General features: G+C 39.9%; 38 protein-coding genes and 1 tRNA gene (1 of these 39 cut by a window edge). 15 read left to right on the forward strand and 24 right to left on the reverse strand.

Annotated features, from left to right (window positions below; all coding sequences use genetic code 11):
- The 4 genes from ACIQXP_RS09380 to ACIQXP_RS09395 form a co-directional block, all read right to left on the reverse strand.
- On the reverse strand, positions 1–204 hold the 5' end (the start) of the coding sequence (locus tag ACIQXP_RS09380; RefSeq protein WP_387505309.1) for an SDR family NAD(P)-dependent oxidoreductase. It extends 564 nt beyond the left edge of the window; the window shows 204 of its 768 coding nt (coding positions 1–204); the start codon lies at positions 202–204; the stop codon falls past the left edge of the window.
- 18 nt (positions 205–222) lie between these two features.
- Positions 223–1,062 (reverse strand): 5-dehydro-4-deoxy-D-glucuronate isomerase, encoded by an 840-nt coding sequence (gene kduI, locus ACIQXP_RS09385; RefSeq protein ID WP_387505310.1) that lies wholly within the window; start codon positions 1,060–1,062, stop codon positions 223–225.
- Positions 1,063–1,744: 682 nt separating this feature from the next.
- Positions 1,745–2,521, reverse strand: a complete 777-nt coding sequence (locus ACIQXP_RS09390) for a HEPN domain-containing protein (RefSeq protein ID WP_402759913.1) — start codon at positions 2,519–2,521, stop codon at positions 1,745–1,747.
- A 40-nt stretch (positions 2,522–2,561) separates the two neighbouring features.
- Positions 2,562–3,734: a hypothetical protein gene (locus tag ACIQXP_RS09395; RefSeq protein WP_387505312.1), complete on the reverse strand. Its 1,173-nt coding sequence runs from the start codon at positions 3,732–3,734 to the stop codon at positions 2,562–2,564.
- Positions 3,735–3,858: 124 nt separating this feature from the next.
- Here ACIQXP_RS09395 and ACIQXP_RS09400 point away from each other — a divergent pair, with 124 nt between their 5' ends.
- Positions 3,859–4,476: a LexA family transcriptional regulator gene (locus tag ACIQXP_RS09400; RefSeq protein WP_387505313.1), complete on the forward strand. Its 618-nt coding sequence runs from the start codon at positions 3,859–3,861 to the stop codon at positions 4,474–4,476.
- A gap of 592 nt (positions 4,477–5,068) precedes the next feature.
- Here the strand turns inward: ACIQXP_RS09400 and ACIQXP_RS09405 are convergent.
- Positions 5,069–6,598, reverse strand: coding sequence for a RagB/SusD family nutrient uptake outer membrane protein (locus ACIQXP_RS09405; RefSeq protein WP_387505314.1), 1,530 nt, complete (start codon positions 6,596–6,598; stop codon positions 5,069–5,071).
- 10 nt (positions 6,599–6,608) lie between these two features.
- The gene (locus ACIQXP_RS09410) at positions 6,609–9,890 is read right to left on the reverse strand and encodes a SusC/RagA family TonB-linked outer membrane protein (protein ID WP_387505315.1); all 3,282 of its coding nucleotides are present in this window, start codon (positions 9,888–9,890) and stop codon (positions 6,609–6,611) included.
- A 324-nt stretch (positions 9,891–10,214) separates the two neighbouring features.
- Here ACIQXP_RS09410 and ACIQXP_RS09415 point away from each other — a divergent pair, with 324 nt between their 5' ends.
- Together ACIQXP_RS09415 and msrA are read left to right on the forward strand one after the other, a co-directional pair.
- Entirely contained in the window at positions 10,215–11,462 is a 1,248-nt protein-coding gene (locus ACIQXP_RS09415; RefSeq protein ID WP_293743653.1) for a YdcF family protein, read from the forward strand.
- 231 nt (positions 11,463–11,693) lie between these two features.
- Positions 11,694–12,182, forward strand: coding sequence for a peptide-methionine (S)-S-oxide reductase MsrA (msrA, locus tag ACIQXP_RS09420; RefSeq protein ID WP_090984981.1), 489 nt, complete (start codon positions 11,694–11,696; stop codon positions 12,180–12,182).
- Between the two features lie 113 nt (positions 12,183–12,295).
- Here the strand turns inward: msrA and ACIQXP_RS09425 are convergent, their stop codons facing one another.
- From ACIQXP_RS09425 to ACIQXP_RS09435, 3 genes are read right to left on the reverse strand one after another with little or no spacing between them, the layout of a single operon-like run.
- Positions 12,296–14,734, reverse strand: coding sequence for a bifunctional YncE family protein/alkaline phosphatase family protein (locus tag ACIQXP_RS09425; protein ID WP_387505316.1), 2,439 nt, complete (start codon positions 14,732–14,734; stop codon positions 12,296–12,298).
- Between the two features lie 23 nt (positions 14,735–14,757).
- The gene (locus tag ACIQXP_RS09430) at positions 14,758–15,597 is read right to left on the reverse strand and encodes a hypothetical protein (RefSeq protein WP_293743656.1); all 840 of its coding nucleotides are present in this window, start codon (positions 15,595–15,597) and stop codon (positions 14,758–14,760) included.
- A 13-nt stretch (positions 15,598–15,610) separates the two neighbouring features.
- Entirely contained in the window at positions 15,611–16,453 is an 843-nt protein-coding gene (locus tag ACIQXP_RS09435; protein WP_387505317.1) for a metallophosphoesterase family protein, read from the reverse strand.
- Positions 16,454–16,649: 196 nt separating this feature from the next.
- Here ACIQXP_RS09435 and ACIQXP_RS09440 point away from each other — a divergent pair, with 196 nt between their 5' ends.
- Both ACIQXP_RS09440 and ACIQXP_RS09445 read left to right on the forward strand, forming a co-directional pair.
- Positions 16,650–17,090, forward strand: a complete 441-nt coding sequence (locus ACIQXP_RS09440) for a hypothetical protein (RefSeq protein WP_387505318.1) — start codon at positions 16,650–16,652, stop codon at positions 17,088–17,090.
- Positions 17,091–17,093: 3 nt separating this feature from the next.
- Positions 17,094–18,413 (forward strand): peptidoglycan DD-metalloendopeptidase family protein, encoded by a 1,320-nt coding sequence (locus ACIQXP_RS09445; protein ID WP_387505319.1) that lies wholly within the window; start codon positions 17,094–17,096, stop codon positions 18,411–18,413.
- A 221-nt stretch (positions 18,414–18,634) separates the two neighbouring features.
- Here the strand turns inward: ACIQXP_RS09445 and ACIQXP_RS09450 are convergent, their stop codons facing one another.
- Together ACIQXP_RS09450 and uvrA are read right to left on the reverse strand one after the other, a co-directional pair.
- On the reverse strand, positions 18,635–19,288 hold the full coding sequence (locus ACIQXP_RS09450; protein ID WP_387505320.1) for a LysE family transporter: 654 nt from the start codon (positions 19,286–19,288) through the stop codon (positions 18,635–18,637).
- 8 nt (positions 19,289–19,296) lie between these two features.
- Complete coding sequence (uvrA, locus tag ACIQXP_RS09455; RefSeq protein ID WP_387505321.1) at positions 19,297–22,110, reverse strand: excinuclease ABC subunit UvrA; 2,814 nt, start codon at positions 22,108–22,110, stop codon at positions 19,297–19,299.
- Positions 22,111–22,370: 260 nt separating this feature from the next.
- Between uvrA and ACIQXP_RS09460 the strand changes: the two genes are divergently transcribed.
- Together ACIQXP_RS09460 and ACIQXP_RS09465 are read left to right on the forward strand one after the other, a co-directional pair.
- Positions 22,371–22,955, forward strand: coding sequence for an RNA polymerase sigma factor (locus tag ACIQXP_RS09460; RefSeq protein ID WP_090984996.1), 585 nt, complete (start codon positions 22,371–22,373; stop codon positions 22,953–22,955).
- An 88-nt stretch (positions 22,956–23,043) separates the two neighbouring features.
- Positions 23,044–23,238 carry a hypothetical protein gene (locus ACIQXP_RS09465; protein WP_090984998.1) on the forward strand — a complete coding sequence of 65 codons (195 nt, stop codon included), beginning with the start codon at positions 23,044–23,046 and terminating at the stop codon, positions 23,236–23,238.
- 603 nt (positions 23,239–23,841) lie between these two features.
- Here ACIQXP_RS09465 and ACIQXP_RS09470 read toward each other — a convergent pair.
- A complete protein-coding gene (locus tag ACIQXP_RS09470; protein ID WP_387505322.1) occupies positions 23,842–24,060 on the reverse strand; it encodes a hypothetical protein in 219 nt (72 codons plus the stop codon).
- A gap of 1 nt (position 24,061) precedes the next feature.
- Here ACIQXP_RS09470 and ACIQXP_RS09475 point away from each other — a divergent pair, with 1 nt between their 5' ends.
- On the forward strand, positions 24,062–25,246 hold the full coding sequence (locus tag ACIQXP_RS09475; RefSeq protein ID WP_293743663.1) for an MFS transporter: 1,185 nt from the start codon (positions 24,062–24,064) through the stop codon (positions 25,244–25,246).
- Between the two features lie 100 nt (positions 25,247–25,346).
- On the opposite strand, the gene ACIQXP_RS09480 is transcribed toward ACIQXP_RS09475, so the two are convergent.
- Genes ACIQXP_RS09480 through ACIQXP_RS09490 form a run of 3 tightly spaced genes read right to left on the reverse strand, consistent with a single transcriptional unit; the run spans position 25,347 to position 27,157 of the window.
- Positions 25,347–25,958 (reverse strand): hypothetical protein, encoded by a 612-nt coding sequence (locus ACIQXP_RS09480; RefSeq protein ID WP_387505323.1) that lies wholly within the window; start codon positions 25,956–25,958, stop codon positions 25,347–25,349.
- A 4-nt stretch (positions 25,959–25,962) separates the two neighbouring features.
- Positions 25,963–26,514: a hypothetical protein gene (locus ACIQXP_RS09485; protein ID WP_387505324.1), complete on the reverse strand. Its 552-nt coding sequence runs from the start codon at positions 26,512–26,514 to the stop codon at positions 25,963–25,965.
- Between the two features lies 1 nt (position 26,515).
- Complete coding sequence (locus ACIQXP_RS09490; RefSeq protein ID WP_293743666.1) at positions 26,516–27,157, reverse strand: hypothetical protein; 642 nt, start codon at positions 27,155–27,157, stop codon at positions 26,516–26,518.
- Positions 27,158–27,362: 205 nt separating this feature from the next.
- On the opposite strand from ACIQXP_RS09490, the gene ACIQXP_RS09495 reads away from it, so the two are divergent.
- Positions 27,363–28,322 (forward strand): hypothetical protein, encoded by a 960-nt coding sequence (locus ACIQXP_RS09495; protein ID WP_387505325.1) that lies wholly within the window; start codon positions 27,363–27,365, stop codon positions 28,320–28,322.
- Between the two features lie 16 nt (positions 28,323–28,338).
- Here ACIQXP_RS09495 and ACIQXP_RS09500 read toward each other — a convergent pair whose 3' ends face one another.
- Positions 28,339–30,630, reverse strand: a complete 2,292-nt coding sequence (locus ACIQXP_RS09500; RefSeq protein ID WP_387505326.1) for a multicopper oxidase domain-containing protein — start codon at positions 30,628–30,630, stop codon at positions 28,339–28,341.
- Between the two features lie 14 nt (positions 30,631–30,644).
- Positions 30,645–31,121: a DUF3347 domain-containing protein gene (locus ACIQXP_RS09505; RefSeq protein ID WP_387505327.1), complete on the reverse strand. Its 477-nt coding sequence runs from the start codon at positions 31,119–31,121 to the stop codon at positions 30,645–30,647.
- Positions 31,122–31,856: 735 nt separating this feature from the next.
- Between ACIQXP_RS09505 and nth the strand changes: the two genes are divergently transcribed.
- Both nth and recA read left to right on the forward strand, forming a co-directional pair.
- Positions 31,857–32,522, forward strand: coding sequence for an endonuclease III (gene nth, locus ACIQXP_RS09510; protein WP_387505328.1), 666 nt, complete (start codon positions 31,857–31,859; stop codon positions 32,520–32,522).
- Between the two features lie 133 nt (positions 32,523–32,655).
- Positions 32,656–33,669 carry a recombinase RecA gene (gene recA / locus ACIQXP_RS09515; RefSeq protein ID WP_145861824.1) on the forward strand — a complete coding sequence of 338 codons (1,014 nt, stop codon included), beginning with the start codon at positions 32,656–32,658 and terminating at the stop codon, positions 33,667–33,669.
- 77 nt (positions 33,670–33,746) lie between these two features.
- Here the strand turns inward: recA and ACIQXP_RS09520 are convergent, their stop codons facing one another.
- The 3 genes from ACIQXP_RS09520 to tsaD form a co-directional block, all read right to left on the reverse strand.
- Positions 33,747–36,101, reverse strand: coding sequence for a TonB-dependent receptor (locus ACIQXP_RS09520; RefSeq protein WP_387505329.1), 2,355 nt, complete (start codon positions 36,099–36,101; stop codon positions 33,747–33,749).
- Positions 36,102–36,172: 71 nt separating this feature from the next.
- The gene (locus ACIQXP_RS09525) at positions 36,173–36,373 is read right to left on the reverse strand and encodes a hypothetical protein (RefSeq protein ID WP_145859857.1); all 201 of its coding nucleotides are present in this window, start codon (positions 36,371–36,373) and stop codon (positions 36,173–36,175) included.
- Positions 36,374–36,788: 415 nt separating this feature from the next.
- Positions 36,789–37,790, reverse strand: a complete 1,002-nt coding sequence (gene tsaD / locus ACIQXP_RS09530; RefSeq protein WP_387505330.1) for a tRNA (adenosine(37)-N6)-threonylcarbamoyltransferase complex transferase subunit TsaD — start codon at positions 37,788–37,790, stop codon at positions 36,789–36,791.
- Positions 37,791–37,865: 75 nt separating this feature from the next.
- Here tsaD and ACIQXP_RS09535 point away from each other — a divergent pair, with 75 nt between their 5' ends.
- The gene (locus ACIQXP_RS09535) at positions 37,866–42,290 is read left to right on the forward strand and encodes a translocation/assembly module TamB domain-containing protein (RefSeq protein ID WP_387505331.1); all 4,425 of its coding nucleotides are present in this window, start codon (positions 37,866–37,868) and stop codon (positions 42,288–42,290) included.
- A gap of 566 nt (positions 42,291–42,856) precedes the next feature.
- On the opposite strand, the gene ACIQXP_RS09540 is transcribed toward ACIQXP_RS09535, so the two are convergent.
- The 3 genes from ACIQXP_RS09540 to ACIQXP_RS09550 all read right to left on the reverse strand — a co-directional run bounded on the left by ACIQXP_RS09540 (position 42,857) and on the right by ACIQXP_RS09550 (position 46,043).
- Positions 42,857–44,068 (reverse strand): bifunctional 3,4-dihydroxy-2-butanone-4-phosphate synthase/GTP cyclohydrolase II, encoded by a 1,212-nt coding sequence (locus tag ACIQXP_RS09540; RefSeq protein WP_090985683.1) that lies wholly within the window; start codon positions 44,066–44,068, stop codon positions 42,857–42,859.
- Positions 44,069–44,207: 139 nt separating this feature from the next.
- Positions 44,208–45,632, reverse strand: a complete 1,425-nt coding sequence (locus ACIQXP_RS09545) for an LptF/LptG family permease (RefSeq protein WP_090985685.1) — start codon at positions 45,630–45,632, stop codon at positions 44,208–44,210.
- A 30-nt stretch (positions 45,633–45,662) separates the two neighbouring features.
- Complete coding sequence (locus tag ACIQXP_RS09550) at positions 45,663–46,043, reverse strand: START-like domain-containing protein (RefSeq protein WP_090985687.1); 381 nt, start codon at positions 46,041–46,043, stop codon at positions 45,663–45,665.
- Between the two features lie 472 nt (positions 46,044–46,515).
- Between ACIQXP_RS09550 and ACIQXP_RS09555 the strand changes: the two genes are divergently transcribed.
- From ACIQXP_RS09555 to ACIQXP_RS09565, 3 genes are all read left to right on the forward strand, one after another.
- Positions 46,516–46,881 carry a helix-turn-helix domain-containing protein gene (locus tag ACIQXP_RS09555; RefSeq protein ID WP_293743674.1) on the forward strand — a complete coding sequence of 122 codons (366 nt, stop codon included), beginning with the start codon at positions 46,516–46,518 and terminating at the stop codon, positions 46,879–46,881.
- Between the two features lie 166 nt (positions 46,882–47,047).
- Entirely contained in the window at positions 47,048–47,734 is a 687-nt protein-coding gene (locus ACIQXP_RS09560; protein ID WP_293743675.1) for an IS3 family transposase, read from the forward strand.
- 578 nt (positions 47,735–48,312) lie between these two features.
- Positions 48,313–48,386 (forward strand) — tRNA-Met (locus ACIQXP_RS09565).
- On the opposite strand, the gene ACIQXP_RS09570 is transcribed toward ACIQXP_RS09565, so the two are convergent.
- Complete coding sequence (locus ACIQXP_RS09570) at positions 48,346–49,200, reverse strand: recombinase zinc ribbon domain-containing protein (protein ID WP_387505332.1); 855 nt, start codon at positions 49,198–49,200, stop codon at positions 48,346–48,348. The genes ACIQXP_RS09565 and ACIQXP_RS09570 overlap by 41 nt on opposite strands.
- Positions 49,201–49,278 lie beyond the last annotated feature (78 nt).

The raw sequence follows: 49,278 nt of genomic DNA on the forward strand, positions 1-49,278 counted from the left end.
ATCGCACTGGTAAGCATAAAATTTTCTGCCCAGCGCTAAAATTTCTTTCTCAACAGCACTGCCCTGCAGTTCTAAACTTGCAGAAACGCCGATAATATCTGCACCTGCTTCTGCCAAAGCTAAAGCCATGGCTTTTCCGATCCCTCTTTTACAGCCGGTTACCAATGCAGTTTTACCTGCTAAATTAAATATGTTGTTAGCCATGAAGTATTTTTAAATAAATTATTTCAGTTCGGTAATGGCACAGTGATCCATGTCGCCATAATCTAAGTTTTCACCGGCCATCCCCCAGATAAAAGTGTAGTTGCTTGTGCCTGCTCCCGAATGGATAGACCAGTTTGGCGAAATTACCGCCTGATCGCTCTGCATCCAGATATGGCGGGTTTCCTGCGGTTGTCCCATGAAGTGGCAAACACTTTGCCCGTTCGGAACTTCAAAATAGAAATAGGCTTCCATTCTTCTATCGTGGGTGTGTGCTGGCATGGTATTCCACACACTGCCCGATTTTAATTCGGTCATTCCCATTTGCAACTGGCAGGTTGGCAGAACACTATTCACAAGCAGTTTATTAATTGTTCTATGGTTTGCCGTTTCAGGCGTACCCAATTCTACAACCTCCGCTTCAGCTTTGCTCACCTTTTTAGTAGGGTAAGTGTGGTGTGCGGGAGCAGAATTGATATATAATTTAGCAGCTTCTCCAGGAGTAGCAGATTCGAAAAATACCTCTTTTGTACCTTTACCGATATATAAAGCCTCTTTATAATCCAGTTCGTATGTTTCCCCGTCAGCTGTTACTATTGCTTTTCCACCAACATTGATGATCCCCAATTCCCGGCGCTCCAAAAAGTAATTCGCTTTTAAATCATCAGGGTTTGGCAATGCTATTTTTTGATCAACCGGCATGGCACCACCAACAATATACCTGTCAAAATGAGATAAGGTGAGGTTTACCTGGTTGGTTTCAAATACGTTTTCAATCAAAAAGTTTTCCCGCAACGCTGCGGTATCCATTTGTTTAACTTCTTTGGGGCTTTGGGCGTAACGGCTTTCGAATTTGTTCATTAGTTAAAATTTGAGTTTTGCGATAAGATATGAACTGATACCAGATCCTATCCGCAAATATATTTATACGATATGTATTATTGGTATTAATAATCAACTTTATAGTGTTTTGTATGGTTTCTGTATTCCAGGCTTTTAAATTGATCCTGGGTGCAGGCGAACCAGTCCAAAATTTATGGTCAGCAGGTAAAGCTAAGGTTAAAAAAATCGGAGGAAATGAAACTGAACAGACCAAAGGGTAGCAAATAATTTTATTTCATTTCTTTATCATAGGGTTTAGTATCAAAACCGATGTTATTTTTAGGTATTTGGAGAGCAAATTCAGTACAATTATTCAGGTTTCTTCCCGCTTTTCGTTTTACTTCACCCGATGAAATATCGGGTTCGTGCTCACTCCAATCGGGTCTAGGTGGCACGGCATACCTTAATATTACCGGCTGGGTGCAGAATCAGCAAGCGTTCTTATTAGTGTTTATTTTTTTCACAAACCGCTGTTCATAAACCCGGTAGTAGCGTGCATCCCGATTAAGCACCGGTTTATGTTATATTTTGGTGTGCTTGCTTGTTTCACAGGTTTTCTATCGGGATAAAGAGAATAACAGGACTGCTGTTGCTGAAGACATACAGAACCCTGAATCCCCAGAGAAAATTGGTCAATGCTTTCAATATGCTGTCTTAACAATTAACCCGCATCTATCGTGCTCCGCTGTTGATCGAAATGATTGTTCATGATACGCTGATAAACCTGTTCTGCAACCACATACAATAAATCTGCTTTTTCAAACAGGTGTAACAAATCTTGCTCACCAATAACATAACTATTTTCGTACCTCACAGCCAGGTAAGCCTCATCAAGCAAATGCAATAGGCTAGCCTCTTCCTCATTATCATTAAATAATGCTGAAAGCGGCTTAACATAAGGCTTAATATACAATTGATGAACCCTGATGCGGTGTGTTTTTTTATCTTTTCCCATGACCAGAATCTCAATGGCCCGATACATCAGATCGAAAACCTGGTGCAGCATGAAAGTGCAGTATTCAAAATCTTGTTGTTTAAAGTAGAAGGTAGCACCTACCAAAAATTTATTGGCCTTATCAATTCCATGCCGGTAGTTGGTACTTACCTGGTCTGCAATAAACTTAGGTTTACCACCATCAAAAAGATGACCGGATTTACTAAATAAACAATTTTGCGCGGCGGTGGCGTAGTAAAAGAATAAACTCCCCTCCAACAGGGCCTGCTCTACCTCATGTACATGAAAAACCCGATACCTCAGTTCCATTTGCCCGCTAAATACAATATTTAACACCGGTGTTAATTCATTTAAAATACGTACCTGTTTAAAAGAAACCATAATCAGCATTTCCTGAACGGCCTTACCGGCCAGAAAGTTATTGTGGAGATAAACACATTGAACAGGAACTGCGGCCGTAATAGCCTTTAACAAATGGAACATGCTTTCATCTTTTAATGCGGCATGTTCTGGGTTCAAAAACTTACTCCGCATAATGATACCTTTCTTCAGTTTCAGTTAAGGGAGGATTGGTAATGATTAAAAAAAAAGCTTCTATAATCATCAGCATGGATTCATATTGTTCAAACAGGAATGCCTTATCCAGTAATTTTATGCTGCTTTTGGTACTGAATGCAGCATAAAACCATTCCAGGAGCCCTAAACGCAGCTGCTTAATTTTTTCGGGAATAAAGAACGAGGTTACAAACAGATAAGGATTTTCGATATGCACTGCAGACAGTGTATTTACCTCGCACAGGTTTTTCTGGTAGCTATCAATGTTTTTTGATTGCTCTGTAGCAGCAAGCAAGTTTTTGGGCGGTGTACCCTGATACGTCAAATTTTTAGCGGTAATCAAAAAACCGGCATTAAGCAGTTTGATAAATTGATTATAGAGGAAAAAATAGTCGGCCACATCACTCACACACTGATCTTCTGCCAAGGCAGCTTTATACCAGTTTTTTAAATATGCTTTATGCCCTGCAAGGTTATCCAGACTAAAGAAAAATTCGATCACTTTAAACGGATCATCAGGTAATTGCTGTTCAAAAGCCAAAGGCGACGTACTTTCGAATATGGCCATTTGATAATAGCGATCGATACTTTTAAAACTATTTCTGGTAATGATCCTTTCGTGTATGAGCCAGCAAGCCTCCAGCATTTTTTTGGTGTTCTCATAAAAAATAAAAATATACTCGTCCCAATCTAGCTTGAGGTTGTTTTCCAATGCAGCCAATAACCACTCTTTGTACATCACTTTATAGGTATCTGAATGAAAAAATAAGAAAATATCAAAAAAGGTAAGTTTTGGATTTTTCATTTCTCCGCTGCTCAACAGTTTCGGACAATAATCGAGCAGTACCATCTCGCGTTCTACACCACATTCATCAGCACCAATCGCTTTCACAAATTCGGTATCAGCTTCAATGCGGTTAAAAACTAAATCCGAATAATCGAAAAGCGGCACCAGTTTTTCGTAAAAAACCAATAGCTGTACGGGGTGCTTTTGTGGCGAAAAATCTAATTCGTTATAGGGCGGATTTAACCAGTTTTGTAGAAAGTTTAAATGGTAATTTATACCATTTGTAGCAAAAAAACTTTCAATCGCATCTATAAATGCCATTGTTTCTTTTTTAAAATTCAGGTTCTCTTTCATCGCGTATATTTTTAAATGATTATATTGGCTAACGAATTTAGCAAAATAATATAGTTAAACTATAATTAATTCAAAAAACTTATTAACATCTCTTATGAATGAAAATCAGCGCTTAAAAAAGTTAATGGAATTACTGCATTTTAAGACTCAAAAGGATTTTGCTATTGCATTAAATATTCAACAGGGTTCTTTATCAGATATTTTAAGAGAAAGGGTCAATGTCTCTAATGCTATTAAAGATAGGTTAGAAATGAAATTCGACGTCAATTTAACCTGGCTGGAAGATGGAATTGGCGAACCTTTTTTCAAAAAGAGACCAGCCGTTGGCGAAAGCAAAGAGGGTGTTCCTTATTTTGATATGAGCCTGTCGGATGCGAAAGAACACATGGTAGAAGAGCAACGGGCGGAATACCTGGTTAACTATCTGCCTTTTAATGATTGTACGGCCTATTTACCTGTTTATGGTGACAGCATGGCCCCGCAGTATGCCGCAGGCGAAATTATAGCGATAAAAGAAATTACCAATTACGAAATCCTGCAGTGGGGAGAGGCTTATGTGGTAATGACAGATGAAGACAGTAACAGCCTGCGCACCATCAAACTCATTTTTCAGCACGCTGACGATTCCAAACTCATCCTCCGCTCTTCAAACCCAAATTTTAACGGCGATACGGTAATCAGTAAGAAAAATATCCAGGCACTTTATATCATTAAGGGGAAAATTACGAGGAATATTATTTAGGTAAAGTAGTTTTTAGTTCAAGTCTTTATTCAAAAATGTCATCCTGAGCTTGTCGAAGGACCTGATTAATATCTTAAGACGTTTCGATACTTCTTTAAGCTCAGTACAGGCTAAGCTCAACGTGACAAATCGGGAGTGAATTACAAATATGAGTGAGATTTGCAAGCAGAATCTGCGTTTATCTCTTTATCAGCGAGTATAAATAAAGAAAGCTCCCGCAGATCAGCAGATTTTCGCAGATTTTAGAAAGCTATATATCAGCTTGCATTAAAATTGTTATCCTGATAATTCAGCTTTTCAGAAAAAAATTGGAGGGAAGAGGAAAGGCCGAGAGATATCGTCATTCCCAACTTGATTGGGAATCGTAATGCCTTAGTAGTTTTTTATGTTGCATTAAGATTCCCGCATGCGCGAGAATGACGACCGCTCTTTAAAATCTGCGATGGTCACCTCCAGGGAAAATCGGGGAAAATTTAATCAATCGCACAGTTTATCTAATAGACTTAGAGATAAAATACACGCTCAGAACTCCAAACTAAAAAAGCGGCCCAATCATTGATCAGAACCGCTTTTATTCTACATTACAACCCCTTTAGTAACCCGGATTCTGATACATTTTAACCGGATCCAGTTTTACCTCATCAAAAGGAATTGGATAATATCTGTCTTTGGCGGTTACATTAGCCAGTTTAGCAATACCATAGGAAGATTGTGCTTTGGCTTTTAAGTAAGTAACCAACTCTGCCGCGGTAAAATTTCTGATTAAATCAAACCATCTTTGGTGCTCAAAGGCAAATTCTACCCTGCGCTCATGCAAAATAGCCAGTTTTAAAGTCGGGAATTTAGCTGCGTAAGTGGCGTCGGTTTTGGCAACCGCATATACCGGCATACCTGCTCTTGTTCTTACCATATCTAAATATTGAATAGCCATCGCATCGTTGCCCTGTAGCATATTTACTTCGGCCAACATTAAAATTACATCAGCATAACGCATCAATATCCAGTCGTTGCCTCCATAACCATTGTTGGTGGCCAAAGCACTGGCATCACGGAACTTTGTAATAAACCAATCTTTTACTGTTGGATCGTTAGCGTATTTTACTGAGAAATCTTTTCTTAAATCACTTGTTTCATACTCATTGATCAGATCTAACTTCACATTCCCACCAATACCAGTAGAAGCCTTTAACGAATTAATGGTTTCGCCTTTGGCCTGGTTGTTGGCGGCAATGCTAGAACTGTAATTAATATCGCCCTGTTTGTAAGAAATCTGAAAAATCAGCTCCTTACACGTGGTTTTTTTCGTTACGTCAAAAACATCAGTGTATGGAATTTCGGAAAGGTTCCCAAAAGTTTTCATATTATAAGCCGCAGTAAGGTAAGTATTGGCATTGCTTAGGTTTTCGGCCTTATTGTTTGGCAGGGTGGCCGCCATGGTTAAATAAACCTTACCTAGGTAAGCGTTGATAGCTGCTTTTGAAGTCCTGCCAATATTGGCGGTTGTCTGAAAATTTGGTAACGTACTGTTTAATCCATCTTTTAAATCAGCTACAATCTGGCTATATACGTCAGCTTCAGGCACGCGAAAAGTCGCAGCGGTAACCTCATCATTAGTGAGCAATTGTTTAGCAACCAATGGCACAGCTCCCCATTTCCTTACCAGCTCAAAATACATTATCGCCCTGATAAATTTGGCTTCTGCTGCATAGTTAATCTTGGTTGCAGGGTTAGCAAAACTTACCTTATCGATATTTGATAAAATTACGTTACTTCGGGAGATGGATTGATAAAGTGCAACCCAATGCGCTTTTAAATAGGAGTTACTTGGCAATAAAGAGAAATCATTAAACTGAAAAGGCTCTCCGGCATTACTCTGGTTATCATTTCTACCGGTATCATCTGAACGCTCATCGGTAAACAGTCCACTGTTTTCGCCCAGCGTATTACTGCTTCTTAACGATTGGTAAGCACCATTTACCGCCAATAATACATCATTCTCAGTTTTAAAATAATTCTCTACGGTAACAGCATTGGGATTGCTCTGTGCCAAAAAATCTTTTTTACAGGCACTTAGGCTTAGAACTGCACCCAGTGCCAAAATTGTATAAATATTGTTTTTCATTTCTTTAATTCTAAAAAGTAAGTTTAATACCCAGGTTATAAGTTCTTGCCAATGGATAGTTACCATAATCTACCCCAGGAGCAAGGTTATTACCTGCACTGTAATCTACTTCAGGATTATAACCTTTATAATCTGTAATGGTAAAGGCATTATCTACACTCGCATAAACACGGATATTGCTTACTTTAAGCGTATTGGCCAGTTGCTTTGGAAAACTATAGCCTAAAGTAATGTTGGTACACCTGAAGTAAGACCCATCCTGAATGTAAAAAGAAGATAAACGGGTACTGTTACTTTGCGTACCTGCACGAGATGCACGATAATTTAAGCCGCTGCCCGGATTGGATTCATTCCGGTAACGGTTGGCCACATCTGCATATTGGTTACCAGAACCTTCGAAATTATAGAGGTAATAATCCTGTCCATCTAAAACCTGGTTCCCATACGATCCGTTGAATGATGCCCTTAAATCGAACGTTTTGTAAGAAGTATTTAAGGCAAAACCGTAGCTAAATTTTGGATACGGTGTGCCGATCACCGTTTTGTCTGCATCATTTACAATGCCGTTGCCATCCGTGTCCTGGAAATATAAATCACCGATTTTTGCCGGATTGGTTGAAGAAGCTGATGGAGCAACCTTACCCAAATTATCAGCTGTGACCCTGCCCAAAACTTTAAAACCATAAAACATACCAACCGGCTGACCTTCTTGGGTAACATGTGTAATGTATGACCGCTCTGCACCAGCAGTATAGATGGTACTTGCTCCACCCATATTTAATACCTTATTGTGGTTAACGGCAATGTTTCCGCTTAAACCCAATGTAAAATCCTGATTTTGGATAATTCTTCCATCCAGTTGGATGTCGAAACCTTTATTACGGATTTTACTATCAGCAAGATTGGTAAGAATAGAAGAAGAACCCGATACAGCTGAGATGGGTTGATTGAATAAGAGATTGTAAGAATAACTTAAGTAATAATTTGCAATAATATTCAATCTATTTTTGAATAAGCTGACATCGGCACCAAAATTATACTGAGAGGTAGACTCCCATCCCAACTTCGAATCCTGTATGGCATTTGGCCAGATCGCCGTTGAAACCGCATTTCCAAAAACCACACCACCCGGCGCACTCATTTCCTGCGCAGTTCTGTAATTCGGAATGTTGTTGTTACCGCTCAGGCCCCAGCTCGCCCTTAACTTAACGGTTGACTGTTCGCCAAGAAAACTGTTATAGAAATCTTCTTCCGAAAGGTTCCATCCTGCGGCTATCGAAGGGAAATTACCATATTTATTAAGCGGACCAAACCTTGATGATCCATCACGACGGAATGAACCGGTTAAAAAGTATTTACCTGCATAATTATAACTGAAACGGCCAAAATAAGAGAGCAAAGTATTGGTAGCCTTTGCTGTTTTATTTGCTCCATCTGTAATCAGTGTTAAAAAGCCTGCTTCAGCACCTTTATCGGTGATCTCACCGATTTTATCATTTTGAAAACCCGTAGCAGAAATCCTGATTAAATCGCTGGTTGTTTTTTGCGCAGAATAGCCGCCTAGCACATCAATTTTATGCTTACCAAAAGTTTTATTGTAGTTTAACGTAAACTCACCAAGCTGATCAACCTGACTAAGCGTTTGTGCAATAGCATTTGCCGCCGTTATCGCAGCCGTAGAGTAAGGTGGATTATTACCATTACTCAAGCTGGTTGGCAGGTAAAAATCATATTTCTCGTTATAGGTCTGTGTACCTAAATTAGCTTTAAAATCCAATCCTTTCAGTATGTTATAAGTAGCATTGGCATTATAGGTGCTTCTTGCACCCTTTCTGGTAATTTTCAATTGCTCTACCGTTGCAAGTGGATTTTCTGGATTTTGAATACCATATTGCGAGGCTAAAGCGCCCATGCCAAACTGGATCGGATTTCCATTGGCATCTCTTGCCGGCAGATAAGGCAGATAAATCAAAGCCGACATCATCGGACTTAGATTATAGCGTCCTTCCTGTACCTCACGGTTATCATTCTGCGTATAGGAAATATTTGCGCCAACACGTAAACGCTCACTCACTTTGCCATCAATATTTGCCCTGAAGTTGGTTACTTTTTGGTTGGTATTGGTTACAATACCATTGTTGTTCTGGTAACCACCACTTAAAAAGTATTTTATATCCTTAGTACCACCCGAAAAGGAAAGGTTATGGCGTTGAAAAGCGGCATTGCGGTAAAGTTCATCCTGCCAGTCGGTATTGTAGGTTGCCGGAATAGCCTGTTGTGTGCTGAAATTATAAAGATCGGCCGGAATGCTTACACTACTTCCATTACCTACATTGGCAATTCGGGTAGCATTATTATCACTGAACATGGCATCATTCCAGGTTTTACCTGAGTTTACCCATAAATCTTTATAAGCGTTGTTTCTTCCATCAATTAAAAGCTGGATAAACTGGTTGGCATCCAATAGTTTTACTTTTTTAGCTAACTGAGAAACACCACCCTGAACATCATATTCAAATTTTCCTTTTCCATCTGCACCCCTTTTGGTCGTAATTAATACAACCCCACCCGATGCCCTCGAACCGTAAATGGCAGCAGAAGCCGCATCTTTTAAAATATCGATGGTTTCGATATCCTCCGGATTGATGGATACATTATTCCCTGCAGGATAACCATCAATTACGTATAAGGGATCAGAACTGGCATTGATAGAACCGATACCCCGTACCCTGATTTTAGTACCGGAATATGGCGCACCACTGGTTTGTGATACCTGTACACCGGCAACCTTACCCACCAATGCCTGACCAACAGTTGGAGAAGTTAAATTCATCTCGCTAGCCTTAACGCTGCTAATCGCACCTGTTACGTCAGATTTTCTGATCTTCTGGTAACCAATGGCCACAACCTCATTTAAGGTATTGCTACTTTCTTTTAAAATAACATTAATATTCTGGCTTCCATTAACCGAAACCTCCTGGTTATCGTAACCGATGTAAGAGAATACCAGGACAGCACCTTCTTCTACATTAATTGAATATCTGCCATTAGCATCGGTAACTGTCGTTTTTTTTGTTTTCTTTTCGAAGACACTAACACCAGGTAATGGTTGGTTATTTTGGTCGGTAACTATTCCACTTACCGAAGCAAATGTTTTACGGTATAACCCTGAGGCAAGCATACCGTAGTTTATTGCTATTGCTTCTGAATTACAGATGGCCAGTAAGCCTAAAGGCAAAAGCAATTTCCGGCAGGTATTTTTTATACCTGCGGTTAAAAAAAATGATGTCATCTTTTTGTTCTTAGTAATGGTTTTGAAATATAATTGGGTTTTGTGTTTTTAAGTAGAAGCGTAGATTTTCACATGTACATAGGCTTATCCTTTATCTTTAACAGGTTAATTCGCGGAGCGTTCTACAGCGGCAAAAGTATAAGTGTATTTTTAACACGATGTATCCCCTGCGTTAACTCTTCACACCAATCACAACGTGTACTTTAAATTAACATTAAGCCATATTAAACAACACCTAAATCGGTTTATTGAGGAATTAAAGCATAACACCCTCTTAATGTTTCTTTAATGGGAGGTCTTTAAGTTTGTTTCCAAAACTTTTCGATGAAATCCTGTTATCTGTTTCTGGTATCCTGCCTGTTGTGCCAAGGCCTGGCTGCACAAGATATGCCCTCGCCATCTTATCAATGCATCCAAACCAGGAATGCAGTACAGTACAAAAATTATTACCTGCTCACGCTTTTCCAGCAATTGCCCGAGCTCCGTCAAATGTTCAGTACCGATACAGTGCTGAATAGCATATACCAATTAAAAACGGTGCGCGTAAATGAGGCAATTAAAACCTGTAAAACAGATATTACCTGTTATGCGAAAGCTTTAAAATTTACCGATGATGAAATTTTCAGTATCGGAAATCGACTGGCCAAGCTTTACACAGAAAACAATCTATTCGGAAGATTGATTAAAAACCACCTCATTCCATCAGGGTGTTATGCCCTTTTCACCAAAGAACAGCATCAAAATCTATTGATTAAGGCATGGGAGCAAGATGCCAATGCCATTAATTACGCTATTGGCGTATATGTAGAGGGAAATAAACCCAATTACCCGAAAATAGATTCCATCAGTTTTAAAGTAAAGGATAAAGAATTTGCAGAACTCACGGCAGCCAATGCCTGGTTGGCGTTACAAGGCAACCATAAAATGTTTTTTGAACCCGCTATGCAATTTGCACTTCAGGCATTAGAACTCAATGAACGTAATGATGCTGCCGATTATGAACCAATGAATAAAGGTGTAAACCTGACTGCCATTCAACAAATAAAAAAAACAGATTGGAAGAAATACCCTTACAGCGTAATCCTGGTTCCGGGTGCAGGCCCTGAAGAAAAAGATGTTGCGCTAAGCCCCGGCGGAATGATCCGCTGCAGGTTAGCCTCTTTACAATATAAAAAAGGTGTAGCACCATTTATTGTAGTATCTGGCGGGCGGGTACATCCCTATAAAACCAAGTTCAGCGAAGCTTATGAAATGAAGAAGTTTTTAATGAGAGTGCTCCAAATACCTGAAAGCGCCATTATTATGGAACCGCATGCCCGCCACACCACTACTAATTTACGTAACTGCGCCAGACTGATGTTCAGGTACGGTATGCCAATAGATAAAGCTGGAATGGTTTGTACCGTAAAATCGCAAAGTTACTACATCACCGACATCCTGCCCGAACGCTGTAAAAAAGAACTTGGTTATTACCCTTATAAAAACGGCAAACGATTAAGTGAAACTGAATCAGAATTTTACATAAATACCAATTCTTTACAGATCGATTTTGATGAACCCCTAGATCCTTAATCATTTAAACATTAAATCCAATTTTGCTCAGCAAAGGCCCTGCGCTCCAAATAAATTTTTAATCTAATGCGCTTAAACATGTTATCCTTCGACTCCGCTCAGGAAGACACAAGTGACTTATCCGATCATCTGTCATTACTAGTAGGCCATACAACGAAACAACCACCCTTCTTTACTTTCCTTTTACACATCTTCACCGTATCTTTATGTAATCAAAAAAAGGAAAGATATATGAATACTGAAAAAGCCATTCTTGCCGGCGGGTGCTTTTGGGGCGTAGAAGAACTGATCCGTCATTACCCTGGCGTTATCTCAACAGTTGTTGGATACACTGGTGGCGATGTTCCCAATGCCACCTACCGGAACCATGGCACACATGCCGAAGCCATTGAAGTTACCTTTGACCCAACCGTTTTAACTTATCGCAAACTATTGGAATACTTTTTCCAGATCCACGATCCGAGCACACGCAACAGACAGGGAAATGATGTAGGTACATCTTACCGGTCAGCTATATTTTATAATAGTGAAGAACAGAAAAAAACTGCTGAGACACTGATTGCTGAATTGGATGCTTCGGGCAAATGGCCGGGCAAAATTGTAACTGAGGTGGTACCTGAAACCGATTTTTGGAATGCGGAAGAAGAACATCAGGATTATCTGCAGAAAAATCCTTACGGTTATACCTGCCATTTTGAAAGGCCGGATTGGAAGCTGTAAATTAGTTTGGAGCTGGGAGTTTGGAGTGTAGCGTTAATTTCAAAACCTATATAAAAAGGCAATTTTCTATGAGAAAATTGCCTTTTTATTGAATCTGAGATCATCACCGACAATTAATCATCATCTTTTTTCTTCTTCTCTAAAATTACAAAAGCACTGCGTTTCGGAGCAGGCATTACCGATTGTTCACCTTTAACCGATTTCCATATCACTTCATTTAAATCTAAATCGGGTGCCGAATCTTCTTTCGCAAAATTGAACAGTTCAGAACGCCTGCTGCTTTCGTTAACCGCCACGTTCCGGGTATCTAAATCAATAAGGGGCTGTAAAACATTGTATGGTGTAAAATCTGGCTTAGCTGTAAAGCACTCATACAAAGGCATTGCTCCTGCATCATACTGGCTCATTGGCGGTAAACCTAAAATCAGCTCCATGGTGCGCAAAAAACCTGAAGTAGAATACATGGTATGTACCGCCACATTTCTTTTCACATACGGGCCAATTACATAAGCCGGAGAACGGTGTGCATCTACATGGTCTGGCCCGTTTTGTGCATCATCTTCTAAAATAAACACAACCGATTCATTCCACACCTTACTGTGCGAAAGGTGTTCAATGATCCGGCCTACTGCCAGATCATTATCGGCAACCGCTGCCTGTGGCGAGTATTTTCCTTTCTTCTGTCCACTGGTATGATCGTTTGAAATCCGTAAAGTATTAAACTGCGGTACCGCACCGGCTACCAGTAATGAATCAAAATCGTGCTGCCAGGCATCTACACGCAACTGATCTTTAATATCCATATCAAAACCCGGAGAAGCCGGACACATATGCCCCTGCAACGATTTGATATTGGCCTTAGCATAAGATCCAAACTCACCGTAACTGCGGTAACTGATTCCCGCCCGCTGGCAATAATCCCAGATAAAACCTCCTTTCGGATAAGTTACCGGCCTGCCACCTTCGAAAGTGGTACTCCCACCACGGGCCCCATAACTGGTTGGCCATGTTTTTTCCACTACGTCAGTTGCGTAAGCCGCCATGCTCCAGTTATGCCCGTCGGCACTTACTTCGGCATCTACGTAAAAGTTATCCAGCAATACAAAATTCTCGGCCAGAGCATGTTGGTTAGGGGTCACTTTGCGTCCGAAAAGGGTTAGCGTAGAATCGCCGTTTCCTTTTTTAATGTCGCCCAATACCTGATCGTAAGTACGGTTCTCTTTGATAATATAGAAAACATGTTTGATGGGAGATTTTTCGCCCTGTTTTCTAGGAACCGGGTTTCCAGCTTCGCCATCGGCCGTTATCGTTTTTTTGTCGCTAAATGGTGTGTTGGCATAAACTTGTTTGGTATACACTTTTAATTGTTCGTGTTTTGGCAAATCTATAAAAGACAGCGTACCTTTAAACAAACCGGCAATGTACTGTAGCCTGCTGTTAGCCGTACTGCCCATGTGGTAATCACTGTTATCCACTTTCGAAACAGGTTGAGGCCCTTTCGGGTTCGCCATTGAGGTATTGCCCTTACCATTGCTAACCAATATTTTCGAGCCTAAAACCTTAACGCTGGTTGGATACCATCCTACCGGTATAAAGCCCTGACTCTGGCTTACGCCGGGTTTACTTACATCAAACACAGCTAAACAATTATTATCAGCATTCGCAATATAGAGCGTTTTTTCATTGCTACTCAAAGCCAGGCCGTTAGTAGTTGAACCCGTTAACTGTGTGGCATAAAGCGTGGTAGAGAAGGTTTCAATTACTTTGTTGTCCAGCGTATTTACTACCGAAACCGTATTATCGCTTGCATTGGCTACATACAGGATATTACCTTTTTTAGTAAGCAAAAGCTCATTAGGATGGTCACCAACAGGAATCAGACGGATAATACTTTCTGATTGCAGATCAACAACTGCCACTGCTTTTCCACCCCAAAGCGAAATATACAATTTTCGCTCATCAGCACCTAATGCGCAACTATACGCAATAGCAGGAAGCTGTACCCGTTTTAAAATCTTTTTCACTGCCGGATCGATGATATACAAAGCGCTATCTTCTTTGGTAACGGTAAATAATTTACGGTTACTACTATTTACCACAATACCGGCCGGGCATATTTTACCCTTTGGCCAAACCGGCCCTAAAGTAATGGTATCACTCTTTCCCAGTTTATTGTTTACGATATTAAAATCCAGAATCCAGTTATCGTTACCACCTGATGCATAGAGGTGTTTTTCATCTTTACTAAAAGCAATTCCGTACCATGATTTGGCCAGCACCTTTTCGTCTATAATTTGTTCGGTTTTAGGATCAATCAGTTGCAGCGATTGTGTACTCTGGCCGTTATTCGTGATGGCCAGGTATTTACCAGATGCGCTGAGTTGCATATTTAAAGGCAAATCACCCAGTTGTACCGAATGCCCGGCCGGACTTAATTTCCAGCCATTAGGCAATAAAATTTGCTGGGTGGTTTCGTTTTTTCCCGGTAATTGTGCAAATCCTTTTTGGATAAACAGGAAACCGAATAATATAAATAGGTATGACTTTTTCATTTTATTAATTTGAAGCATGCACATTAGCGATGAAGATTAAAATTAACCAGGGCTCTGATCGTATAGCCATTACCCGAAGCGACAGAACCGATTTCCCTAATAGCCTCTGACGGGATGACATTACTACGGGTTGCATAAAAAACAGGTCCTCCAGAAATAGAGAAAGACAGTTTCGAATGGTTTGGTTCCAGGTTGATGGATGGCCCGATCATTAACTTTGCGCCGCCCTCTGCCTCGTCTTTCTCCCAAAAGCCTTCTAAATCTTGTCCCAGGGCTTCAAGGCCAACATATAAAACATTAGAAACGCGATGTTGATAGCCAAAACTGCTAATAAAATCCAGTTTATCTCTGGTTTTATCGAAAGCTTTTTCGAAGCGAAGGTTGCCCGCCATTCTCCAATTGGTCTGATCAAACGAAGCAGTAATCCGGCTAATTGCAGCACCTATACTCGACCAATCTCTGCTCAAGCCTAAGCCTGCGCCTAGCCTAAACCCGGAGATACCTTTGCCTCCTACCAGATCTCTGATTACTTCAGCCTGTTGCGCAGATGTTACGCCTCCTGAATTGGCAAAGCCGATCGCCGCTGTAGCATATAAGGTAAATCTGCTGCCTAAATATCCTTTTACCCCAAATTGTTGCCCTAAGCCATCATATCCGAATTGTCCGCTGGTTCTTTCTCCGTAACTACCCGAATAATGGATATTCCAACGTGGGTTCTCTGCAGTTAAGGTATTTAAAGAAAACAGAAAAGGCTGAGCTGCATCCGTTCCCACTTTAACACCGGTTTTGGTTTCACTTATCTTTTGAGCTGCACAGTTTAATATGACGCCGGCAAAGATGAGCATCAAAAATGTCTTTTTCATTTAATGGATATTTTTAGAATTTCGTTTCGTTTAACAATGGCGAGCCACTGGCATTTACCTGGTAAGTTTGGATCTTATCCTTTTCATCAACCTCAACTATCCGGTAACCTTTATAGGCCGTACCCCAGTTGCCACCTATATGTGCATCAAAAAAATGTGGGAGTTTACCGGTATAAAAAACAGCATCTAAACTATGGTCGTGGCCATGAAAAACAGCTTTTACATTTGGATAACTATGTAGCAGCTTAATCGTATCTGTACATTCTACAAAAGGGCTTTCCGGCACCCAAAAATGTGGCGGAATATGCAATACCACAAAAACAGTTTTCAGGTTTTTAAATTTATCTAGTTCCTGTTTTAAAAAATCATTATTAGGGCATAAATAAGTCCCTTTAGTATCAGAGGTATTTGCTAAAACAAAACCCACCCCATTTTTTTCGAAAGAAAAGTTATCCTCGTAACCAAAAACCGATTTCCAGAGCCCAGTATCTGCATGGTCGTGGTTACCAGGCACGGCATAAAAAGGAACTTTCAGACGATCATAGTAATCTTTCTTAACTTCTTTCAGTAATTCAGGCCGGTCGTGTACCAGATCGCCATTAATAATTACAAAATTCAGTGGATTTTCATCATGCGAGGCATTAAGCCATTTCACAATATTTTCGTGATGAAGTTTATAATCAGTTCCCGGTTGCCCATAGTGTCCGTCGGATGCGATCGCAAAGCGAAGTTTTGGTCCTTTTTCCCGTTTGACTGAAATATTCCGCTCTTCTGCAAATGATGGCAGAACTGGTGATAAACCGGCTACTACCGCAGCAGCCAAACTATTTTTCAGGAAAAAACGTCTGTTAAACATAAGGATAAAATATGTTTTGTATCAAAATCCAATATTAGTTTAGGCAGACTTCTTAAAAATGAATTTAATGTTATGATTAAGTTAACAGAACCTATTCTGTGTATCAATTTTATAACATAATGGAGCGGTAATTGCGATTCATGGCGTAATCCCGATCCTCATAAAACAATTTGCCGCTTGCAGGGATTATTCTATTATGAAATCATTTAAATCCTTACTCGCTGGCTTTGCAGGTGCTGCAGCCTTAAATATATTACATGAAAGCTTTAGGCAGTTTGATCCCGACGCACCCCGGATTGACCTTTTGGGTAAGCAGGCACTTTCCAAATCCATGTCCGATTTGAAACTGGACAGTCCTGACGGAGACAATCTGTACCTGGCCACACTTGCAGGTGATATCATCAGCAATACCCTATACTACAGTGCCATTGGCTTGGGAGATAAAAAACATATTTATTTTAAAGGTGCAATAGCCGGTCTTACTGCTGGTCTGGGTGCAATCAGCATACCGGATAAAATTGGATTAGATGATACTCCTGTAAATAAAACCGATAAAACCAAGATATTAACGGTAACCTGGTATCTGATAGGTGGATTAGTAACCGCAGCGGTTTTTAAACAATTGAAAAAGGCTTAGGTAATGAAAATTTATAGACCTGCACTTTGGTTCTTTTGCATTGCTATGGCAATGGGCGTACTGTCATGCAAAACAGGCTCAGTTAATTTATTTAAGGCCGCTAGCCCGCATGAGCAATATCAAAAAAAATTGGTGAATGTGGGGCTGGATAAAACAGCAATGGGATCGGCTTGGTTAAATGCGGCTACAACGAGTATGCAAAAAGCATTAGACATTAGTATTCCTTATCAAGAAAACGGTTATTTCGCTGCCGACCGGGTCCCTGCGACAGCTTACAAGTTCAATGCAACCAAAGGGCAGAAAATAAACATAAGACTAAACAAAAAGCCATCAGACGGCGCCTTGATTTATATTGATGTTTGGCATAGCGCAAATCAAACCCGAAAACTTATTGCCTCAGCCGATACCTTAAATAATCCTATCATTTTTGATATTGAGGAAACAGGCGCCTATCTGATCAGACTACAACCAGAACTATTGCAGAGTGTAGCCTACGAATTAGAAATTACTACCGGAGCGTCTCTTGCTTTCCCGATAAAATCAAAAAACGCCAACAGCATAAAAAGTTATTGGGGAGATGGCAGGGATAATGACGCCAGAAAACACGAAGGTGTAGATATTTTTGGCAGTTTCAGAACGCCTGTGCTGGCGATTTCAGACGGAACAGTAACCCGTGTAAACGAAAACAACCTGGGTGGAAAAGTGGTTTGGATGCGTCCAAGGGGTAAGGATTATACTTTGTATTATGCCCACCTGGATAAACAGATTGCCGTAGAAGGACAGGAAGTAAAAATTGGAGATACCCTGGGGCTTATGGGAAATACAGGCAATGCCCGAAACACGCCTCCCCACTTACATTTCGGCATTTACACGGCAAGTGGTGCAGTAAACCCACTACCCTTTATAGATCCTGTAACCAAAACCCCGGTTGCCATAACTGCTTCCGGCAATAAGTTAAATAAAATTTTAAGGACTAAATCTACCGCTAAAATGGTCTCTTCTCCAGACCGTAAAGCAAATGTTTTAATTTCGCTTAACGCGGGAACAATTTTACTTGCAAATGCTGCGACCGGAAATTACTACCAGGTAGAACTGCCCGATGGGAGCAGAGGTTTTATTCAAAGCAATAGTATTGAACAGGCAATTGAGCCCCTGAAAAAACTTAAGATAAATTTATTTCAGCAGGAAGTTTATGACAGACCTGATAGTTTGGCCGCGCTTAAAACAACGCTAAAAGAAGGACAGCGTGTAAACCTTTTAGGTGCTTTCGGCAAGTATCAGCTCGTTAATGCTGATACAGAAACAGGCTGGATTATAAAATAACAATCAAAGCTGCTGATCAATAATTCAGCATGATGATCTCGTTATCCCAGGGAGCTAAAAAGCAATTGCTTCGATTAAAGTATTAATCGAACTCAGTTTATAATTCCATACTTTCCAGTACCTCCCGGGCAAAAAAGAACTGCGGACAAATCTCCGTTAAGAAAAATTCATTAAAAAGACTAAAAACAAAAGGCCTGTGAAACACAGACCCTGAATTAGTTTTATAGCATTACGATTGCCTGCTTTACAACCAGATAGGTTGCCAGTGCAAATAAAAATATAGCGATAGATTTGTTAATGAGCAAACTGCTCAGCGCGAATTTTTCCTGAATGTAAGTGGCAAAATGGGCATACAGGTAAAGCGCAAGTGTAGAACCTACGCCAGAGCCGAGGCTAAAAATCACCAGCGACAGGTAATCGGTTTCGATCCATTGATGCAGAATTACATAATTTCCAAAAAACAACCAGAATGGAATTTGGACAGGGTTTAAAACGCCCAAAATCAATCCATAAAGCATACTGCCACTACGCTTATCTTCTTTTTTATTACTGGTTTTCGGTACTTTTTTTCTGTTTTTCCAGGTAATGGTACCCATCACCAGAAACATCACAATCATGAAGCAATCCACCAAAGTGCCAAGGCGTACCTCACTAACAGCCTCATTTGGATTGATATCACTCATGGCCCACCGGGCGAAGCGCATCATCCCGAAAGTAAAAAATACCTCTACACACGAGAAGGATAAAATGAAATACCAAACCTGCCGCATGCCTTTGTTAATAGCGAGCTGCGCCACAGTGAGATTAATATTGCCAGGGGGAATATATCCCATGGCATTGAGAATGATACCGATGAAAAACGTTAAAAAAAGCATCGCCGAAATTATGGATTTAAATTTAAATGCGCAGCCAAATATTTTCCGGTATACGAATTTTCTACTTTAGCCAGTTCCTCTGGTACACCTTCGAATACTACACTACCACCACCATCTCCTCCTTCAGGACCAATATCAATAACCCAATCGGCACATTTGATCATATCCATATTGTGTTCGATAACCAAAATGGTATTACCTTGCTCAATAAGGGTATTTAATGCTTTTAACAGTTTTTTAATATCATGGAAGTGCAAACCGGTGGTCGGCTCATCAAAAATAAATACGGTTTTATTGGCATTATTCCCTTTAATAAGAAACGACGCTAATTTAATACGCTGTGCCTCACCACCTGATAAAGTGTTTGATGATTGACCTAAATGCACATAACCTAAACCCACATCAACCAGCGGATTTAATTTATTCAGGATTTTTTGTTCGTCTTTAAAGAAATCAACCGCCTCATCAATGGTCATATCCAAAATCTCAGAAACATTTTTTTCTTTATAAGTAACATCCAATACCTGTTGTTTAAACCGTTTGCCATTGCAAGCCTCGCAAGGCAGGTAAATATCGGCCATAAACTGCATTTCGATCTTCACCTCACCCTCACCCTGGCAAACATCACAACGGCCACCCTCTACGTTAAAGGAGAAGGCTGCAGGCTTCAGTCCGGCGGCCTTTGCAGCAGGCAAACCAGAGAAAAGCGCACGGATGTCATCCCAGGCTTTAACATAAGTAACCGGGTTAGAGCGGCTGGAACGGCCGATTGGATTCTGATCTACCAATTCTACTGCACTTACCAGGTCATAATTACCAAAAATACCGTCATAAGCACCCGTTTGTTCACCCGCATAGTTTCCGATCGCTTTTTGTAGCGCCGGGTATAAAATCTTTTTCACCAAACTGGTTTTACCCGATCCAGAAACGCCACTTACCGCAGTAAAAACCCCTAGCGGAAATTTGACATCTACATTTTTCAGGTTGTTTTCCCTTGCGCCTTTAATCAGGATGTGATCTTTCCACTTACGGCGTTTCGAAGGAATGGCAATTTTCTCAATTCCAGCCAGGTAACGACCTGTTAAACTATTTTTATCTTTTAAAATCTCTTCATAGTTACCGCTGAAAACCAGGTTACCGCCATGCGTACCCGCCTCCGGACCGATATCGATAATGTAATCAGCGGCACGCATCATTTCTTCTTCGTGTTCTACCACCAAAACCGTGTTACCTACATTTCGGAGCGAGACCAATACCTCTATCAGTTTATTGGTATCGCGTGGATGCAAACCGATACTGGGTTCATCCAGCACATAAACTGAGCCCACCAGGCTACTGCCTAAAGATGTTGCCAGATTAATTCTTTGCGATTCTCCTCCTGATAAAGTATTCGATAAACGGTTTAAGGTAAGGTATCCTAAACCCACATTGTTTAAATACAGGAAACGGTTGTTGATCTCTGCCAATAAACGTTTGGCAATTTTGGCGTCGTTTACACTCAATTTTAATTCATTAAAAAAAGCCAGTGCTTTTGATAGCGGCAACAGTACCACATCAATAATCGATTTTTCAGCAATTTTAACGTATGAGGCATCTTTACGCAAACGCGAGCCCTTACAATCAGGGCAGGTGGTTTTACCGCGATAGCGCGATAACATGACACGGTACTGGATTTTATAAGTCTGCTCTTCCAATTCCTTGAAAAATGCGTCCAAACCGGAAAAATATTTGTTACCCGTCCAAAGTAGCTGCTGTTCTTTTTCAGTAAGTGCACTGTATTGACGGTGGATCGGAAAATCAAATTTTGGTGCAGCTTTAATAAAGTTTTGCAACCAGACGTTCATTTTTTCGCCACGCCACGGAGCAATGGCATTATCATAAACACTTTTACTCTTATCAGGAATTACCAGATCTTCGTCGATGCCGATAACATTCCCGTATCCTTCGCAGCGTTTACAGGCGCCGTAAGGATTGTTGAAAGAGAAAAAGTTGGGCGTAGGTTCTTCAAATTTTATTCCGTCCAGTTCAAAACGGTCACTAAAATGTTTCGTTGTACCTTGGGCTTCTACATAACAATCGCCTTTACCTTCAAAAAAAGCGGTCTGTGCCGAATCGGCCAGTCTGCTTAATGTTTCTTCTTCCTGGTTGGTTACAATCCGATCGATCAGGATCTGAACGGTTTTATCATCAGTAAGTTCTGTGTCTTTAAAATCAGCATCATCTAAAATAGATTCTATCTTTTCTATTTTATTGTTAATCAGAACCCGTAAAAATCCTTTCTGTAATAAAATTGCGAGCTCTTCTTTAATTGTGCGGTTGTTATGCGGATATAGCGGACAAAAAATGGTTACCGTTGTATCTTCAGGCATGGCATTTACATAATCTACTACCGTACTTACCGAATCCTTCCTCACTTCCTTGCCCGAAACAGGCGAAATGGTTTTTCCTATACGAGAAAAAAGCAATTTCAGGTAATCATAAATTTCAGTTGAGGTACCCACTGTAGAACGTGGATTGGAAGTAATTACCTTTTGTTCGATAGCAATTGCCGGGGCAATACCCTTAATATAATCAACATCCGGTTTATTCATCCGTCCCATAAACTGGCGGGCGTATGCTGATAAACTTTCTACGTACCGGCGTTGCCCTTCTGCATACAAAGTATCAAATGCAAGTGAAGATTTACCCGAACCAGACATGCCCGTTACCACCACAAGTTTATTTTTTGGAATGGCAACGTCAATGTTTTTTAGGTTGTGCACCCTTGCACCTTTTATGATAATATTTTTATGCGGATCTTTTTCGGCCTCTTTTTTGCTCATGTATGGTAAAGAATATAAATATATAACCCCAGAATGTGGTTAGGGTTTTTAGAAGATACAAAAATAGGGTACTCAGGCGGTTAATTTATTTTTTATCATTTTATTTTTTGTTTTTTGATAAAAAAATAACTTTCTTTGAACATTAACAACCTCAAAACCAAACTAACACATATCAAAAAACATAGGAGATAAGCTATAGAAATTAAACATCTACAAATTAATTTTTAGCAAACAGTACGGGATTTAGTGTAGGTAAACCTATGAATTTACAATCATATAATGATCAGGACCTGGTAAAGGTATATATTGCCGGGAACGAGAATGGATTGCAGGAACTTCTTAGAAGACATAAAAGTAAAATTTATACCTCAATCTACTTGTTGGTGAAAGACCAATATCTGGCTGAGGATATATTTCAGGATGCTTTTATCAAAGTGATCAATACCCTGCGATCAGGAAGATATAACGAGGAAGGTAAATTTTTGCCTTGGGTAATGCGTATTGCGCATAACCTGGTTATCGATTATTTCAGGAGAGAAAAGAGAACACCGATCATCACCAGTGCGGATGGGATGGATGTATTTAATATGCTACACTTTTATGATGAGAGCGCAGAAGATAAAATGCTTCGCGATCAAACCCATAAAGATTTAAAAGCGATGATCCATTTATTGCCAGATGAGCAGAAAGAAGTGCTTTTGATGCGCCATTATGCCGATTTAAGCTTCAAAGAAATAGCAGATCTAACTGATGTCAGCATTAATACAGCCCTGGGCCGTATGCGTTATGCATTGAGTAACCTGCGTAAAATGCTCAAAACAAAAGAGATGACCTACAAAGGGTAGTAAAAATGTTACATATTTTTTTTTAGGGTTTGAAATAAAGCATCTGAACTATCGTTAAGTTTATAAAACTTATCACATTCAGTTGCTTATGACAAAAACCTCTACATCAAAAAACAATGTAAATTTACCTACACCTAACATGTTTCAGCCAATAACTGATATGGAATCTGATGCAGAAATCGACTTATTTTATGATCAAATAAAAAGCAAGTTAGATACGCTGGTTAAAGATCCTCAAGATGAAACCATCAATAAGATTTTAGCATACAGCAGGTCGTTATAAAATTTGCAATGTAGAAAGGTTGTTCCGCGGGGTGGAACAACCTTTTTTTATAGTTCAGTAGCCATTGGTTCATCAGTAGTAAAATTGTAAATTGCCAACTGATAATTGATAACTGCTAATTGCTAATTGCTAACTGAATTATGGTTTGAATCGGTTAACCTCAAATCGCCCCTCCATTCGTCATCCTGAGGGATAATTTATCTTATAAAATCAATATGATTGACAGAAGTATTTAATGGAAATAGGCCTCTGGGAGGATCGTCATTGCGAGAAGGCTTTTCCTGCCGACGAAGCAATCTTTGCAGCAAGCATTAACTAGCAGGATAGATCGTTTCGTCGTTCCTCTGCTCGCAATGACGACTTTTTTAGGTATCCTGTCAATGGGAGAAATAATTTATTGTATAAAATCAATATAATTGATAATAGACTTAATGGAAATAAATCTTCCAGGAAGGATCGTTATTGCGAAAAAGCTTTTTAGCCGACAGCCTGCCCCGATTTTCAGGGAAGCAATCTTACAACAAGGATCATTAGCAAAGATTACTTCGCCGTTTCTCTCCTCGCAATAACGATTTTTTTTTCGGATACTCTGTCAATGATAACTTATTTCAAGGTTTGACATCCTGCGTTAATGCAAACTGCTAATTGAAAACTGTAATAATGGTTAATTCTAAATAGGTTAACCGTAAACATTCTCCCCCATCCAACACCATCCGTCTTCCATCCAACATCTTCCATTGCCCACATAAATGGCTCAATTTTTACAATCCCCACCATAAAAAGCCCTACCTTTGCATAGTGTAATTTTAACACTAAGGGCATAATGAACAAGAATTTACTTCCACTCACTTTAGGCGGTTTGGGCATCGGTATTACTGAATTTGTAATGATGGGTCTATTACCTGATATCGCTAAAGACCTCAAAGTAACCATTCCGCAGGCCGGGCATTTAATTTCCGCTTATGCATTAGGCGTGGTAATCGGCGCCCCCTTGTTAATTATGATTGCGGGTAAATATCCACCCAAAAAAATATTGATGGCCTTGATGATCATGTTTACTGTCTTCAATGCCTTTTCCGCATTCGCACCTACTTTCAACATTCTTTTTATCTCCAGGTTGCTTTCGGGCTTGCCTCATGGGGCATTTTTCGGTGTAGGATCAGTAGTGGCCAGCAGAATAGCAGAAAAAGGGAAAGCTGCACAGGCCGTATCGCTGATGTTTATGGGCCTAACCATTGCCAATATTGTAGGCGTACCATTAGGCACTTTCATCGGCCATAATTTCTCCTGGCGCATCTCTTTTGCAGTGGTAGTATTTGTAGGTTTGATAACATTATTAAGTTTAAAATTATGGCTACCTGCTTTGGAAGCCACGAAAAACCGCGATTTAAAAGCTGAATTAAGCTTCTTCAAAAAAAGAGAAGCCTGGATCATCATTTTTATGATTTCTATCGGAACAGGTGGATTATTTACCTGGTACAGTTATATTGCGCCTTTAATGACAGATGTTGCAGGCTTTTCATCAAATGCAGTAACCTATATATTAATGCTGGCGGGCTTAGGCATGATGTTCGGCAATTACGTTGGCGGCCGTTTGGCCGATAAATTTTCTCCAGCCAAAGCATCTGCAGCTTTATTGCTCACGATGGTGGTTACCTTAACCATTGTCCATTTTGTATCCGCGAGCCAACCTTTGGCGTTAATCATGACTTTTATTACGGGTGCTGTCGCTTTTTCATTGGCTGCCCCTATACAGATGTTGATGATCCAAAGTGCCAAAGGCTCTGAAATGTTGGCGGCCTCTGCCAGCCAGGCGAGTTTTAACATTGGTAATGCCTTAGGCGCTTTCTTTGGCGGACTGCCACTGGTTTATGGCTTTGATTATACCTCACCGGCTTATGTGGGTGCAGCTATGGCTTTGGTGGGCGCTTTGTTTGCCTTCTGGCTCATTAAAAGCAATCAGGGCGCAACGGAAAAGGCTAAAGTGCCGGCTACTTCTTTTCATTAAAGCGATGATTGAATGAGAGAATGACTGAGTTGGAAAATACAAGTCATTCTCACATTCAAAACTCAATCATTCAAAACCCACAGCATCCAACCACTTCACCTTAAAATTGCGTGGACTCATGCTTTCTCCTTACCTGATCTCTCAGCCTACCTAATGCCAAACCCATTGATATTCCATAAAAAGACTCCACCTTATTCAGATTTGCCGAAAAACCAACAGTAAGTGAAGCGGTTCCATCCATATAAAGACCATACTTGATTTCCATTGGCAAAGCAATCGCTCTCTTTATGATCGTTTCATATACATAATTACTAAACAGGCATCCGCCCGGCCGGTCACAATCATCGTACAAAAATGCGCCGCGGCTGATCTGGTTAGCCATCGCCAGGCCTGTTCCTAACCTTAGATAATGGTAACGGTTTAACGTATAACTTTTCCCTGCCAAAACACTAATGTCAGAAACACGAGGCTCGGGCAATCCGCCAAAGTAAAATATCCTGACCCGCCTAACGCCCGATGTTTTAACCGAAATAAAGTTATTTCTTTTTTGCAGGAAAATATCTATATCACTGTACAACCGCCCGTTTCCACCGCCACCTAAACTAAAACCCAGACCGAAATAGGTTTTACGTTTTTGGTGCAAGGTATCCCGCTGCGCAACAACTAATCCCGTACTGCAAACGCAAAGCAAACACAAGATATACTTTTTCATATGATTAAAGCATTTTAGAACTAAATACCACACCTAAACCCATTGTAGCAAAAGTTTTTTGCCTGTTCGCATTACCGTTTACCGACACAGAAACCCCAACACCATCGACAAAACGATAGATATATCTGGCTTCAGCAACAATTCCAGCTGAATTTTTCTGTATAATTTTATCCCTCACCGTATCACTATTAGATTGATCGTACTTTTTAAGGTCAGCAATTACAGCCATACCAGCACCAAACTCGAAACGGTGATTGGAATTTGACCTGAACCCTTTACCTAAAACAAGGGCCAATTCTGAAAAACCCGGAACGGTTGTCTTCTCACCATCAACATTTACTTCATAAGTATCCTGCAACACCGACGACATTTTAAACTTGAGATAAGAACCCTGTTTATGATACCCAATAAAACCCGATAAAAGTGGTTTTTGTAATGTTGCGGCACCGAACTCCAAACCAAAACTTAAATTCCGAAAAAAATCACCATAATCTTCTTGTGATTTAGCCACATTGCCAAGCAGAGCTAAACCTAAAACCAACGAAAGCCTTTTCATACTATTTTGAGTTTACTCTTTTGAAATGATAAGAAATGTTGTAGGAATAGCCGAGCATAAAAAAGAATAAAATAGCTCCGGTATTGTCAATAGCATGATTTAGAATAAGGCCGCCGTCTTTAGCTAAACCTATTCGGGTTTTCTGGCTTTCGGAGCCTCCTAAAATATAAGGGATACCTTCTAAGGTAACAGACTTATTTCCTAACAATAACATGCCCCGAGACTGTAGCCTAAATGATAACCTTACAGAATCTTTATTTAAGCCATTTTCCTTAAAAAGAAAGTTAGCCTGATCACCTGAAACCTGAACGAGCACATGACAATTGGCAAGTGTATCAAAACTGATCTGGTTTTTACTCACATATTGATGAAACTGGCGATTCCTGGATGAATAAGCCTGCAGACCGGCAGTACTACTCTTCTGATAAAACGAGTCTGGATATAATTCATAGGTACCTGAAAGCATTGACAAGTTCTTTTCGGTCAACCTGACTTTATAAAGCCTGATAGGACCATCAGAGAACGAGGCGCAACCCGATAAGGAACAACAGCAGGCGAGCGCTAAAATAGTAGTTGTAATTTTCTGATCAATTCCAAAGGCATGACCATTTGGGGTTGCGGAATTTGTGAGTTGCATATCCATTTGATGTAATTTAGTTTATGATCAAATCTAAGACACCAAATAACCTTCAAGTAATCTAAAAAATTATATATATTAGAAAAAAGAATCTTTAAAGAAAATATTTTATTTCGAACAGTAATTATCAATTATCTTTTATAAATTACATTAATTAAACAACCCATTTAGTTACTAAAAAGCAGAATATTCCACCTAAAAATTAATCTTCATGAATAATCAGCAAGCATTATTTTTCCAGGCCATAAAATCTTCATTGCCCGATTATCAAAACCTTGCATTAAGTATAGCAGAAGAACTAGGAATCAGCACCAATGAGGCTTATAAAAAAATAAGAGGCGACAGCAACCTTACCTTTCAACAGATCATCAAACTCTCTGATTGTTTCGATGTTCCATTTCTGTACAGTCCGAAGAATTCTCTTTCTGTTACCTTTAGCTATTTAAGTGTAAACGAAGATCTGGATATGGTAAACTACCTGCGCAATCTGCTGGAGAACATTAAAGCCATTAAAAAAAGTAAGGAGAAACACATTACCATCACTACAGATGACATCCCCTTATTTCATTTTTTCAAATACCCCGAACTTACCAGTTTTAAACTCTTCTTTTGGGCTAATAGTGCCAATAACTACGGGAGATCTTTTAGCGCTCCCCTGCTATCCGATGAGATTATCGAAATTTCCCAGGAGTTGCACACCGCTTACCTTGAAATACCGAGTACCGAAATATGGTCGAAAGATACCGTAACGGGTACACTTGAGCAAATCAGGTATGCATTCGAAGCAGGCCATCTTACCGACACCGAACTGGCTGTAAAGATTGTGGAACAGGTAAGGTATTGCCTTACTGACATGAATATGTATGCCATTAGCAGCAAAAAGACAATTGACCCCAACCATACCTTCAACTGGTACAGCTGCGATGTACTGGGAAGCATAGCTTACCTGGTTGATTTTAAAGACCGCATGACCTGCTACAACAGGTTTAATACTTTTAATTATTTAAAGACAGAAGACCATGCTTATTGCAGGCAAACCAAACAATGGATGCAGGGCCTGATTATGAAATCGGTTTCCTTTAGTGGCCAGGGCGAAAAACACCGCAATAAGTATTTATATCATGCGTTTGCCGAATGCGATAAATTACTGGAAGAAATAACCAGGCATTAACCTGGCACATAACACCTTAATAATTAAGGGTTAAGCCTGCACCAAAGCCCATATCGCTGTCATAATGGGCAGAAATCCCCATGTATTTAGTGGTAACGAATTTAAGTCCGCCCATAAATTCTTTGTCACTATTTACCATAAAACTCGCCCTTAAACGCCTGGAAACGGGTATGTCTTCACGCATTAACTGCAGGCGGACATTACCATCATGATATACTTCTGCCTGTGCAATAACCAACATAGGCAAGGTATAGGCAAGTCCCAAACTAAACATGCTTCTATTGTCTTTTGTATTTTTCCGGCCAAAAATATTACTTTCCTGTTTAGTTACATCCATTTTCCGGTAACGCCAATCGAAACCGACAAAAGGCATTAACCATTGCATCCGATCGATGTACCGGCCAATATGGGTTTCGGTTTCAAAACCGTGCATTTTATTATAACCCAATCGCCATTCGGCTCCAATGCTCCAGCGCGTATTGGCCAACATCGCCATGCCGTCGTTTCCATTACTGGCAAAATCATTTTCAGCCATAAAATGAAACATCCTGTCATCAGCAAAAAGTTTTCGCTGTGCCAGTTTAGGGTTCGGGATTTCAGGGTTTAACGGTGAGTTTTCATAGCTGAAAATCTTACCCATTCCACTCATCATGTGGTACAAAATATGGCAGTGAAAAAACCAGTCGCCACTTTCTGAGGCACTAAACTCGATGGTATCGCGTTCCATGGGCATAATATCGATTACATTTTTTAAAGGTGCGTGATCACCCTGGCCATTGATTACCCTGAAATCATGTCCGTGAAGGTGCATAGGGTGCCGCATCATGCTGTTGTTATATAAAATAATCCTAAGGTTTTCGCCCTTTTTGATCAGGATTTTATCTTCTTCAGAAATCGTTTTGTTATCCAGGGTCCAAACATAACGGTTCATATTGCCCGTTAGCTGAAACTCCATCTGCCGGGTGGGTGCTTTCGGGAGAACTGTTTTTTCGGGTGCACGCAGCATACCGTAATTTAATGTTTTGAGAGGTGCTTTCATGCCACCGTCATCACCCATATCATGGCCTTTATGTGCATCAGCTACATCGGTATCTCCACCATTGCGATCCAGCTCAGGATACATAACGGCATTCATATCCATTACCTGATTCTGCATTTTCATGCCATCCATCTGCACCATATTACCATTCATGTCCATCATTTCGTTCATCATTTTCATGCCTTCGAAATATTTCAGTCTGGGTAGTTTCGGAGCAGCTACCTGCTGTCCGCTGCCCAGCCACATGGATGCCGATCCGGTGCGGTCTTCAGGCGTTACCAAAAACTCATAGCTTTTATTTTCAGGAATGATTACAATTACATCATAAGTTTCAGATACGGCAATCATCAGCCGATCTACCTCAACAGGCGTCACATCGTTACCATCACTGGCCACTACTGTTATTTTACCACCGGCATAGGCAAGCCAAAAATAGCTTGAGGCCCCACTGTTAACAATGCGCAACCTGACCTTATCTCCTGCCTTCAGTTTGTTTGGCACCTGGTACTGATTTTTTCCATTTACTAAAAACGCTTCATAATACACATCACTCACATCCATAGCAGTCATCCGTTTCAGTTCGTTGGTGAGTTTGGTTTTAAAGTGTCCACCTTTTATGGCTTCAGCATAACTTTGCGTTGTACCTTTTTTGATCGCGAACCAGTCGTTCGCATTGTGTAACCGCCTGTCCACTTCATGAGGCTTCATATTGGTCCACTCACTTAAAACTACAGGTACCGTGGGTATAACCGGCTCTTTTCTTTTATTTAAAATCATCGCGCCATACATGCCAATCTGCTCCTGCAAACCCGAGTGACTATGGTACCAATGGGTACCGTTCTGTATGATCGGAAAACGGTAAACGTGGGTTTCATTTGGTTTGATGGGCATTTGTGTAAGATAAGGAACGCCATCATAGCGGTTAGGCAAAAATAGTCCGTGCCAATGTAATGAGGTTGATTCCTTTAGTTTATTGTGCACATATATTTCTGCAGTATCGCCTTCGGTAAAGGTTAGCGTTGGCATGGGTATCTGCCCGTTGACCGCAATGGCGCTTTTCACTTTCCCGCCAAAATTTACTATTGTATCTGCAACGTACAGATCATATCGTACCACTCCGGGTGGCCTGCTGTTGCTTAAAGCTGTAACAGCGCTTGCTTTCTGAAGAGTTTTTCCGGGGCCGGCCGCTTCTGTCGTACTATACTGATGTTGGGCAAAAGCAGCGCTATAACGAAAAATGGCCAGGCAGCAAACTAAAATAAACTTCATGTTATCGTGTATTTTTATTTAAGTACTTCGGCTATCTTGCCACAACTCAACATTATATTACCATAATATGGGTTTTTGATCAACTCGTCTTCGCTTAGCCAATAGCTTTTTTTCATCGGACAATAATCATAATAAACAGGTTTATCGTTTAGTTTTACTGCTTTTACCAGGGCATAAAAATCGGCTGATAAGGAAGAGAAATCATTTCTTTGATGTTCAATATCTTTACTCCCGGCGATTTGCCCGGCATCAAATAATATTTTGTCGCGCAATAATTTCGAAGCATTTGTTCTTTCGTTTGCTTTCATTACATTAATGAATTGGGTAGCCTTTGCACCAGCCAAACTTGTATTACTGCTGATTAAAGCCTCTTTAACCTCGTAGTAGGCCTGCAGAGGATTAAGCCCTACTGTCTTTTCTTGTGCTGACAGGCCGCCAGCTACAACCAGTAAAACGACATGGAGGATCAAGAATTTAATTAAAGTTTTCATTTTGCGCTTAAATTTTAAACAAAACTAGCGGTATGGCCTTTAGTAACTTTACACTTTTAGCGGAAATATTTACATAATTATAGGGTTAAGGGTATGCCAGGCATTGGCTATTGAGGAATTAAATGGTTTAAACAATTATAAAAGGATTCGATTGTACTGGCAGGTAGCGGTGGTATCTTTTCAGTTTTTTTGGAAACGGACGTTCTGTAATTCGTCGGTGGCAGCAGTCCCGTTATCCGCTTTATCCCGACAGAAACCTGTGAAACAAGCAAGCACACCAAAGTATAACATAAACAGGTGCTTAAATCGGGATGCCCGCTCCTACCGGGTTTATTTAACAAAGGTTACTACAGAAACGGCGAAACTATTTAGTAATATCCCATGCTCATCCAATATCTAACTGATCGTGTTTAGAAACAAGGGATTATGCGGCCTGCAAACCCTAAAAATGAAATACTGTATTGCCCACCTAGCCCTGGTTGCAGCGTTACCCTGCAGCAACGAGGTACGAGGCAGCGAAGCGTAAAAGCGGAAAACAGGAAAAAACCTTAATCTTATCACCAAATTGCGCTCCCATCTAAAGCCTGGTAATTTCTTTACATGCCACTTCAACCCTCTCAGGCTGAATTTTCTATAAAATTTATGCTATCCATCATCCATGTTACTTAATCCATCTTACATCACCCATCTCACATTTAGCACATTGCATTTTCCATCTTTAACCTATATTTGCACATGCTTAAAAAAGAACGCTACAAACTTTTTGTAGAACATTTTTCGGCCAGGCAGCCTGATGCAGAAACCGAGTTAAACTATAATAACCCATACCAGCTTTTGGTAGCAGTAATCCTTTCGGCACAATGTACCGATAAGAGGGTGAATATGGTAACGCCAGCTCTTTTTCAGCGCTTTCCCAATGCCAAGGCTTTAGCTGAGGCTACACCCGATATAGTTTTTGATTATATCAGAAGCATCAGCTACCCCAACAACAAGGCAAAACACCTGGTAGGAATGGCCAACATGCTGCTGAATGAATTTGATGATGTGGTCCCCTCGGAAGTTAACGAGCTGCAGAAAATGCCAGGCGTAGGACGCAAAACAGCCAATGTAATTGCATCTGTAATTTACAATGCACCCGCAATGGCAGTTGATACCCATGTTTTCCGCGTGGCCAACCGCCTGGGCTTAACCAATGGAAAAACCCCACTGGCAGTTGAAAAGGACCTGGTCAAAAACCTCCCAGAACACGATATCCATATCGCCCATCACTGGCTTATTCTTCACGGACGCTACGTTTGTGTAGCCCGAAACCCGAAATGTGAGGTGTGTGAAATTACCTACATGTGCAGGTATTTTGAACGCTTAACTGCGCAAAACGAAAGAGATAAATTAAAAGCTTAAAAATATTTTAAATTTACTATTGACATTAGCCAAAAAAGCCTTACATTAGCTAAATATTTTAGCATTATAAATATCAAACATTTAGCATATTAGCCGATAATCAATTATATTTACGAAATCAATGAAAAAAGAAATGAGCACTGCAAATCCAGATAAATTAAAAGCCCTTCAGCTTACTTTAGATAAACTAGAGAAATCATATGGTAAAGGTACCATCATGAAACTTGGCGATACTGCTGTTGAACCAATAGACTTTATTTCTACCGGATCAATCAGTTTAGATATTGCTTTAGGCATTGGCGGTATTCCAAAAGGACGTATCATCGAGATTTATGGACCAGAATCTTCTGGTAAAACAACTTTAGCTACACACATCATTGCCGAAGCCCAGAAAAAAGGCGGTATCGCTGCTTTTATCGATGCGGAGCATGCTTTCGATCAGTTTTATGCCAAGAAACTAGGCGTAGATACCGATAACCTTTTAATTTCTCAACCCGATAACGGTGAGCAGGCATTGGAAATTGCCGATAATTTAATCCGTTCCGGCGCTATAGATGTAATCGTAATTGACTCTGTTGCAGCTTTGGTTCCTAAAAGTGAAATTGAAGGTGAAATGGGCGACAGTAAAATGGGTTTACATGCCCGTTTGATGAGTCAGGCTTTACGTAAATTAACCGGAACGATTTCCAAAACCGGATGTTGCTGTATCTTTATCAACCAGTTACGTGATAAAATCGGCGTAATGTTCGGTAACCCTGAAACCACAACCGGTGGTAATGCTTTGAAATTTTATGCATCGGTACGTTTAGATATCCGTCGTATTTCACAAATCAAAGACTCTGACGAAGTTTCCGGTAACCGTGTTAAAGTAAAAATTGTTAAAAATAAAGTGGCTCCTCCTTTCCGTATTGCAGAATTTGATGTGATGTTTGGAGAAGGTATTTCCAAAAATGGCGAGATTATCGACTTAGGTGTTGATTTTGGCATCATCAAAAAAGCAGGCTCATGGTTCTCTTATGGAGATACCAAGCTGGGACAAGGCAGAGATGCAGTAAAACAATTATTGAGCGACAATCCTGAACTTGCAGAGGAACTGGAAAATAAGATCAAAACCGAAGTAACGGGCGAGCATCTGGCAGAAAAATAAGCCTGATCAATTTAGTCTGAATATAGAAAAAGCGTCCTCATTTTAAAATCAGGACGCTTTTTTATTTCAATATCTGGTTAATAACTAACTGAAATACCAAAATTTACCGAAGTACCTCTTCCTTTCGAATAAAAACCTGGTTGCATAAACCATTGCGCCCTGGCCGGGAAATAATCCTGGTTAAAAATGTTATCAATACCCAGAGTAAGCCTGATGTTCTTTTTTACCTGATAAATACCCGCGAAACTGAATAAATGATATGCTTTAACAGCACCTTCATTACCGTTATACACGCCATTGCTGTTTTTCTCAAACCTGTTACGCGAATTGATACCGGTGTAATTTAAGGTCAAGTCCAATACTTTTAACGGACTATAGGTAACTGAAGCCGTAACTTTTGGCGCAGAAATGCGGCGACCATTGAGGTACATGTCAACGGCATCATTAAAATTTCCATTCTTGTCAATATCGCGCTTACCTTCAGTATAACTGTAACTTGCAAATAGACCTAACTGATCAAAAAGGTGATAATCGGCCGCCAACTCAAAACCATAAATCTTTTCAGGGTTTCTTGCCGTATTAAAAAGCCCGGTAGCAGAATCATAAACCACTTCGATACCCAGTTTGGATGTACTGATATAACCCGACGCAGAAAATGTTAATCCAGCGACTTTACTTTCAAAGCCAGCCTCATAATTATTAACCTTCACCGCATCGGTATTGATCTTGTCAATGCTGTTTACTTTGGCATCACGTAAAGCCAGCCCAATATCCATCACAGAAAAACCCTGAGAGAAACTTACAAAAGGGCTGAATAAATTAAATTGATTATACCTTAAACCTGCATTAAAGATATAGGTGCTGTATTTTAAATTTCCTCCGGTTACACCAAAAGATGGGGTGATGGTTGAATTGTTTGCACCAGTGGTTCTTAAGGTGCGGTAATCATCAACGGCTATATTTACATTTTCATAACGCAAACCCGTTTTAAAAACCAGTTTACTAAAAATGTTGAAATCTGCCTGTGCGAAGGGTGCGATGTTGGTCATATCCATTATAGGCACCCATACCCTACCATCAACGAGTGGTTGCGCCGTTTTATCTTTCATGAAATCTGCACCATAGGCCAGATTCATTTTCAAAGAGTTGAGGTTAAGTATTGGTGTTTCGAGAAATAAACGCGCGCCTCTTTTATCGTTTTTGGCCAGCGACTGACCATCACCCCCATCAAAACGGCCTAAAGAGACATAAAACACATCTTTTCGGGTTTCGTAGTAAACATCGGCATGTAAACTCGAATGCAAGAAGGTACTATCGATTTTATACGATAGATTTAGATTATGATTATAATCAACACCGGTCGGAACCCCAAGTGGTTTTCCCAGTACCCCTGTTGCTTTCTGACCGGTTGCCAGGTTACCGTTTACCAAAGTAAAATTGCTGTTTTGCAAACTGCTGTAGGTATTATAGGAAAGCTGAATACGCTGATTTTTTGCCGGCACATAACCGAATTTGGCAAAAGCATTGTAAGTGTCTGTTTCACCAAGACTGTAGTTTGGCCCTACCACATCACCTTTTGCATCTTTATATTCACCGGTTTGCTCATACATACCGCTAACCATGTAGTCGAATTTACCTAATTTTCCATAAAACATCTGGCTAATTCTACCTCCTTCTGAGTTTTTGACCTTAACCAACGATCCATTTAAATTAAGCTGGGTTTTACCTGCAAACCTGGCCGCTGTATCCGGAACCATGGTGATGTAATTTACCAGACCTCCGGCGGCACCATTACCATAAATGGCAGTAGCTCCTTTTACCACTTCGATACGTTCGAGCACCGATGGATCTATGGATCTCAAATCTACCTCTGCGTTTCTTAACGGCGATGATTGGGATACACCATCGATCATTACCAGCATGGGGCGGCCCCTTAAGTTTTGCCCTACATTATTTCCGGTTTGCGCCGTAGGCGCAAAACCAGGCACCTGATTAGCCAATATTGTACTTAAATCGGTTACAATAGCCAACTCTTTTTCCAGTTTCTGCTTATTTACAATAGTCACTGAAGCGGTGACATTTTTGATGTTTTCAGGCTTTCTCGAAGTCGAAATCAATACATCATCTAAAGTATTGGGTACTGGATCCAGTATAAAATTTATAACCGTATCGCCCTTAACTGAAGAAAATTGTTGTACAAAAGTTTTATATCCAACCGCAGTCAACTGAACATTGAATGGCACGCCACTTTTAATATACATTGTATAATAACCTTTGCTATCGGCCTGGGTTTTCTGGCCCGGCAACAAAATGGTTGCGTACGGAATTCCGCTACTTTTATCCTTGATATATCCTTCAATCTTCACATTTTGGCCATACGCCAAAAGCAGTTGACAGATCAGGATGGTCATGATCAGTATAATTTTTTTCATCTATCTTTAATTTTTGCTAAAGATAGAAAATAGACACTAATAAGAATAGGTCTAAATAAGAATTAGAACATCTAATTGTTTTGACTGAAAATAGCACTGAAATCCTTGGTTACATAAACAATAACCAAAAGCGCAGCAATGACCAAGGCACCCAGGATAATTACGCCCCAGCTTCCTTTCAGCTTGTTTTTATCTTTTCTGATTAACCAGTATAGCAGGCCTATTAAAGGTACTGCACAGATAATCCAAAATATTAATGATGCTCCAGTCATATGTGTATTTAATTTAATAGTTTTCATTGGTCCGAAGTCGGATGCCGAATCGGAAGTTAAGGTGTTAATCCATTCAAGTGGCTATAATCCACATCAGTTTTTGTATGCAATTTTCAGTTCACAGTTGCCGGTCTCCAGTTTTCAATCTATGTACTTTAAGAGCTATAACCCCAAAGCAGACGTCATCCTGATCCGATAGCTTCGGACTTATTTCAGGATCTATCCACAGCATTAATCATCATGGCGTCCCTTACATCAGCCTGCAACCAGCTATCGTTTTAAGATTGCTTCCCTGAAAAGGGATAACCAATGAATCAGTCAATATAATATGGAGTTGTTAGACTATTCGTTCTAAACCAATGACCAATAAACCAAAGACTAATGAACCGATGACCGATGAACCAATGGCCCAGCTTTAAAACTCCATCCGTGCCATTGGAGAAACATCCTGCCCTACAAAATCCTGTTTCAGGTATTTGTGGTAACCAGCAATGGCAATCATGCCCGCATTATCCGTACAGTATTGAAAAGCGGGTATGTAAATCTTCCAGCCCAGTGCGTCGGCAGTTTGTTGCAAACCGTTCCGTAAACCAGAGTTTGCCGAAACACCTCCTGCGATAGCTATTTCATTTATTCCGTACTGTTTTGCAGCTTTTTTCAATTTGTTTAGCAAAATCTGCACAATACTATGTTGAACCGATGCACAAACATCATCTAAATTTTCGGCAATAAAAGCAGGGTTCTCTTGCTCCTGTTTTCTGATGAAATACAAAATGGAGGTTTTAAAACCACTAAAGCTAAAATTCAGATCAGCTATTTGTGGTTCGGCAAACTTAAACGCCAAAGGATTTCCCTGTTGTGCATGCTTATCAATCAGTGGGCCGCCAGGATAAGGCAAAGCCAGTAGTTTTGCGGTTTTATCAAAAGCCTCGCCTGCAGCATCGTCCAGGGTTTCGCCAATAATTTCCATATCAAAATAATCCTTTACCAGCACAATCTGTGTATGTCCGCCAGAAACAGTTAAACAGATAAAAGGAAAATTTGGCTTAGGATCATCAATAAAATGAGCCAGAATATGCGCATGCATATGATTAACAGAAATTAAAGGTATATTTAAAGCTAATGCAAAAGATTTTGCAAAAGAAACACCCACTAATAACGACCCCAGGAGTCCGGGGCCACGTGTAAAAGCAACGGCATTAATGTCCTGTTTTATAACCTGAGCATTAATTAAAGCCTGTTGTACAGCAGGCACAATATTTTGCTGATGTACCCTTGAAGCTAATTCAGGGATAACACCACCATAATTTTGATGAATTGTTTGGTTTGCAATAACATTGGCAGTAATTTTGCCGTTGTTACAAACAGCAACGGATGTATCATCGCAAGAGGATTCGATAGCAAGTATAACAGACAAATTATTTAATATTTAAGCTGCAAAATTATTAAAAAACTATTTAAAATACTCCTTTGGGTAATTGCATCAATAATTTTGCTGCTTGCACTTCTTATTTTCTCACTCCAATTTAAGCCTGTTCAAACCTATTTTGCACAGCGGGCTGCCGCATACCTGTCTAAAGAGCTTAAAACCACAATATCAATCAAGAGTCTTTACATCAAACCATTTAAATCTATTGTACTTAAGGATTTATTGGTTTTAGATTTACAAAAAGACACTTTATTAAGCACGCCACAATTCATGGTCGATATCAATCAGTTATCCATTGATAAAAAGATTATTGATATCAATACCGTCCAAATTAATAATGGTCAGTTTTTCCTAAAGGATTTCAAAGATAAGTCTTCTAATCTCGATTTCATCATCAACTACTTCGATTCTGGTAAACCCAAGGTAAAGAAAAAGAAAAGCAAGCCTTTCGACGTCAACCTGGGCCGTCTTATTTTAAACAAGTTTGCCTTCAGGTACATCAACTATAATGCAAAAGACACCACTCAGGGCAAAAGTGTAAACTTTGATAATGTAAACGTAAAAGAATTGAGCGGGATTTTTGAAGGTTTGGACACCAAGAAACACTTGTTGAAAACCAATATCAAAAACCTAACACTTAAGGAGCGTAGCGGGTTTTACCTCAAAAATTTAACGGCACAAACCACGGTAGACAGTAATGCCATCGAACTGAAAGACCTGCTGCTTGAAACCAACCAGAGCCGCTTAACCAACTATTACCAAATGCGGTTTAAAAGCTTCAGAGATTTTAACCATTATATCGATAATGTGCGGATGAAGGCCATCTTCAAAGACAGCCACATTACCTCAAGAGACGTTGCGTTTTTTGCGCCTGAAATGAATACCATGAAACTTGATCTGGATGTTGATGGCCAGATTACGGGCTTAGTAAATAACCTTAAAGCCAAAAAATTATCTTTAAGAACCGGAAAGGCCACCCACATTAAGGGCGATTTTATTTTGAAAGGGCTGCCTAAATGGAAAGAAACTTTTATGGACCTGAACATTGAAATGGCAGGAACAAACAAAACCGATCTTGACGAAGTGCTGGCTGGTATCACCAATAGCAAAAAGAAAATTGTTCCGGTAATTGTCAAGAAATTTGGCAACATCAACTTTAACGGAAGTTTTACTGGTTTTCAGAACGACTTTATTGCCTATGGGGAGTTTAAAACTAAACTGGGCCGCGTTGTCTCGGACGTAAACATGAAAATCGATAAAAATGAAGTTCCATCCTATACCGGAAACGTCAAAACATACGATTTTAACATCGGCGACCTGTTAGATGAGCAGAGCCTTGGCCGCATCAGTTCTTCATTATATGTAAAAGGGCGCGGAACGGAACTAAAAGATTTGACTGAAAAAATAAATGGCGATGTAACTTATATCGACTTCAACCGATATCGGTACCGTAATGTAAAGATTGATGGTACCTTCGATAAAAAATATTTTGATGGCAAGCTAAGCATTAACGACCGAAACGTTAAACTGGTATTTGACGGGGGTGTTAACCTGAACCCCAAGCTACCGGTATTTAATTTTAATGCTAGCATTTCCAAAGCACGGTTAAAAGCTTTAAAATTGCTAAAGGATTCTCTGATGGTGGATGCCAAATTTACCACCAATTTTTCAGGTACCAACCTGAACAACATATCAGGCAAATTATTAATCCAGCAGATCAGGCTGCAAAACCCTAAAGGTGTTTATAGCATAGATTCTGTGCAGTTAATGGCCAATGGTAACGGCGCTAACCGTGTGCTCGATATTCGTTCGGACATTTTTGATGCCAGTATTAAAGGTGAATATGACTTAAATTCGATCGCTTCCTATTACAAGGCCATCGCCAAAACTTATGTCCCTTCCTTAAAGGCCGACATCATAAAATACAACAAGCAGATTTTTCAATTCAACCTTCAGGTTAAAAAGTTCGAACCGCTTGCGCAGATCCTGGCGCCGGGCCTAGAATTGGAAGAAGGCGCTACCTTGACGGGAGTTTTCGATTCGCGCAATAATACCGCCACGCTAAATGGTTTTGTAAAGAAACTAAAATACAATGGGATAGTCGTTAACAATATCATCCTCGACGAAAACACCACCACACAACAACTTCAATTGATTGTAACTTCCGATCGCGTACAGCTTAACGACAGCCTGTTTATCAAGGACGTAAACATTTCCAATATCCTGCGGAATGATAGTTTGGCCTTCAACGTCAAAATGTCTAATACCGAAGAAGATAACCAGCTTGATTTAAACGGATTGGTAGAATTTACCAAAAACCAGGATACCACGGCGAGATTGAGCGTATTGCCATCCATCTTAAAAATCAATAATGAAGAATGGCGTATCCAGGAGAAAGTACGCATTGTGCTCAACAACGGTAAAACTGAGATCAGCAATTTCGATTTAACCAATGGCGAACAGCAGGTAACCATTGATGGATTGATTTCAGAAGATCCTAAAGATTTGATCAGTGTTGGATTTAAAGATTTTAGCTTAAAAACCCTCAACCCGTTTACTAAAGGCTTTGGTGTAAAATTGGCTGGAAACGTTAATGGTAAGACCGACCTGTATGGGGTATTAAAAACACTTAGGATAGCCGACGATCTAAAAGTTGATTCGTTAAACTTTAATGATATTTATATCGGCACCTTAACAGATACCTCATCTTACAACAACGAAAGCCAAAAACTGAATGTATTTACCCGTATTGTGGCCGACAATTCGGAGAACTTTAAGCTTACCGGAAATCTTGATCTGAAGGAAAAGGAAATAGACCTTGCGGTAAAAATGGACGACAGTAAACTCACCGTACTGGAGCCTTTTGTTAAAAAGCTGGTATCGAACCTGAAAGGAAACATTTCAGCTGATTTGACGGTAAAAGGTAAGCTTGAAAAACCGGAAATTAACGGAACCTTATCCCTGGATAAGGGACAACTAATGGTAAATTACCTCAAAACCACTTATGTAATTACAGATAAGGTTGAAGTAAATAACAGCGTAATTAAACTTGAGAATTTTGTACTTAAAGATTTAGAAGACCATGAGGCCACCGCAAGCGGAAGCGTAGATTTAAATGAAATTGACAATCCTACACTGAACGTTAAGATAAATGCAAACAGTTTTATGGCCTTAAATACCACGGCGAAAGACAATTCCATTTACTATGGCCGTGCATATGGCACAGGTGTATTTACGTTCACAGGGCCTACTGATAACATGAAAATTGATATTAAGGCAAAAACGGAAAAAGGAACCGTGTTTAACCTGCCTTTAAACAGCTCAGAAACTGTATCGGATAAAGACTTTATCAATTTTGTAAGTCGCGACTCAGCTGTTGTAGTCAAGAAAAAAACCAATTTTGAAGGATTAACCTTAAGCTTTAAATTAACTATTGATCCCAATACCACAGCAAACATCTATACTACCTTAGGTAATTTAAGTGGCAAGGGTAATGCCGAGCTGAGCTTAAACATTAATAGTGTTGGCGATTTTGAAATGTCTGGCGATTACATCATCGAGACCGGAAGTTTTGACTTTACCGCGCAGGAGATCATCAACAAAAAATTCGAAATCAGGCAGGGAGGAACCATCCGCTGGACAGGTAACCCTACTGCAGCGCAAATCAACTTAAAAGCCGTATATGCTTTGAGGGCAAGTTTAAATGATCTTTACAAAGCAGCAAACCGCGATGCCAGCAGCAATGCCAACCAAAGGGTAAATACCGAGGTAGAAATGGGCCTAACCGGCTTATTGTTAAAGCCTGATATTAAACTTGATATCAATTTCCCTGCACAGCCTTCAATTAAAGAAGAACTGCAAACCTATTTCAGCGATCAGAACAACCTGAACCTGCAGGCATTCAGTTTAATTATCAGGAGAAGTTTTGCACCCGGAAACGGTGGACAGTCGATTGGAAACCAGTTGAGTTCAACGGCTACGAGTACCGCCACCGAACTGGTATTTAACCAGTTTAACAACGTACTTTCTTCCTTAAACCTAAACTTTGTTGATTTAAACGTACGTTCGTTAAGCGAAGCCAATGCCTCATTCAAGTTCTTTAATGATCGCTTAATTATTAATGCCGGTATCGTAGACCGGAACAGCGTGAACGATTTTACCGTTATCGATTTTTCTAAAGATAATGTTGGCAGAGAGGTGGAGGCGCTTTTCCTGATCAAAAAAGATGGAAGTCTGACTGCCAAAGCGGCAAATAAACCACCCACTCAACAGAGTATATTCTTAAATAGTGGAATCAGCCCGACGGCAAACGTAACCTCTTTTGGTTTGGTGTATACGCAGCAATTCGATACGTTTAAGGAGTTCATCCAGAAAATTTCTGGTGCTTACCGCCGAAACCTGAAAAGAAAACAAAGCCCGGTTAAAACAAATAAATCGCTTAATAAAGATATTATCATTAATCAAAGTAAGGGAAACCAGCGGAGGTAAGGTGAGTTGCGTTAGTTCATTGGTTTATTTTATCACCTGAGTTCAATTAATAATATAGCTTTAAATTGCCATATAAGATATTTTTCAGTTCTGAATCGTCACCCTGACCTGTAGCGCAGCGGAAAGCTACGCAGTAATACGAGCCTTCGGCGAGCTCACCCAAGGTAATTTATTTCAGGATCTTTGATGCTACAACATGCTAAATAAATTCAGTCTGAAGAATATCTATAAATCAGGTGCTTTTAAAACACCGTTTCGCCAAATAACTATTTGTCAACCCGCCACAGGTGGGAATCCTGATGCCTGTTGTTTGCTGGTTCTTAATTAGACACCAGAACCACGCCAACATTGATCCTGAAACAAGTTCAGGAGGAATAATCTTATGAGAAATAAACCCTAAAACAAAACCGGTTTAGAAAGACTCAACGCAAAGAAAACAAATACGCATAAAAAAAACCAACAATCGAAAACCGGTCTTCAATTGTTGGTTTTTAACTATTTTAATTATCTAGTGAGGCTAAACGCAGGAATCTCCAAACTCCAAAAACCCAAATCCAAACTTAAGCCTATCCTTTCATAATGGAATGGCCCATTTTATCTCTTTTGGTGGTTAAATAACGTTCGTTGTGTACATTACTTGCAATTTCAATAGGGATATTTTCCACTACTTCTAAACCGTAACCAATTAAACCTGCTCTTTTGGTCGGGTTATTGGTCATCAAACGCATTTTAGTTACCCCTTCTGATCGCAGGATCTGCGCACCTACACCGTAATCACGTTCATCACCTTTAAAACCCAGTTTAATATTGGCTTCAACGGTATCAAACCCGGCATCCTGTAAGTTATAAGAACGTAACTTATTAATCAGCCCGATACCTCTTCCTTCCTGATTCATATAAACTACAATACCTTTACCTTCTTTTTCGATCATTTCTAAAGCTTTATGCAACTGCGGTCCGCAATCGCAACGGCAGGATCCAAAAATATCACCCGTTACACAAGAGCTGTGTACGCGTGCCAAAATAGGTTCGTTTACATCCCATTCGCCTTTAGAAATGGCCAGATGCGTAGCGTTATTATCCAGCTGGGTATAAGCCGTCATCCTAAAATCGCCCCATGCTGTAGGCAAATCGATGCTCACCTCCTGTTTAATCAAACTGTCTATCTTTAAACGATAGGCAATTAAATCCTCAATAGATATGATTTTGAGCTGATGCTGCTCGGCAATTTTAAATAAATCAGGAAGTCTGGCCATTTCACCATCTTCTTTTAGAATTTCTACCAATAAACCTGCAGGTTTCATTCCGGCCAAACGTGCCAGATCTACAGCGGCTTCTGTATGGCCCGCGCGGCGGATTACTCCCCCATCTTTGGCTATCAATGGAAAGATATGGCCTGGCCTGCCCAATTCTTCAGGATCGGTTTTAGGATTAACCAAAGCCAACATTGTTTTAGAGCGGTCGCTTGCCGAAATCCCTGTAGTACAACCATGACCAACCAGATCAACCGAAACGGTAAAATTAGTTTCGTAAGCAGCCGTATTCTTACCCACCATCAGGCTAAGATTTAACTCTTTACAACGCTCTTCTGTTAATGGAGCGCAGATTAAACCACGGCCGTAAGTGGCCATAAAATTAATGATCTCAGGTGTTGCATTTTCAGCTGCCGTTAAAAAATCACCTTCGTTCTCTCTGTTCTCATCATCTACAACAATAATTACTTTACCAGCTTTTATATCTGCGATGGCTTCCTCTATTGTGTTTAATTTTGTTTGCATTTTATAAGCATTATGGGGAAATGGTGTATAAAGCGCCTTAAAAACGGTTTTATACTACAAACAATAACCCGTACAAATGTACAACCTTATTGAGCAATATTTTGATTAAAATATCATCTGTAAGTAAAGGAAAAACGGCCTATTTTTCTTTCTTTTTGAAAAACCTAAGAAAGAGCTGTTTGTAATAATCCACATCGAACAAGGCCGAATCTACTGTAGCCTTATAGGTTAGAAAAGCAGCTAGCGGCGACAGCACAATTACGGCAATCCACATCCCGAATATCGGGTTTAAATTGCCTTCCCGAGCTGATTTTTCGGCCACAGTTGTGATAATGTGGTAGACCAGGAAGAAACAGATCGCCACCACCACCGGCAAACCCATACCGCCTTTTCTAATGATGGCCCCCAATGGTGCACCAATAAAGAACAGCAGGATGCAGGATGCAGCCAACGTAAATTTACGCTGATACTCTACTGTGGTAAAAATGATTTCGCCGGTTAAATCTGTTTGGCGCGGCCCCCAGTTGGGTACACGCTGCATAATATTGGCAACTGTATTGTTTGCGTTTTCAAGGGCCATTTTCCGCGATCCGTTCGGAATACTCTTTAATATGACGTCATCAATCACTTTTGGAACGGCTTTAACCCTGGTATAACCCTTAGTTACGTTAAACTGCTTAAAATTACTGGTAAGGTCAGCCACAGTACGCATTTTCATTGTATCCAATTGCTTGGTCAGCGAATCGCGCTTTTTCACAATCCCTTTCAGGTTTAGCATGGGTGTACTGTTTCCGAAAGCGTTGGGATCGGTGGTACTGCCGTCAAAAGACGACATATCAAAACGGGGCGAAGTTTCTTTAAAACGGTTTCGGGTAAAAATCTGCCTTGGGTTGTACATGCCGTTTTTCGCAGCCTGCTCTTCGTATTGTACACCGTTTTTAAGGTTAAGCACCAAAAACTTACCATCGGCAGTTTTATTCATTTTGCCCTCTCTGGCCAGAATTACTTTCGGAATACCATTATTTTCGCGGTGGTCGTAAATCATGATATTGTGCAGCGTACCGTCCTCCTCTTTTGAATCCACGCGGATGGCATACCCCGGAATTTCATTGTTAAAAACGCCCGGTTTAATTAAAAATGAAAGCTTTTTGTTTCTAATATCATACAAAAGCGAACCAAATTTAAGGTTGGCTTTGGGCAGCATATAGTTGGCAAAAAAGAAAGAGGCTACGGTAAGCATCAAAATAACCACCAACAGGGGGCGCATGGCTTTTTGCAGAGAAATACCTGCGGATTTGATGGCCACCAGCTCATAATTTTCCCCCAATGTGCCAAAAGTCATGATAGAAGAAAGCAACACGGAAAGTGGAAGCGCCATGGATACGTTGGCGGCTGAGGCATAATACATCAGCTCCAGAATGGTGTACCATTCGAAACCTTTTCCAATTAAATCATCAATCCATTTAAACAGAAAAAACATTAACAGAATAAACATCATAACAAAAAATGTTGCTATGAATGGCTTCACAAATGCTTTTATTAATAGAAGATGTATTTTTTTCACCTTACAAAGGTAAACAATACGAAGATAATATTAAGCACCCAAAACGCTAATCAAATAATCGATCTGGTTATCCCAGATTAATTTTTTCTCCGCTAAAAGCTCATCGGTGGTAAAATCGGTAATCGAGAGGGCAACATCATTGGTTAATTCGTCCTGCACAATTTCCATCTCAAAATAACATTGAGGTTCATCGTCCAGCCACTTAAATTTAACCAGTTTATTTTCCTTCACGGCAACCAGCTTTGCTTTTTGCTGTTCATCATCCCAGGTGAAAGTATATACCTGATCGCGAAAATTCACATCATCCGCAAACCATTGCGACAAGCCGTTTGGCTCACTTATAAAACTATACAATATTCTTGGTGACGATCTAACTTCGTACTCTAGTGTAAATTTTTTCTTTTCTGCCATTTTAGTACACTACCAGGATAATTTCCGGACAATTTTTTAATATTCTTTTGCTAAAGAAAGGTAATTTATTCTATATCTGCAACAATATAATTTTTATTGGTTTCAGGTGATGCATTGGTTCATTTGCCATTGGTTGAATGGCTATTAGTTCGTTGGTCACTGGTTGCTTGGTCATTGGTTGCTTGGTGATTGACATTCATTGGTATGTGACCAATTGCAACGCAAAAAGAACACCAATAGCCCGCTATTATATGCTGGTGCATAAAACTTTTCATATCAAAGATCTATTTTTCGATTGCACTTGTATGTGCCTTTTATTGCTTACATGGTTAAGAAATGCGGGGATTGTAGTAAGCTGTTCAGGGATCGAACAAAAGTTATGAGACGGTAATTATTTAAACGGGTTATTTGGCTTTTTTTGTCCATTCCTAAAAAAAGTTTACATAGAAAGTTTTTCAAAAGAAAAAACATTATGATAAGAGCAAAAGCACTTAAAGGTAAGGGTGGTCGTGAATCTATCCATTCTGATAGTTTCCGAATCCAGGTTGCATTAGAATATCTGGATGGATCGTTCAGCCAATCGCAAATTGAGAAAAAATATGGACTTGCGGAAAAATCCGTATATCGTTTCGTAAATTGGTACAAAGAAAACCAGATCGCCACTATGGATCAACACCCACCTGAGCAGGAAATATGCGCCAACAGTTCTGCAGATCAACGAGCACTTGAGAAAAAATTAGCGCTTGCAGAGCTGAAGATTGCCGCACTTGAAAAAGTTATTGCGATGGCCAACCATGAGTATAACACTGACCTTAAACAAAAAGCTGCTACCAAGTGATGGCTGAACTACGCGGAACACGCCGGTATTACAGTATTGATAATCTCTGCTGGGCATTTGGATATACCAGACAGGCCTGGTAAAACCATGTTAAAAGATCAGAACTTCAGTCCTTTCAGGAACACATCGTACTTCAAAGAATAAAAGAGATCAGAAATGATCAGCTATGGGCAGAGATGCTGTATTTGAACTTGTCCGTGAAAATGGTATGCTAATAAAGACTAGAAAACGGTATGCGGTAACAACCAATTCATTTCACAGATACCGGATACATCCAGATCTGGTGCAGTGCAGGCATGCGGAACGGGCGGAAGAAATATGGGTGAGCGATATTACCTACATCACTACAATGAGCGGTTTTACCTATCTGTCCCTAATTACAGATGCATACTCTAGAAAGATAGTTGGCCATTACCTATCCACAAACCTGAAAGCTTCGGGTTGCCTAAAAGCACTTGATAAGGCGGTACTGTCCAGACTATATCCAGAAAGCAAATTGATACACCATTCTGACAGGGGAACGCAGTATTGTTGTGATGATTATGTTGGACAACTCAAAAAAAAGGAAATCAGAATCAGTATGACCCAGACTGGTAGCCCTTATGATAATGCCATCGCTGAGCGGGTTAATGGAATACTTAAAACAGAATTTGATCTCTACCAAACCTTTAAGTCATATAGCCAGGCCAGTGCAGCAATAGACCATGCAATCTATAAATATAATAACCTAAGGCTACATGCAAGTTGCAACTACCTAACACCAGAAAATACACACAATCAGCAAAAAGTAAATCAAAATAAAATAAATCAAACCCATGTAAACAAGTATCAGGAAGAAAACATAACATTGTAAACCCAATACAGTAAAAACAAATTCGATAGTAAACACAAATCAGTAATAAGACTTTTTACTGTAAACTTATTCCAGTATAGGACAATTTAAACTTATTCCAGTATAGGACACCTTTTCATTACCTATTGTTTACCCTTTGCTGGTACCAGGCTTACCCCTGGCTTACCCTTTGCTTACCCATTCTTTACCCTGGCATTACCTATTGCTTACCTAAAAGGTAAACAATAGGTCAATAACTAGCACAGGATGGGTTAAGCAGAACTTAGCTTGGTCACTTCAAAGACTCACAATCACTGAAACCATTTATAACATCTATATACACCATTCCTAAGCACGAGAAATTTTTAAGCTGACAGCTATAAAAAATATATACACTACGTTATTATATTGTATAAACTAGCTTCCTATCGGCGCCAAAGTGAACATTAAAACCATAAAAAAGCAATCAATTTTACTGACTACCAAGCTCTTAAAGTATTTTTTACATTTATTTTTAATTGAATGTATATTTATCCTATATTTGCAACTCTTAAAAATAACCACATCAATATTTACATTTATCGGTAAATATGAAGCCCGGCGGGGTAGCTCAGATGGTTAGAGCGCAGGATTCATAACCCTGAGGTCGGCAGTTCGATCCTGCTCCCCGCTACCCAATCTGCAAAAGAGGCATAATCAAGAGATAATTCTGGTATGCCTCTTTTCTTTTTCGTTATAACTTGCTGAAAATAAGCCATATACAAAAACACGCTATTTATCATCGTGGTTCGACTTTCGTCCGTTTTCTTACTGTAACTTATGCCATGGGGGAACAGTAAACTTTGTATTTGTTGCTTAGTATGATAATCAGCAGAAACCCACTTTAAAGGCAAATCAACGGCATATTCAAGGGCTAAATCTACACATTTTTCAAGGTTCGACTTTTTATTAGACAAGCTCATTAAATTCCTCTCAATTTCAGCTTTTTCTTGGTAATATTTATCTCTAAACTTCTTATAAAGGTCAGCCCCGACCTCTTCCTCAATGTATCGTTCCTCAAGCCGATTTATTTTAATATTGATTTCCTTGTGTTGTAACTGCAACTCCTTGAAGCTTTCTTCTTTGCTATTTGTCATCTGATTGAAGGTCGCCACTACCTGCTTTTTCAATACAACTAAAAAATCTTTAGCCAGGTCAATCCTAAATACTTCAAGTATTTTGATAAATCTGCTATTGAGTACTTCAGCATTTTTATTATTACAACATGATTTAGTTGAGCATTTATAATAATTAATTTTTTTCTTGCGCACCAGATATCCCCTTAATGGCCTTCCGCAATGTCCGCAAGTAAGAAATCTCTTCAGCGGTATATCTGTATTTTCCTCGTTTAGCGAATAGCCGTGAGCATTTTGGTCGAGGAGTCCATTAACTTTCAGAAAAAGCTCACGGGAAACAAGTTTTTCCTGATTATGGATAAACCGCTTCAAATTGACCCCTCTTCGCCACTTTAAAAAGCCCCCCTTTGCCGAGTTAATTTGATAAGGTCCGCCAAAGCAAAGAGACCC

Origin of the sequence: Pedobacter suwonensis, from assembly GCF_044762335.1 — a bacterium.
Taxonomy (GTDB): Bacteria; Bacteroidota; Bacteroidia; order Sphingobacteriales; family Sphingobacteriaceae; genus Pedobacter.

Excerpts from the sequence above, each read along its gene's own strand:
- kduI (WP_387505310.1), bottom strand. The coding sequence starts at position 1,062 with ATGAACAAATTCGAAAGCCGTTACGCCCAAAGCCCCAAAGAAGTTAAA.
- ACIQXP_RS09390 (WP_402759913.1), bottom strand. The coding sequence starts at position 2,521 with ATGTTCCATTTGTTAAAGGCTATTACGGCCGCAGTTCCTGTTCAATGT.
- ACIQXP_RS09395 (WP_387505312.1), bottom strand. The coding sequence starts at position 3,734 with ATGAAAGAGAACCTGAATTTTAAAAAAGAAACAATGGCATTTATAGAT.
- ACIQXP_RS09400 (WP_387505313.1), top strand. The coding sequence starts at position 3,859 with ATGGAATTACTGCATTTTAAGACTCAAAAGGATTTTGCTATTGCATTA.
- ACIQXP_RS09405 (WP_387505314.1), bottom strand. The coding sequence starts at position 6,598 with ATGAAAAACAATATTTATACAATTTTGGCACTGGGTGCAGTTCTAAGC.
- ACIQXP_RS09410 (WP_387505315.1), bottom strand. The coding sequence starts at position 9,890 with ATGACATCATTTTTTTTAACCGCAGGTATAAAAAATACCTGCCGGAAA.
- ACIQXP_RS09415 (WP_293743653.1), top strand. The coding sequence starts at position 10,215 with ATGAAATCCTGTTATCTGTTTCTGGTATCCTGCCTGTTGTGCCAAGGC.
- msrA (WP_090984981.1), top strand. The coding sequence starts at position 11,694 with ATGAATACTGAAAAAGCCATTCTTGCCGGCGGGTGCTTTTGGGGCGTA.
- ACIQXP_RS09425 (WP_387505316.1), bottom strand. The coding sequence starts at position 14,734 with ATGAAAAAGTCATACCTATTTATATTATTCGGTTTCCTGTTTATCCAA.
- ACIQXP_RS09430 (WP_293743656.1), bottom strand. The coding sequence starts at position 15,597 with ATGAAAAAGACATTTTTGATGCTCATCTTTGCCGGCGTCATATTAAAC.
- ACIQXP_RS09435 (WP_387505317.1), bottom strand. The coding sequence starts at position 16,453 with ATGTTTAACAGACGTTTTTTCCTGAAAAATAGTTTGGCTGCTGCGGTA.
- ACIQXP_RS09440 (WP_387505318.1), top strand. The coding sequence starts at position 16,650 with ATGAAATCATTTAAATCCTTACTCGCTGGCTTTGCAGGTGCTGCAGCC.
- ACIQXP_RS09445 (WP_387505319.1), top strand. The coding sequence starts at position 17,094 with ATGAAAATTTATAGACCTGCACTTTGGTTCTTTTGCATTGCTATGGCA.
- ACIQXP_RS09450 (WP_387505320.1), bottom strand. The coding sequence starts at position 19,288 with ATGCTTTTTTTAACGTTTTTCATCGGTATCATTCTCAATGCCATGGGA.
- uvrA (WP_387505321.1), bottom strand. The coding sequence starts at position 22,110 with ATGAGCAAAAAAGAGGCCGAAAAAGATCCGCATAAAAATATTATCATA.
- ACIQXP_RS09460 (WP_090984996.1), top strand. The coding sequence starts at position 22,371 with ATGAATTTACAATCATATAATGATCAGGACCTGGTAAAGGTATATATT.
- ACIQXP_RS09465 (WP_090984998.1), top strand. The coding sequence starts at position 23,044 with ATGACAAAAACCTCTACATCAAAAAACAATGTAAATTTACCTACACCT.
- ACIQXP_RS09470 (WP_387505322.1), bottom strand. The coding sequence starts at position 24,060 with ATGCCCTTAGTGTTAAAATTACACTATGCAAAGGTAGGGCTTTTTATG.
- ACIQXP_RS09475 (WP_293743663.1), top strand. The coding sequence starts at position 24,062 with ATGAACAAGAATTTACTTCCACTCACTTTAGGCGGTTTGGGCATCGGT.
- ACIQXP_RS09480 (WP_387505323.1), bottom strand. The coding sequence starts at position 25,958 with ATGAAAAAGTATATCTTGTGTTTGCTTTGCGTTTGCAGTACGGGATTA.
- ACIQXP_RS09485 (WP_387505324.1), bottom strand. The coding sequence starts at position 26,514 with ATGAAAAGGCTTTCGTTGGTTTTAGGTTTAGCTCTGCTTGGCAATGTG.
- ACIQXP_RS09490 (WP_293743666.1), bottom strand. The coding sequence starts at position 27,157 with ATGGATATGCAACTCACAAATTCCGCAACCCCAAATGGTCATGCCTTT.
- ACIQXP_RS09495 (WP_387505325.1), top strand. The coding sequence starts at position 27,363 with ATGAATAATCAGCAAGCATTATTTTTCCAGGCCATAAAATCTTCATTG.
- ACIQXP_RS09500 (WP_387505326.1), bottom strand. The coding sequence starts at position 30,630 with ATGAAGTTTATTTTAGTTTGCTGCCTGGCCATTTTTCGTTATAGCGCT.
- ACIQXP_RS09505 (WP_387505327.1), bottom strand. The coding sequence starts at position 31,121 with ATGAAAACTTTAATTAAATTCTTGATCCTCCATGTCGTTTTACTGGTT.
- nth (WP_387505328.1), top strand. The coding sequence starts at position 31,857 with ATGCTTAAAAAAGAACGCTACAAACTTTTTGTAGAACATTTTTCGGCC.
- recA (WP_145861824.1), top strand. The coding sequence starts at position 32,656 with ATGAGCACTGCAAATCCAGATAAATTAAAAGCCCTTCAGCTTACTTTA.
- ACIQXP_RS09520 (WP_387505329.1), bottom strand. The coding sequence starts at position 36,101 with ATGAAAAAAATTATACTGATCATGACCATCCTGATCTGTCAACTGCTT.
- ACIQXP_RS09525 (WP_145859857.1), bottom strand. The coding sequence starts at position 36,373 with ATGACTGGAGCATCATTAATATTTTGGATTATCTGTGCAGTACCTTTA.
- ACIQXP_RS09540 (WP_090985683.1), bottom strand. The coding sequence starts at position 44,068 with ATGCAAACAAAATTAAACACAATAGAGGAAGCCATCGCAGATATAAAA.
- ACIQXP_RS09550 (WP_090985687.1), bottom strand. The coding sequence starts at position 46,043 with ATGGCAGAAAAGAAAAAATTTACACTAGAGTACGAAGTTAGATCGTCA.
- ACIQXP_RS09555 (WP_293743674.1), top strand. The coding sequence starts at position 46,516 with ATGATAAGAGCAAAAGCACTTAAAGGTAAGGGTGGTCGTGAATCTATC.
- ACIQXP_RS09560 (WP_293743675.1), top strand. The coding sequence starts at position 47,048 with ATGGGCAGAGATGCTGTATTTGAACTTGTCCGTGAAAATGGTATGCTA.